This window comes from Rhodanobacter aciditrophus (genome assembly GCF_042679525.1).
GTDB lineage: Bacteria > Pseudomonadota > Gammaproteobacteria > Pseudomonadales > Marinomonadaceae > Marinomonas > Marinomonas aciditrophus.
The window spans coordinates 57,672-115,342 of sequence record NZ_JBHTMN010000006.1 but is presented as its reverse complement, the minus strand read 5'-3'; the positions used below and the strand labels follow the sequence as shown (position 1 = coordinate 115,342).

The following is a 57,671-nucleotide window of genomic DNA, read 5'->3' as shown; positions in this document are numbered from 1 at the left end:
TGTACAATTGGTTTTTATTAAACGCGCGTTTAATAAAAATTAAATGCCGATCATTTAGTTAACGACACGCGCTAAACTTTTAACACACAGCACATACGCTGATCGATTCTGAGAGGTGAAACATGGCACATAAGCAGCAATACATTCACGGCCGCTACCTTGCATCAACGACGGGTGAAACCTTCGAGACACTGAACCCAGCAACAGGTGAAGTACTTGCAACCATAGAACTTGCAGGGGAAAAAGAACTGCAAGCAGCCATCGACTCTGCCAAGAAAGGTCAGCAAGAATGGGCTGCCATGAGCGGTGTTGAACGTGGACGTATCCTTAAACGTGCAGCGGATCTGCTACGTCAATACAACGATGAAATCGCCGCCTTGGAAGTACAAGACACAGGCAAGCCGATGCAAGAAGCCATGGTTGTTGATATTCAAACCGGTGCAGATGTAATCGAATACTACGCAGGCCTTGCAGATAAAATCCAAGGGGATTTCCAAGACCTAGACGCAGACAGCTTCTACTACACTCGCCGTGAGCCCCTAGGCATTTGTGCGGGTATCGGTGCCTGGAACTACCCAGTGCAGATCGCTTGTTGGAAATCCGGTCCAGCCCTAGCCGCTGGTAACGCAATGATTTTCAAACCTTCTGAAGAAACCCCTCTGACCGCTTACCGTCTTGCGGAAGTTTTCACCGAAGCGGGTCTTCCTGATGGCGTATTCAACGTGGTTCAAGGGGACGCTCGTACAGGTCAGCTCATCACAAATCACCCTGAAATCGACAAAGTTTCTTTCACTGGTGAAGTAGGTACTGGCAAAAAAGTCATGTCCGCTGCCGCCTCTTCTCTAAAAGAAGTGACCATGGAACTTGGCGGTAAGTCTCCGCTAATCATTTTCCCAGACATGCCCGTCGACCAAGCGGTTTCTGGTGCCATGTTGGCAAACTTCTACACCCAAGGTGAAGTGTGCACCAACGGCACTCGCGTATTCGTTCACGAAGACATGCTAGAGGCTTTCACAAAAGAGCTGAAAGCCCGCACTGAAGCCATGATCATCGGTGATCCGATGGACATGAATACCCAAGTCGGCTCGCTCATCAACAAAGACCATATGGAAAAAGTGCTTGGCTACATTACGGCAGCTCAAGAAGCGGGTGCCACACTGCTGTGTGGTGGCGAGCAATACACTGCTAATGGTTGCGAAAAAGGGGCTTTCGTTGCTCCAACGGTCTTCACAGATTGCACCGATGATATGCCACAGGTACGTGACGAAATCTTCGGACCTGTCATGTCAGTATTAAGCTTCAACGATGAGGCGGATGTGATTCGCCGCGCTAACGACACAAAATACGGCCTTGCAGCAGGCGTCTTCACCAAAGACATCAGCCGTGCACATCGCGTCATCAAACAGCTAGAAGCGGGTATTTGCTGGATCAACACTTGGGGCGCTTCTCCGGCTGAAATGCCAGTCGGTGGCTACAAAGAGTCCGGTGTCGGTCGTGAAAACGGTCTTGAAACTCTGCGCCAATACACTCAAGTGAAGAGTGTGCTGGTTTCTATGACAGATATTCCTAGCCCTTACTAACGGAGGATCCGAGCGATGGTCAACGAACAGTTTGATTACATCATTGTTGGGGCGGGCTCAGCTGGCTGTGTGCTAGCCGATCGCCTAACTGAAAGCGGTGAACACAAGGTTCTACTGGTAGAAATGGGAGGCTCTGACAAAAATATCTTTATTCAGATGCCAACCGCACTGTCCTACCCAATGAACACAGATAAATTCGCATGGCAGTTTCATACGGACAAAGAAGACGGTCTAGACGGCCGTGAAATGCACTGTCCTCGAGGCAAAGTACTGGGCGGCTCTTCCTCCATCAATGGCATGGTGTATGTACGTGGCCATGCATGCGACTTTGATGAATGGGAAGAAAACGGTGCAGCTGGTTGGAACTACCAAACGGTACTACCTTACTTCAAACGTGCTGAAACATGGCGCGATGGAGAAGACACTTACCGAGGCGGTTCTGGCCCATTGTCGACCAACAACGGCAATGACATGCGCCTAAACCCACTTTACCAAGCTTTTATCAATGCTGGGGAAGAAGCAGGGTACGGTCAAACGGAAGACTACAATGGCTACCGTCAAGAAGGCTTTGGCCCTATGCACATGACGGTAAAAGATGGCGTGCGTGCGTCCACATCTAATGCTTACCTACGCCGTGCAATGAAGCGCCCAAATTTGACCGTACGAACGGGTGTTCTGAGTAACAAGGTTGTGGTGCAAAACAAGGTAGCGATTGGTCTTGAGTACAGCCATAACGGCGTTGACGCCACAGCGACCGCATCAAAAGAAGTCATCTTGAGCGCTGGCTCTATCGGCTCACCCACTTTGCTACAACGTTCAGGCATTGGCCCTAAAGACGTACTAGAAAAAGCCAAGGTTCCATTGGTGCACGAGTTGCCTGGGGTCGGAGAGAACCTGCAAGACCATTTGGAAGTCTACTTCCAATACTGGTGTAAAAAGCCTGTGACCTTAAACAGCAAGCTGGGACTCATCAGCAAAGGCATGATCGGTGCTCGATGGATTCTTTTTAAAGACGGTCTTGGGGCAACTAACCACTTTGAATCTTGTGGCTTTATCCGCTCTCGTGCGGGTCTAAAAGCCCCCAACATTCAATACCACTTCCTACCTGCTGCCATGCGCTATGACGGCCAAGCAGCTGTGGATGGTCATGGTTTCCAAGTACATGTGGGCCCCAACAAACCAGAGAGCCGCGGTAAAGTATGGATCGAATCCAACGATCCAGCGGCACAGCCACGCATTGTGTTCAACTACATCAGCACGGAACAGGACAAACAAGATTGGCGCGACACCATTCGTCTTACCCGTGAGCTGCTTCAGCAATCCGCATTGGACGAGTTCCGTGGTGAAGAAATTCAACCAGGAATGGACGTGCAAACCGATGAACAAATTGATCGTTGGGTAAAAGACAACGTAGAGAGTGCTTACCACCCATCTTGTACTTGTAAAATGGGTTCAGATGACGACCCTATGGCCGTTCTGGATGCAGAATGCCGCGTACGAGGTATTGAGCAACTACGAGTGGTGGATTCCTCCATCTTCCCAACCATCACCAACGGCAATCTAAACGCACCAACTATCATGGTTGCGGAGCGTGCTGCAGACATGATCCTTGGCAAATCATTGCTACCAGCTGCCGATGCGCCTGTTTGGATTCACCCAGAGTTCGAAACGAAACAACGCTAACCACCTCGTTAGGTTGATTCCGCTTGGCCCCTTTATGGGGCCTTTTTTATGCAATCATTATCGTCTTGGCAACCGCCAGAACAACAGAATATTGGTTAGGGCTGACGCCACGTAGGTCATGGCGCAGGCCGTAAGGATTTTGCGCACTTTAGGGATATCTTGACTGGGCAGGTAGCGCCCTTTTCTCAAGATAGGCAGCGCTTTGTTAAAGCTCGCATCCCATTCCTCTGGCAAAATGGCCAGCTGGATAAAGACCGTCATCAGCCCCAAGGTCCCCACCACCAGCACATGCAATAAAGGCGTATAAGGCAAGCGCAACACGGCACTCAAGATCGGCCATGCAAACAACATAATCGCAGCAAGTCGCTGTAACACCATCGCTGCTGGTAAATACCGGGTACGCAGACGCGCCACGGTTTCATTACGATGATGAGCAATGGCATGCCCTACTTCATGGGCCGCCACGGCGACGGCGGTTAAAGAACGTTCGTTTAATACATAGGGACTTAGGCGAACCTTTCGCTCCAAGATATCGTAATGATCCTTACCCTCTGGCGCAGCTTCTACGGTGACACCTTCCAGCTCATATTTCTGGATTAGATGCACCGCTAATTCCCCTCCCGTCCCCGGTAAATCGGTACGTGGCGCACGATATCGCTTAAGTATGTGTTTTACCCATAGTTGTGGACCAAAAAAAAGCACTAACACCACAACCAATAACAGTACATAAATCATTAAACGCCCCACTAACGAATAAATTAGGCCTCATTTTTTGACCCAGAAGAGGACCCGCCCTACACTGAATTCAAAGCACGGAGCCAACTATGCGAAACCCACTGATCCCAAACATTTTAGCGCTTCTACGGGAACATCCAGAAGGAATCTCGGAGTACACCTTGCTAAAAGCACTAAAATCGGAACGCCCCGAATTAGACAAGCTAGCCGAAGATGCCAATCTCACTTTGTTCCGACAGCACTTTCTAATTATGAATGCTCTCTACCAACTGCAAACCAGCCTTTGGCAAGAAGAGCGCTTGGCTCTCACCATCACTGCCACACACATAAAAGTCCATGGGGCCAGCGAACTGGAAATCAGCAGCACCACTACTTTGTCCGACAGTGTTGACGCCAAGCTCGCCGCCTACTATCTCGATTGGAACGAATACGTGCAAACGGACGAAGAAGACGTCAGTCGTTTGCTCGACAGTTTTTACCACGGTGTCTTTAACGTGGACGTGCGTAAAGAAGCTTTAAAGACGCTGGAGTTAGACGAAAGCTTCCTAGATGATAAGGAAGGCATCAAACGCCAATATCGTAAACTGGCCCACGCGGCCCACCCAGATCGAGGCGGAGACACGGATGTGTTTATTACTTTACGACAAGCTTATGAGTGTTTAATCCATTCTCATTCGTGAACTTTCTTTGTTCCATTTACTCATACGCCATACCAACAACAAACTTTCCAATTCTATGATGACACGATCGTTACTTTTACTGCTGCCTATATTTATTCTCAGCGCCTGTTCCACTCGAGAAATCGACTCTTCCAACGAATTTCCTAATAATGGACGAGATGAAACCGCTTTCAAACGAGACACCTTATATTTAGACGAGCGACTGCCCCCTGGGTTCCCAATGCCTGATGAGAGTTTCAAAGAGGGCTTAGGGCAACAAATCCGTTATTTGGATCGAATTTCAGCCCAAGATTACAGCGTTGGCAACCTGCAAATAAGTCGGGATGATCTGCGCGCCACTGCCAGTGAACTGCAGATGTGGCTTAATGACCCCACTTATTGGCCAGCGCTCAGCGCCTATCAGCTGGCTGGCCAAGACCAACGGGGCAATGTACAGATTACCGGGTACTACGTCCCTGTATTGGAAGTCAGACACCAACCGGATGCCCTATATCGCTACCCGCTGTACCGCAAACCAACACCTGTGAATGGCGCACCTTTGCCCACTCGAGATCAAATCGACTTTGAGGGCGCTTTGGATGGACAAGGCCTCGAATTAGCCTATACCTCAAGCCTTGTAGACAATTTCTTTCTTCATGTCCAAGGCTCAGGGGTCGTGGAATTTGAAGACGGTGAGCGCCGCTTGTTTTCTTGGGGAGGGGCCAATGGTCATCCTTACCGTAGCCTAGGGAAAGTGCTGATTGAACGAGGAGAAATCGACCGAGAACATGTCTCTGCTCAATCTATTCGCTCTTGGTTAGCGGAGCATCCTGAGCAAATGAGAGAAGTGCTTGCCACCAACCCGAGTTACTTATTTTTCAGCGAAGGTTTAGACAAGCCTGTCGGAGCCGCCAATGTCCCCTTAACCCCTTTGTACTCAGTGGCCGTAGATCCTGCTGTCATCCCATTGGGCAGCATTCTGCTGGGAGAAGTGCCTAAGTTAAACGAACAAGGTCAGCTCATTGGCCACGAATTTCGCTTGTTATTGGCACAAGACAAGGGGGGCGCAATCAAAGGGCCAGGACATATAGATTGGTATCAAGGGATTGGAGAGGATGCCCATTTTCACGCAGGGCAACTAAAACACTTCGGCCGCGTATGGTTACTGTTACCACGGGCGGCCGAGTCTACTGCCTTAGTCAAAACGCCTTAGCGTAATGTGAAGGAAACGGGCAGTGTGATGCTTAATGGTTCGCTGCCCATTTCCAGCGAGAAGGCTGGCAGAGGCTGTGCTCGCTTCACCATGTCGATGGCAGCATTATCCAATCTTCGTGAACCGGAGCTTTCCACAACCTTAATATTGCTGGCATCGCCGCTTGGATGTGCCACAAAGGAAATGGTAACAACCCCTTCTTCCCCACGTCGGCGAGACTGACGTGGATAACGCTTGGTACTGGCAAGCTTCGCTGCCAATTCCGAATAATAAGTTGCTTGAGCGCCCGCCTGTCCACCATTGGTAGACGCATTAGATTTACCCGTTGTCGCCTTCTGCTTCACTGTGGTTTGTTCTGCATTGGCTTGATCCACCACCTTTGGAGCGGGCGTTGGAGCAGCTACCGGCTTCGGCTTAGGTTCTGGCTTTGGCTCAGGTTTAGGTTCTGGCTTTGGCTCAGGTTTAGGTTCTGGCTTTGGCTCAGGTGTCGGTTCTGGCTTTGGCTCAGGTGTCGGTTCTGGCTTTGGCTCAGGTTTCGGTTCTGGCTTTGGCTCAGGTTTAGGTTTCGGTTCTGGCTTTGGCTCAGGTTTAGGTTTAGGTTCTGGCTTTGGCTCAGGTTTAGGCTCAACGATTGGTGGAGCCACCACTTCACTTTCCTGTTTAACCTCTACTTCCTCTTGAGGAGGCTCAATGATTGGCTCAGGTTCTACGACTGGTTCAGGTTCAGGCTCTGGTTCGGGCTCTGGTTCAGGTTCAACAACAGGTTCTGGCTCTATTTCAGGTTCGGTTTCTACCACTGGCTCTGGGGGTGCAACTTCCGCTTGAGCCACGACCGTTTCTGTTTCTGCGCCCATATCACCGAGCATCCCTAGATCAAACTCAACCCCTTGAGTGCCTTGATCAATACTGCCATCTTGCTGATGGTAAAACGCCGTGTAAAAAGCGCCTGCATGAAGGGACACGGCGACACTACCCGCAACGATCCAATGGTACTTCTTCACAATTACGATCCTTGTCCGAGCTGCGTCGCAACACTCACTTTGGTTAAGCCACTTCGACGAATCGCAGAAAACAATGGTCTCAAGCTGGCAATATCCAGATCACCATCCGCTTTAATCTGCACCCAAAAAGCCTCAGGGTCAGAGCTACCTTCAAATAAGCCTGTTAAGTTCTGCTCGATATTTTCGAGCTGAACTAGGTCATCGTTAAGGTAAATGTCACCGTTTGCTCCCATGACTATCATGGCATCAGGGTCATTCTCTGGGCGTGTTTCATTAATAGAGTTAGGAGGGTTGACCTGAATCGGGTCAGATTTTTGAATCTGCCCCGCCACCATAAAGAAGATCAACATTAAGAACACAACATTGATCAACGGAATGACACTGTTGTCGCTGCCCGCATCCCGTTGGGCAATAAACTTTCGATCAATATTCATGGTTTGGGTTCATTAAATGCATTCGCAATGGACAGCTTCTCTGCCCCTTGAAGTTTAAGCTGGTCAGCCAGTGTCATGAGGGTTTGCAATGCCACATTGTCATCAGCCTTTAGCACAAACAGCTGGCCTTCATGCTGTTGCACTAAGTCACGAATGCGATTGCCATTGGTTAATGCAATAGGACTACCCTCAAACCATACTTGGCCATCGTTGGCGCGCAACTCAAATACAGCTGGCGGCGCTGGATCTTCGCTGGCGATAGGCGTTTCTGAAGGCGTTGATAGGGGCGTATCAACGGTACGCCACGCCACAAAAGTCGACGTCAGCATGAAGAAAAGCAAAAGAATAAACACCACATCAATGAGTGGTGTAAGGCTGATTAACTGTTTGCGACGGGGCTGCTCAAGATTAAGCGGCATGCAAGGCTCCGCGAGCGGCAACCACTGCAGCTAGGCGTTCACCTTCTTTAGACGTAAACACTTGAGTCACGGCATCATTCATAATGTGAGCAATGCGTTCAACCTTGCGCTCTAACCAAGCATGAAGAGCCACTACAGGGATTGCGACCGTAATACCCACCGCAGTCGTTAAAAGTGCCTGCCAAATACCACCAGACAGCACGGAAGGGTCAACTTGGCTACCAGCAGATTCCATGCTTTGGAAGGCTGTAATCATCCCCAGTACTGTACCTAGAAGACCGAGTAACGGGCTTAAAGAAGCAATAATCTCTAATGGACGCAGGTTTGAGCGAAGGGTGTGCAAGGTGTTTAGAGCTCGACGCTCAGCTTCTTCTCTTACTGTTGCCACATCTCGGCTTGTGCTACGTAGTGCCTCCATGCTGTAAGCGACTATGCTTTCTACAGGACGCTTATCCGACAGCATAGCAATGGCACCGTCCGCATCACGGTTGCGCCATGATTCTAGTGCTAGGTCTAGGGCTTTGCGGCTCTCTGCACGTAACGATGTTAGTTGCCAGAACTTCACCATAACAATAGTGAGCGCAATAACAGAGAACCCCATCAGGATCCAAACAACAGGGCCCCCGATGATAAGGAATTCTTGAATTTGACTAAGTGTGTTGTCCATTACCTTGCTCCATAAATAATAACAAGCCTCCTAATGATATTTATTCTCAACTGCATTTACAACAATTAGCTCAAATATAAAGTGTAAATCTGATTCCAAAATCGCAACGTATTAGTCCTTAGTATGAAAGGAGAAGTCCATGAAGATCGGATTAGTATGGTTTGGTGATGACCTCCGTTGTGCCGACCAAAAGATACTCTGGCGCGCCGCCCAAGAAGTCGACCAGTTAGTCTGCGTGTATTGTGATGAGCCCCACTTACATCAACCTAATCGCTATGGTTTACAAGGCATGTCCAAGCAACGTCAGCGCTTTCTAACCGAAGGGCTCGATGAACTTTCCCGTGGTTTAAATGGACTGGGGCAAAACTTATATGTAAGCCGTCATACGGCCCACTCTACTATTGCTTTACTGCTCAACAGTCTGCCGATCTCCCATGTGTATCGGAACCAACATTCTGGTCACAACGAACGCCAGACGCTGATGCGATTGTCCGAGCGATACACGGATGTGGCATTCCACGAAGAAGACGGCCTAACCCTATTTAGCGCAGCACAGCTTCCTTTTGAGCTGGAACAACTGCCCGCTTCTTTCTCAAAGTTCCGCCGTTTGATCGAAGAACTTCCTGTGGAATCACCTCTTCCTGAGCTAGACGAATTACCCCCTGCTCCTAAGTTCAACCTAAATGGCATCGCTCCTTGGCCACTTAAAAAACGCTCCGACCACAGCACCTTTAATGGTGGCGAGCTGGCAGGCTTGAACCAACTCAGCGACTATTTCGCCACTGATCTGGCGTCCCATTACAAGCAAACCCGGAACGAATTGGATGGTTGGGAGAGCACCACAAAGTTTTCTCCTTGGCTTGCCCAAGGCAGTCTTTCAGCACGACAAATTCGCGCTTGCCTAGATGTGTATGAACGGGATCATGGGGCCAATGAGTCTACCTATTGGATCTTCTTTGAGTTGTTATGGCGAGAGTATTTTCATTGGTACGCCATCTTGCATGGCAAGCATCTCTTCAAACAGGACGGTCCTTTCAAACGCCCTTTCCGAGGCAGCTTCTATCCAGAGCGATTCAAGAAGTGGTGCCAAGGCAACACTCCTTATGCATTGGTAAATGCTTGCATGAAGCAGCTCAAGGAAACAGGCTTTATGAGCAACCGGGGACGTCAAATAGTGGCCAGCTGTCTAATCTACGAACTCGGCATTGATTGGCGCTATGGTGCGGCGTATTTTGAGCAACAATTGCTTGATTATGATGTGGGCTCCAACTGGGGTAATTGGCAGTACATTGCTGGTGTCGGTGCCGACCCTCGCGGCGGACGGCATTTTAATATCGCCAAGCAAACTGAGATGTATGATCCCGAGCACCATTTTATTGAGAAATGGTGTGGCCATAATTTTGACGCTCAATTGGATTCGGTGGATGCCGCCGATTGGCCCATTTCGCCTTCCCAGTAACCATGTCACACACACCTTCTGAACTCGAGACACCCGTGGTGGTTTGGCTAAAACGTGATTTGCGTTTAACCGACCATGCCCCGTTACATAGCGCTCATCAATCGGGGCGGCCGGTGTTGCTGCTTTATATTTTTGAACCCGAGTTAATTGACGATCCCCATTATGAGGATCGTCATTGGCGCTTTGTTTGGCAATCCCTGCTGGATTTGAATCGACAATTGGCTCCTTATAACAGTCAAATCCATTTGGTTTGGGGAAACACTCTGGAGGCTCTCAACTCTCTGCAGACACAAACCGGCTTCCGAGAGCTATTCAGCCATCAAGAAATTGGTATCAACCTTACCTTTGCTCGAGACAAAACCGTGGCTAAGTGGTGTGTGGAGCAAGACATTCAATGGCGTGAGTTTCAAACCGGTGCAGTGATCCGCGCTCTTAACAACCGAGACAGTTGGGATAAAGACTGGCAAACCATGATGCGAGCCCCCTTAGAAAATATATCGCTGTCATCGGTTCGTTGGTTTGATGTTAAACCTTTGCCTGAATTGGATGAGTCCATCATTCCTGACACTTGGCAGCAGCCACAAAAAGGCATGCAAACTGGCGGCCCTAGCCTCGCCTGGCAAACACTGCATAGTTTTTATGAAGAGCGAGGTCAAAACTATTATCGCTCCCTTTCAAGTCCTCTCAGCAGCCGCTCTGCCTGCACTCGCCTGTCGCCTTATTTAGCTTGGGGAAATATTAGTCTGAGGGAGGTGTATCAGGACCTGTTATCACGCTGGCACACTAAAGGCTGGCGGCGCACTCTCGTCGCGTTAAGCTCAAGACTTCACTGGCATTGTCACTTTATGCAAAAGTTTGAAAGCGAGTCGGACATGGAATTCCGACCAGTCAATCGTGCTTACACCCTATTTCCATATCGCGAGGTTGCAAGCTGTCAGGAGGATTTGCGAGCATGGCAGATCGGGCAAACGGGCTACCCAATGATTGATGCCTGTATGCGGGCTTTACACTCTACTGGGTATATAAACTTTCGCATGCGCGCTATGCTCGTCAGCTTTTTATGCCACCACTTAAATATCGATTGGCGTCTTGGGGTACATCACTTAGCGCGCCTGTTTCTCGATTTTGAGCCAGGCATCCATTATCCACAATTTCAAATGCAAGCAGGTGTGACGGGGACCAATACCATCCGCATTTACAATCCGCTCAAACAATCTCAAGACCAAGACCCAGAAGGTGACTTCATCCGCCGCTGGGTGCCAGAATTGCGCGATGTACCGGCTCCGTTAATCCATACACCTTGGGAGATGACCGCCATGGAAGAAGCACTGCACCAGTGCCATATAGGCAAAGATTATCCTGCCCCGATCATCGATCTGGGAGCAGCGGCCAAGGCCGCACGAGAGCGGCTTTGGGGATACCGCAAACACCCTGAAGTTCAAAGTGAAAAGCAGCGCATTCTGAGCCGCCATGTGCGCTCACCTAACCAAGCTGCAAAACAGGCCCGTGCTACACGCAAGGACCAATCGGAGACACCGTCATGACCCAATACCACACGCTTCGGGTGATTCTTGGCGATCAACTCAACGCTGGTCATAAATGGCTACGTAAAGTGGACGATGGCGTCCTTTACCTGATGGCAGAGTTACACCCTGAAGCCACCTATGTAAAACACCACTTTCAAAAGTTATGTGCTTTCTTCCTCGCTATGGAAAAGTTCTCTGAGGCGCTACAAGAAGCTGGGCACCAGGTACGCTTTTTGACCCTTGATCACACTCAAGACAAAACACTGGCCTCTCTCATTATGGAAACAGCCAATGAGATAGGCGTCCGCCGCATTGAATTGCAGCGTCCAGACGAATATCGAGTGTTGATGGAATACAAATCCGTGGCAGAAAAGGCCGTGCAGTCCGTCTCCCTCCACGATACACAGCACTTTATGCTGCCTTTCGACGACATTCCAAAGCACTTCAAACCCAAAGCGCCTACCCGTATGGAGCATTTTTACCGCAAAATGCGCCAGCGCTTTAATATTCTAATGGAAGATGAAAACACCCCGGAGGGAGGCAAGTGGAACTTTGACAGCTCCAACCGTCATAAGCTCAAAGCAAAAGACATGGCCCATATTCCTGAACCTCTGTGTTTCCAACAGGATGTAACGACCATCAAAGAGCGCATTGAACGTCATCAGATTCCTTACTTGGGCAAACCTTGCGACACCCTACTCTGGCCGGTCACCCGTCACGATGCTTTGACCTTGCTGCAGTTTTTCTGTGATCACCTGCTGCCTAATTTTGGCCGTTTCCAAGACGCTATGACCGACCAGACACCCCACAAATGGAGCCTATATCACTCACGTTTGTCCTTTGCTTTGAACACCAAAATGATCAGCCCAAAGCATGTGATCAAAGCCGCAGTACTGACTTACGAATACCGCAAAAAAGACATCAGTATTGCCCAAGTAGAAGGCTTTGTACGGCAAATTTTAGGCTGGCGTGAATATGTGCGCGGTATGTACTGGATCAACATGCCCGACTACCACGATCAGAATGCTTTAGAGGCCCATCGAGATCTACCCTCCTATTTCTGGAATGGACATACCAAGATGAACTGTTTGTCCCAAGCCATTGGCCAATCTTTGGAATACGCCTATGCCCACCACATTCAACGTTTGATGGTAACGGGGAACTTCTGCCTTCTCACTGAAGTGGCGCCGAGCCAAGTAGACGAATGGTATCTAGGCATCTATGTGGATGCTTTGGAATGGGTAGAGCTACCCAATACCCGCAGTATGAGTCAGTTCGCTGACGGGGGCTGGATCGCCTCCAAACCCTACGCCGCCAGCGGCAGCTACATCCAACGTATGAGTGACTACTGCGCAAGCTGCCATTACGACGTGGACGAAAAAACCACTGATAATGCCTGCCCACTTAACAGCCTCTATTGGCGCTTTATGGACAAGCATCGGGAGCGTTTATTCAAAAACCCACGCATAGGTGTGATTTATGGTAACTGGGATCGCCAGGATGCCAGCTATCGCCAAGACATCTTAGATCGGGCCCAATGGTGCCTAGACAACATAGAAGAACTTTAAGCCTTTAAGAAGCGGCCGGCACAGACGTATTGCAGGTCGCTTTCAAAATACGCTGATAAACCTGCCACGCTGCAATGCCAGCACAGATGTTCGCAATGGCGGCACCGATAAAAATCCCCCATAGGCCACCGATCTGCCCACCGAGCCACAGCCCAGGTAAAAAGAAAGCAAACAAGCGTAAAGTGGAAATCCACAAAGCGCGATAGGACCGACCTAACGCATTGGCAACCGACACCATGATCATGCAAACGCCTAATGGCCCTAGAGAAATCGGAATCCAAAGCAAATGCCAAGTAACCAACTCGATCACCTCTGCATCACTGGACATGAGCGCAGCCAAAGGCGCGGCAAACCACCACACCAAGGCAGCAACCAAAGCTTGGAATCCCAGTACATACATCACAGCAATGCGCACCAGCTGCTTGATCTCAGCCACATTGCCCGCACCAAACAAACGTCCCACCATGGGTGGCAAGGTCATCGTCAACGCCAGTACAGTCACGATGGCAAAAAACTCAAAACGGGAACCCACCGCCCAAGCGGCCACCGCTGCTGTACCAAAGCCTGCCAACAGCTTAGTCGCCAAGACCGCTGAAACGGGCGGCAACAACTGACTCATCATAGCGGGCCCCATAATATGGCCGATCTTACCTAGGGTTTCACCAATATTGAGATCGCTAAAATCAAAGCTCAGCCAATGATTGGCCAACACCTTGGGGGTCATCACCAAGAGACCGATACCAAACGCCAAAATAGTCGCCACAGCGGCCCCTACAATGCCCATGTCAAAAACAAAAATAAACAGCGGGTCCAAGGCAATGTTCAGCAAGCTGGTGACAATCATCATGATGCCCGGCAGCATGGTATTGCCGTTGGAGCGACAGATGCTGTAGAAGAAGTAAATCATTGCCCCTAGCCAAGTACTGATGAGCCACCAAATCCAGTAATCATCAATGATAGGCGTCACCGAGTCCGGCGCACTCAGCATCGCCAGCACAGGGCCGCGGAAAAACCAAATCAATAAAGAAAAGACAAAAATCCCCGCCGCACCCAGCAATATAACTAATCCACCCAGCTGTTTTGCAAAGTGCGGATTATCTGCCCCTAAGGCACGGGAAATCAGCGCCGTCGTAGCGATACCAAGGCCCACTTGAAGGCCAATAAAAATCAACTGAATAGGAGCAGTGAACCCTTGTGCCGCCAAGGGAAGCACACCCAGCTGACCGATAAAGGCACTGTCTACAAGCTGAAAGCTCATCAATGACAAGATGCCAAACAGCATTGGCCAAGTCATAGAGAATAGTTGTTTTGCAACGTTTTTATTGGATTGCATGGAACTCCGAGGTCATTAGAAAAGCCGATTAATGAGCGCCATTGTACTGGAAGTTAGGGTCACTATTGTGAATTTTCCCCGCTTTTTGCTTGCTTGGCACGCTGTCGCCGACAGCGCTCAGAACAATATTTCACGTCTTCCCAGCAAGACGCCCACTTTTTGCGCCAAGCAAACGGCCGCCCACACACTAGACAGACCTTTTCTGGAAGATGTGGCTTTTTATGAGACGGCACCTTTACTCCCCTGTTTCCCCGTAGCTTGCTTTAATTCGATCCGCATAACGAAACAAACCATAGGCTGTCGCCGTAAATAAGGTAAAGCCCACCGCCAAAGGCGTGACAGAAAAGTCATAAAAACTGCCCACAATGACCGACAAAATAACGGCCAACAAACTCGACGACGATGACACCAAGGAGGAGCCTAATCCTGCGGTTTTCCCCAAGGGCTCCATGGCCAAAGCATTCACATTGCCAAACAATAAACCCAAGGTAAAAAACAACACCATACCAATACTCAAAAACAGCCACATTGGCGGAACGCCATCAAACAGAAGGCAGACACTGAGCATACTAATGGCCGCGGTAAACTTTAATTTCAGGGCAAAAGACACCACACGTCGCATTCCCAAACGCACCACAATTCGCCCATTCGTAAAAGACGCTATCCCCGCCCCGCCGGACATCAAGGCAAAGTACAAGGGAAAAGCATCCCCCACATGATACAGGTCTTGATAAATGGATTGAGCCAAGCCAATGTAAAGCATCAAACCCGAGAACATCAAGCCCGCCATCATGGCGTAGCACACCACTTCTTTACGGGCAAAAATACTGAGGGCATCCTGTACCAATCGGCCAGCATGTAAGGGTTTACGCGCTTCATGGAGCAAGGTTTCAGGCTGACGTAATATCAACCAAAGGGAGGCAATAGCGGCTTGCAGGATCAAGGCACCAAAGATCCAACGCCAGTTCCCCACCATGAGGACTAACTGCCCTAAAGAAGGCGCCAACATGGGTACCAATATAAAGATCACCATCACATAGGACATGATACGCGCCATACGGGCGCCCTTATGCAGATCTCGGATCAGAGCACGAGACGCAATCTTTGGTCCGGCGACCCCAAACCCTTGGATTGCTCGCCCTAGCAATAATGTTTCTAAGGAGTGAGCTCCCATCGCCACCAAGGTGCCCGCCATATAGATCCCCACACCGATGAGGATGCTTTTCTTGCGGCCAATAGCGTCAGACAAGGGACCGAATAACAGCTCACCAAACACCATCCCACCGATTAAGGCAGAAACCACCCATTGCATACGAGTCACATCTGCGACCTGCAGACTAAGGGCCATATCACGGAAGGCAGGCAGGACAGCGTCCATACTCAGGGCCGTGAGAGACATCATTATCGAAAATAATGCGATGAATTCTTTTTCAGACAGCGCCTTTTGGGCGCTTAGGGAGAAGCCATGGGTGAGGCGTTTCATAAGCGTTCCTTATTTTTAGGAAAGCTAGGCTAGCACAAAACACCTCACCGCACCGTTGAAAAACGGAGACTCTATTAAGCTTTTAACAGGGCTAAACTTTCTTCGGCAAAACCAGTACCGGCTTCGGTATAGAAGTTGAAGACGTTGTTAATGCCCGCCTTGACCATGTATTCACGTTCATCATGGTAACGGGCAATGGCCGCCACCTGCCCTTCAAAGCCTGCGCTGCGAAGCTGTTTCACCACGTTCACGCTGTCATCCGCAGACGGCAGTGCCAACAGAATCAGTTTCACGCCTGATAAGTCCAGGTGCTCCCAAAGGTCCACGTCTTCACCGTCACCAAAGAAAACATTCTGTTGGTCAGCTTGCATGGCCTTGATACGGAACTGATCCGCATCCATACCAGCCACTACACCGCCAGACACCATACTGTTGAGCGAGTCATAGGCACCACGTCCCACTCGACCTAGTCCTACGACCAAGATTTCCATATTTTTCGGCTGATACAAGGTATCTTCTGGTAACGCCACCGAATGCTCGTAGCGGCGAATCGTATCCTTATAGCGACGGAAGTAGCTATGAGCTTTGCGGTACAAAATACTCGTAATCACAAATGAGAAAGACACGGCTAGGGCCAAAATCACCAGCCATTCATTGCTCAACCAGCCATAACTCACACTCAAGGCCACCACAATCAAACCAAACTCACTGTAGTTTGACAGTGCTAATGCCCCCAAGAACGAAGTACGACCACGTAGACGCAAGCTGGCAAAGAAATAGAAGAACAAGACAAATTTAGCCACCAAAAGCGCCGTTAGGATCAAGCTTAAGCCAAACATTTCCCAAGTAGGTAACGCACTAAAGCCAATCGATAAAAAGAAGCCGATTAGGAACAAGTCTTTAAAATTCATTAGGGATTTATTCAGCTCCGCCGCCTTGCTGTGGGAAGCCAACAAAATCCCTAAAATCAAAGCCCCTAAATCCCCTTTGACACCCACTAGATAAAACAGCTCATAACCGCCTAAAGCAAAGAACAAGCCCGTCAGTGGCAACATTTCCCCGTGACCAGATTTATCCAAAATACGCCCCAGCACTGGACGCAGTGGAATCAAGGCAAACAACAACAAGGCCCACAGACTCGGCACCTTACCCGTTGCCAACACCAGAAACACGACCGCCACAATGTCTTGCATGACCAAGATGCCCAAGGCCAACTGACCGTGGCGAGTTTTCATCTCACCAGTTTCTTCCAGCAGCTTCACAATACATACAGTACTAGAGAAACTCAGAGCAAAACCCACTAACGCTGCAGTGCGCAGGGTCAGCACATCAAAATAATTCAGACCTATGATGCCAAGTAGAGACGCCACACCAATGATAACTATGGTCCAGGCTCCCATGTGCCCTAATGTCGAGGCCCAGACTTCCCGCTTCAACAGATCCTTCACATGAAGCTTCAAGCCAATACAAAACAGCATCAAGGTAATACCCAAATCAGACAAATGGGACAACACACTCGAAGGCTGCACCTGCATGAAGTTCAGCAAAAAGCCCGCGCCTAAAAAACCAATTAGCGGTGGTAGTTTTACCAACTTCACCGCTAGGCCACATAGAAACGCAAATAAAATCCAAATAAATTCCATAACTTTTAAAATCTAATCCATCGGTTTTAACAGAGGAGGCGCATGTTTAATGAGGCGATAACACCTCATAAACCGTTTGCGCTGACGGTATATTGAACTCAAAAAAACGATCTAAGAATGCTTTGCCACAGCGGCTTTGCCAGACTTTTTCACTTGATACATGGCACTGTCTGCCGCTTGAATCAAGGCTTCTAAATTTTTTCCGTGCTCAGGGTAGCGAGCAACCCCAATACTGGTGGTGACACAGACAGACGTTTCAGCACAGGACAACTCAATACCTTGTTGCACCGCGGCCAACACACTTTGAGCAACGTCCTCTATGGCTTCATCGTCTAACTTGCCTTCCAGCCAAATCAAAAATTCATCGCCGCCGATACGTACGACTTGCCCGACATTACGAACCAAGCGATCTATTCGCTCAGCAATGCATTTGAGTACCTGATTTCCAGCATCATGGCCGTAGCTGTCATTAATGTCTTTAAAGCCATCTAGATCCAAATATAGGATTGCCAAACCGCCCTTCTCAGATTCTGCCTGAGCAATCAGCTCGCGCTCTTTGGCTAGCATATAATGCATCGAAGGAATGCTTGTCACCGCATCGTAATGGGCCATTTGGCGCAACTGGTGCTGGGCTTTCTCCGCCGTATCCAATGCTTCATGCAACTGGGTAACATCATACTCGGACATCAAGAGTAAAAACTCCCCCGTCAAAGGGTGTCGAGTCATTCGCAGGTCTAGAGTGTGTTTTTTGATACCTTGTGATGTATTTACTTCACAGGTCCATTGACCGCCTTTGTCATGAATGGCTTGGGCTAGAACTCGCTGGCCCTCAGCCTCGTCAACAAAACGGGCCGTAAAGAACGACTTGTCTTCGGCAAACCCATCGCGTGATAAGTGTTTATAAGCTTCCGTAGCAGCGGGATTTTCCACAATGGGCTCCCCAGCAAAGGTAAAGCTCGTTACCAAGACACTGGTATAACGCATCGCTTCTACCAACAAAAGATTCTCAGGGGTTTCCCCTAAATTCACCTCTTCGTTCACAAAAGCAATGATGGCGCGATGCTTTTCAGGCCCCACTAATGCAGCACGATGGCGCATATAAATCGTTTTGGGCTTACCATTTGGGTAAGTGGTCCAAGGGTCAATGGTTAAACCATTTTTTACCGCCAACTCAAACGTCTGAGCCGTACGATCTTTCGCACCTTGTGTATCGCCAGAGAGATCTTTATTGATCAATTCATCCAAAGTCGTTAATCCCCAGAACTTAAGGGAGGCAGAATTGCCCCACCACCAGCCATGTTTGTCCAGATCGAAGATCCAAACCACATCTGGGATCAACTCAAACAGCTCAACCTGTGAGTGGTCTGATAAATGCATTAGATGGTCATATTCTGTGGACATAGAGAAGGGTTCAGGTACTTAGACAAATTAAAAACGATCTTTGAATCATAATGAGTTTACAACAAATGTCAGTAACAACATGTGAACAAGAGCCTATTCTTTGCCCTCTATTCCACTTGGTTAGAACGCAATAGGTTTAACAACACTTCTGGAATAAATTTACGGGGTAGACTGATGGCATAGAAGTGCTCAAATGCCTGAGGCAGAGACTGATACAACTGCAAACGTTTGCTTTCGATCTCATCTTTAACCACCACCGGCGGCATCACGGACAAATAGCCACTGTCTCGTGCCAGCAATCGCATCATGGCCATATCATCCACCTCGGCTTTGATCTCGGCACGATAATGGTGAGTTGCGCAGAAGGATTCAAAGACTGAGCGAATACCCATATTGCGCGCTGGAAGAATCCATTTTTTATCTTGATAACCTTCAGGAAACGCCCGTAAAGGTTGCTCACCATATGGGCCAACAATGGCCACAGACTGGCGCGCCACCAGCTGGTTTTGCCAAAGCACACCATGGACATCGTTGCTAAGCGCGCGATTGGTTAACGCTATGTCCAGCTCATGATTGGTTAAGCCTTCCATCAGGTCATTCATGGTACGAGCATACAGGGAAAAGCTAACGTTTGGTTCATTCAGCAAAGGGGTGATAAACGCCTCGATAAAGTTACGAGACAAGTGCATTTCAACGCCAATGTTTAGATGTTGATGGCTGGCGCTGTTGCCGCTTTTCAAAAACTGCTCCAGCTCCTCTCCGGTGGAGAAAATGTCTTGGGCATAGAGCTGCACTCGCTTACCCACATCCGTCAGTACGAGGCGACGTCCCTCTCTTTCAAATAACGGCTGACCAATGTTACCTTCCAATTGTTTGATCTGAGCAGACAAAGCGGATTGTGAAATGTGCAATTGCTCCGCTGCCTGGGTCAAATGACCTATACTCGCAACACGCCAAAAGTAATATAAGTGGTGGTAGTTCAAGCGTGACATAGCAACCCCATGGGACCCATAACAGAAAGCATCAATGGTATTTAAAAATACATAACCAAAACAGAACGATTTGTTTAAATATATGTATTTTTATTAACTTTTATACGCTGGCATAATGGATTCCATGGCAATAAAGGACGACCCAAGCTCGACATGACCTTCTTTACTTTTTTACTTCCTATACTGTTTGCACTGACTGGCATCGCCTGTGGACTCCAACGTTGGCAAAAACATGCTGCCAAAATTGCCCTATGGGGATCGCGCATTGCTCCTGTGATCCTATTAATAAGTTTAATCTCTTGGATGTTCCAAGCCCCAAGCCGCCTTGCATTAGCCCTAGACGCCCCAGTGAATGGCACCATGCTGAGTGCGTTAATGCTGATCCTTGTGGTGTTTATGGCTTGGATTCTTGTACAGTTCTCCCAGCATTACATGGCGGGTTCCCAGCGAGTGAGTCATTACTATCGTTGGTTGATGCTGACCCTTAGCGCCGTAACTCTGACCCTGACCAGCAACCATTTATTAGCCTTCTGGGCCGGTTGGATGGGCATTAGTTTAGGGCTTCACTTCTTACTGACCTATTACCCAGACCGTCATCGCGCCATCATTGCTGCCCATAAAAAGTTTATCCTGGCGCGGGTGGCTGAAATCTCACTTTTGGTCGCCTTCTGGCTCTTATCCCAAGCCCATGATAGCTGGTATATCACTAACATCATGGCGCAAATGGATGAACCTCTCACTTGGCAAGAGCAAGTCGCTTCCATTTTGATCGCCGTGGCAGCTTTAATGAAATGTGCTCAGCTGCCAGTCCATGGTTGGTTGATGCAAGTAGTTGAAGCCCCAACGCCAGTCAGTGCCCTATTGCACGCAGGCATTATTAACCTTGGTGGTTATCTCGTTTTAACCTTCTACCCATTGCTGCATTTGAGTGGATTGGCCATCTGGTTGCTACTGATCGTGGCCGGTTTGACCACCCTTGTCAGTGCCTTGATCATGACCACCCGTATCAGTGTGAAGGTACGCTTAGCCTGGTCCACCAGTGCGCAAATGGGCTTAATGCTGCTGGAATGTGCCCTAGGCTTGTATGAACTCGCGATCCTTCACTTGCTCACTCACTCGGTTTACAAGGCCCATGCTTTCTTAAATTCAGGCAGCGCTGTACAGGAGTTTCTACAGCGCAAGCTGGCACCAGATGAGTCACCTAACTATTTATCGTGGATTGCCGCAGCAGCCTTCAGTGTTGTATCTGTCACCCTGGCGATATGGTTCTGGGGATATCACGGTCCAATGAGCCCTTGGTGGCTGTTTGCTTTTGCCCTCACTATCCTAGTGGCACAAGGTCGCAGCGTACCTCGTCCAGCTCATTTGGTACGCCTTGGGGCTGTTAGCCTTGGGTTAGCATTGCTGTATGGTGGCCTCAAAACCGTTATGGGATGGCTATTACAAAACTCCCTTGAAGGTCATGCAACAACCCATACCGTAGCGGCCTACAGCGCGCCAGATTTATGGGCCTGTGCACTCTTTATTGCCCTAGTAGCACTGGCTATTTGTCTACGTTACTACGCCCATTTACCCTGGGTGCGTCAATTTTCAACGGCACTGTTTGCAGGCTTTTATCTGGATGAATGGTTCACCAAAGTGACTCTACAGATTTGGCCAGTGCGCTTACCTGCCCACTCAAAAGTGAAACACCAAAGCAACAAGTTTGGTCTGACTAAGTTACCGAAGAAATGGAAAAAATAGTTATGGAAGCCTCAACGTCTAAATCACTTTCTGAAAGCCAACAACAGGCGCTTTCGATTGCGACCCAGAGCATTGCCCCTAACTGGCCTTTGGATCGAATGATCGCCGTGAACCCACTTTGGCAACGTATCGATCACCATTTTAATCAAGTGGCCGCAGATGTTTCTTGGTTGGCCAGTGCCCGTTGTCATATGGATCAAGCCACTTATTACGCCTGGTACAAAGACGGGCGCATTGATGATAGCGCTTTAGAAAAGGCTGCCGCAGAGTACGATCTAGAACTCCGTGGTGATGAATTGATGGGGTATTTAATAACCCCCGAAAAACGCCCCGACAGTTGGCGCAACATAGCGGATTGGGCGGATCTTTCCCGCTCCGAAAACAAGATGTCTTGGCACGATGAAATCACCCATCAGATCAGTCAATTCTGTGCCGCTCATTACCAGCAACAACGGCCCATGTTGCAACGTCAGTACCGCGAACAGTCCATGAACCTGTACCAACACTGGCTCTACATTACCCGCCAGGATCGCGGCCTAAGCATCATCATGTCAGAGGACGAACTGAACAAAGAATTCGACCAACTGCCTGAAAACCAAGAAGAACTGATTGCCCTAGTGATCAAAGAATTCGGTCTATCAGACGCTGCCTTAAGTCTCTATTGCCAAGCCCTATTGCTGGACATAAATGGTTGGGGGGCGTATCTGGCCTACCGTCGGTTTGAAGCGGAGAAATCCGGCAGCCAAGATCAAGACATCTTGTCCTTATTAGCCATTAAATTGGCTTGGGAATGGGTGGTTTGGCGCTACATGAGCCGCCATCATCAGGACGATTTTGATATTTTGACCCAGCGCTGGGATAACCAACTGCGCAACATGCATGACCTAGGTGGACAGCACAAGATAGCCCTATTGCCGCAAATGATCTGGGCACGCGCTTTGGAGCTGAGCGAACAAACAGACCTAGTAAAAAAACTGCGCAGTCACCACCCTGAGCCAGCTAACACCCCAAGCATGCAGGCGATTTTCTGTATTGATGTCCGCTCAGAAGTCTACCGTCGCGCCCTAGAGCAACTGAGCCCAAACATCGAGACTTACGGGTTTGCAGGCTTCTTTGGTCTACCCATTGAATACCAACAAGCAGGTACCCAGAGCTTTCGCCCACAACTTCCGGGCCTGATTGCCCCCAGCGTACAAGTATTTGAATCCCACACGGATGAAGAATTACTCAATGAAGCCTCTCGGGAAGCCAGCTGGCACCGTTGGGGCTCCACGGCAGTCGCCACCTTTTCCATGGTGGAATCCATGGGCTGGTGGTACGCCTTTAAGATGTTCAAAAACACCTGCCTCGACCTTTTCAGCCATCAACATGCTGAAGAAGCAGCCAAGCCACCCAAAACCGTAAACTGGTCCCTAACCCGTCAGGGAACAGCGTTAACCGTACAAGACCAAGCGGAGCTCGCCAAAGGCGTCCTTGACGTCATGGGACTCAAGTCCTTTGCCGAAACCATCTTGCTGGTAGGCCATGGCAGTAACAGCCGTAACAACCTGCAAAGCGCAGGGCTAGAGTGTGGCGCTTGTGGCGGTCAAAGCGGTGAGATTAACGTGCGCGTATTGGCTCAACTGTTAAACGATGCTGGCGTTCGTGAGGCACTGCGCTCCCTAGGGTATGACCTACCAGATAACACCCAATTTGTGCCTGCCCTACACAATACCATTACGGATCACGTGACCTGCTACCTGCATCCAAAGCAGGAAGGTGTCATTCATTGGTTACAGCAAGCCACCTATTTTACCCAACAAGAGCGGGCACTAGATTTAGACCCTAAGTTAATGGATATGGATAAGGTGGAAAGGGATCATGCCTATCAATTGAGAGCGAAGGATTGGTCGCAAACTCGTCCTGAGTGGGGCTTGGCAAACAACAACGCCTTTGTCATCGCGCCGCGTGCCCTAACCCGAGGATTGGACCTCCAAGGCCGTAGCTTCTTACATGATTACCAAGCAGATAAAGACCCAGATGGCAGCATCTTAGAACGTCTTTTGACAGCCCCTATGCTGGTGACCCATTGGATCAACATGCAGTACAACTTATCCACGACAGACAACTTCAAGTTTGGCAGCGGTAACAAAGTACTGCACAACGCAGTGGGGGAACACATTGGCTTGTTTGAAGGCAATGGTGGTGATTTGCGCATCGGGCTTGCGACCCAATCCATTTATGACGGCGAGCGCTGGATGCACACCCCAGAGCGCTTAAACGTTTTCATCCATGCTCCAAAAGATCGCATTGTTGAGCTGGTTAAAAAGCACTCGGTACTCAGCCATTTGGTTGATAACGAATGGCTGTATTTATTCCAGTGGCAGGATCAACACATTGCGCGACTTTATGAAGGTGATTGGCAGCCGATGTAACGGCTGCCTCAATGAACCCTCTTTTCACAAATTAGATACCGCCGCGTATGTGTTCACGTACCCGCTCTTGATAAAACTGCGCTAATTGCTTGTGCAAGACACTGTCTAGGGGCGCCAAGTCAGAGGCTTTTGCATTACGCTCAATCTGGGCGGCAGAAGAGGCTCCCGCAATCACACTCGTCACCTGAGGTTGATCCAGAATCCAACGTAATGCTGCATCCAGCAACGCCATATCATTAGGCAGCAAAGCCTGTGCCTCATTGGCTAGGGCCACCCCTGTTGCATAGGGCAAGCCATTAAAGGTTTCACCAACGTGGAAGGCTGCCCCATCTTGGTTGTAGGATCGATGGTCCGTCTCGGCAAACTGACGATCTAGGGTCATCTTGCCTGACAATAGGCCACTGGCGAGGGGCAAACGCACTATGATGCCCACGTTATTTTGCTCCGCAATGGGGAACAACTCGGTGATGGCATCCTGTCGAAACATATTGAACAATACCTGTAGTGACGCCACTTTCGGATGCTGCACAGCAAATACCGCCTCATCAATCATCTCCACACTGGCGCCAAAGTGACGAATCAAGCCTTCTTGCTGTAGGTCTTCCATCCACGCCAAAATATCCCCAGCAAACAAGACCTCTCGGGGAACACAATGAAGCTGAGCCAAATCAATTGCCTCAACGCCCAAGCGTCGTGCCGATGCTTCCAAACTGGCACGCACAGATGCCTTGCTATAACCCGACGGATACAAATCAGGATTACGTCCTACCTTGGTTGCGATAAAAGGCTTCTCTGATAATTCCCCGCGCCATTGACCAATACGCTGCTCAGATATGCCGCCCCCGTACACGTCAGCGGTATCAAAAAAATTCACCCCATGGCGCTGGGCCGTTTGCAAAATGTCCTGAGCCATTTGCTCTTCCACTGGCCCAAAGTCGTTGCCTAATTGCCAGCATCCTAAGCCGATTTCAGAGACCTTGAATCCTGTTTTACCTAATGTTCGATACTTCATAACACCCCCAATGGTTCGGCTTTGTTCGATATCTAAATAGTGTACCCTGACAAAGATTGTCTATAATCAGCAATACATTTAACCCATTGGTAAGTCAGATTTAACAATATGCCATCTACCCTACCCTTCGGTATTGAAGAATTCTTGCTCGTTGCTGAACATCAAAGCTTCACTGGCGCGGCCCAAAGTCTTGGTTTATCCCGTGCGCGAATCTCCCAAGTCATTCGGCAGCTAGAACAAACCTTAGGGATTCAATTATTCCATCGCTCCACGCGAGTGATTTCACTCACCAGTGCTGGGGAAGTGTTTTATCAACAATGCCGCACGGGCATCGATCAATTGTATTTCGCTGTGGAAAACGCCCAAGATATGCACAGCAATCTCAGTGGCGTGATTCGAATCAACTCTGTGGGAGGCTTGTTTGGTGAACAAATTCTAGCGCCAGTCTTAGCACAGTTTATGAAGCGACACCCAGAGGTGCAGATTGAACTGGACTTTTCCAGCGTTCGAGAAGATGTGATTGAAGCGAAGTTTGACTTGGTGGTGCGTATGGGGACCTTGTCCGATTCCTCCCTCATTGGCCGCCCGTTAACGCATTATCAGAACTATCTGGTAGCGAGTCCAGATTACCTTCTAAACACTGAGCCTTTAAACCATCCTAGGGACCTACAACATCATGCGTTGATTAATGGCAGCATCAAAAAGTGGACATTGCAGCATCATGAAAATCGAGAGAAGCCTTACGAAGTCACTGTCCAAGCCAAGGTACAATGTAGCAACGGGCATGTGGCCCATAGCTTTGCCTTGGCAGGCTTAGGGATCACTCGCCAACCCAGCTATTATGTTGAACAAGCCTTATCAAATGGCCAGCTGGTGCAGGTACTCGCTGACTGGTCCCTCGGACAAACCACCGCCAGCTTGGTGTACCCTAAGGCCCGCCACCCAAGTGCCCGGGTGAAGGCCTTAATTGAGTTTTTAACCAGCGCCTTTGCCAATGACCCCCAGGGGCAAATCAACTCGTTGCACTCACGTACACAGGCTTCGAGCAAGCCCTAGGCTAAACCTCAAGGGCTTGTTTGATCTCAGACCAATCTGCTGCGCTAGGTGACACCTGCTTGGGAAGATCCTGGTGATACAAGGCAATCAGCTGACTTGCAATGGACACAGCCACTTCCATTGGGCGTTTACCCGGTACATCTTGCGCGCCTACTGGACAGGTCATGTGAGCGATATCAGTTGGACTAAATTGGCGGTGGGCTAAACGTTGACGAAAGCGTCGTGCCTTAGTATCTGATCCAATCACCCCTAAGAAGCCCAAATCCCCCCGCTTCAGAGCCGCCTCGGTCAACTCATAATCCAACTGATGGTTATGGGTTAACACCAACATAAAGCTACCTGATGGGGCATCTTGTACTTCGTCTACAGGGGTATCTGTCAGACATTTATTCACGTTACTGGGCACATAATCTGGAAATTGCTCTTCTCGGCTGTCGACCCATACCACCTTAAGCGGTAGCTCTCCCAAAATAGGGATAAGGGCTTTTGCCACATGACCTGCACCAAACACCAATAGAGTCTTACTGGCGCCTGCAAAGTATTCAAACAACACAGACACATGGCCGCCACAACATTGACCCAGAGTGGCCCCCAGCGGGTATTGTTCGAGTGCTTGAGCCTCTTGTTCTGACAGCAATAATTCCCTCGCTTTGGCGATGGCTTTGAATTCCAAATGCCCACCCCCAATGGTGTCAAAACTGTTTTCTGCCGTGACCACCATCTTGCTGCCAGTTTCTCTAGGGGTGGAGCCTCGTGTACCAATGACGGTCACCAAGACATAGGCCTCACCTTTGCTTTGTAATGTCGCGAGTGCTTCTCCCCAATGGATCATGACTCACCTCCCCGAGCCATCTCGGCCTTTGTTGCCATAACCGCATGAAGTACCCGCTCTGGGGTTGCAGGCGTGTCCAAAGCAGGACTAACGTTATAATCAGACACATTGGAGATGGCATCCCTTAGGGCCGACCAAACAGAGATCGCCAGCATAAAAGGCGGCTCCCCAACAGCCTTGGAATGGTATACGGTCTCCTCGTCGTTATCACGCTCAAACAGATCCACATTAAAACGTTTTGGGGTGTCGCTGATGGCTGGAATCTTATAGGTTGCAGGCCCATTACTGGTCAGCACGCCTTTTTCGTTCCACTTCAATTCTTCGGTGGTAAGCCAACCCATTCCTTGAATGAAGCCTCCTTCAATCTGGCCACGGTCAACGGCTGGGTTTAGACTTCGCCCCACATCATGAAGGATATCCACACCCACCACCTTGTACTCACCAGTGAGGGTATCCACCACCACTTCCGACACCGCTGCGCCATTGGCAAAATAGAAGAATGGACGGCCTTTCGCTTGCTCTCGGTCGTACCAGATTTTTGGCGTCTTGTAGTATCCGGTGGCAGACAGGGACACCCGGTTCACATAGGCAAATTGTGCCGCCTCGGCGAAGCTCATGGACTCCCCTTCTCCCCAGTGCACCTTGCCATCGGCAAATGACACCTGCTCAATGGTGCAGCCCTTTTGCTCCGCGATGCATTCACTTATACGTTGTTTAAGGGTTAACGCTGCGTTTTTAGCGGCTTGACCATTTAGGTCTGTACCGCTTGAGGCCGCCGTCGGTGAGGTGTTTGGCACCTTATCTGTGCGAGTAGCCGTGATTTGAATCTCATTGGGATCAATGGACAAGGCTTCCGCGACGATCTGGATAATCTTGGTATGCAGGCCTTGCCCCATTTCCGTACCACCATGATTCACTTGAATGCTGCCATCCGTGTAAATATGAATCAGGGCACCGGCTTGGTTCAGGTGCTGCAGGGTAAAGGAAATACCAAATTTCACTGGGGTCAGAGCCAAACCCCGTTTTAACACCTTGCTTGTACTATTCCATTGAGTGATCTCATCTCGACGGGCGCGATAATCGCTGGATTGCTCAAGCTGCTCAATCAACTCAAGTAACACGTTATGCTCCACTTGCTGATGATAAGGCGTCATATCACGCCCCGCGCCACCGTAGAGATTGCGTTTACGAATATCTAAAGGATCACATCCAATGACACGGGCAATATCGTCCATGGCGCGTTCAATAATCATCATCCCTTGGGGGCCACCGAAGCCCCGAAACGCTGTGTGAGACACGGTATTGGTCATACAGCGATGACCTGCAATGGCCACATCGGGTAGATAATAGGCGTTGTCCGCATGGAACATGGCCCGATCGACAATGGCATCTGACAAATCCGGGGAGTGACCACAATCTCCCGCCACCATGATGTCAGCCCCTAAAATCAGCCCTTGCTCATCGAAGCCAATATCATAGGCGTTGTAAAACGGATGACGTTTTCCCGTCATGGACATATCGTCCACCCGTGGCAGACGCACTTTGACGGCTCGTCCGGTTTTCATTACCAGCAAGGCCGCCATACAAGCCCAAGCGGCGCCTTGGCTTTCTTTGCCACCAAAACCGCCCCCCATACGGCGCATATCGACCGTAATGCGATTTAGAGGCACATTCAGCACTTCCGCCACCAGCTTCTGTACTTCACTGGGGTGTTGAGTGGAGCTGTAAACCAACATGCCACCGTCTTCAGCGGGCACTGCCAAGGCCGCTTGCCCTTCTAAATAAAAATGCTCCTGCCCACCCACATGTTGTTTAGCCTGTAAACGGTGGGGCGCATTCGCCAGCGCCGCGTCTTGATCCCCCCGTTTCATAAAATGGGAAGGACGCACAAACTGCTGCTCCCCCAAGGCTTTCGTCACATCCAATAAAGGTGTCTCTTCTTGATACTGGATGATCGCTTTACGAGCCGCTCGACGGGCTTGTAACTCGGTAGCGGCGGCCACCACAAAGATTGGCTGACCTTGGTATTTCACCTCGTCACTGGTTAATAGGGGATCACCACCAAAAACCGCACCAATATCAATGTGTCCTGGAATGTCTTGCACTTCCAAAACATCCACCACCCCTTCACTGGCTCGCACAGAGGCTAGATCCAATGCCATAATGCGGCCTTTGGCGATAGAGCTGTAACCTACCGCCCCATACAAGGTGCCACGGGGTTCTTGCATGTCGTCCACATAGACGGCCGTGCCTGCCACATGTTTGGGAGCACTCTCGTGCTTTTTAGACACACCTGTGGCGCCCGTTTTCGTCTGCTTGGTATGTGAGATGTCGCTTAGATTACGCATATTGCACCACCTCCATAGCTTGCTCCTTATCCGCTCCTTGCTCATAAACGGCTCTTAACAGGAGATTTTGCGCCACCATCAAACGGTAAGTGCCTGTGGCTCGCACGTCGTCAATGGGCTGAAAGTCTTGAGCAAGGGCCTGTTGTGCTGCCACGATGCCAGCCTCGGTGAACGGCTGACCGATTAAAGCTTGTTCTGCTTTCAGGGCCCGTGCAGGAGTCGCTGCCATTCCCCCAAACCCTAGTCGGGCAGCCCTCACATGCCCCTCTTCAATGACCAATGCCAGAGCCGCGCAGACCGCAGAAATATCGTCGTCCAGTCGTTTTGACACTTTAAACACAGACAGCTGTTGATCCGGTTGTTTAGGAATTTCAATGCGCTCGATAAAGCCGCTTTCTGGTAATGCGGTGTGACGATAGCCTAAAAAGAAGTCATCAATACCAATGGACTGACGTTGATCCCCAGTGCGCACATGCAGTACAGCATTCAAAGCCAACAGCACAGGCGGGGTATCACCAATGGGGGAAGCGTTTGCCACATTGCCACCAAGGGTTCCTTGGTTTCGGACTTGTAAGGACCCAAGGCGATCCAATAGCTCAGCAAAGGCGGGAAAGTGCTGATGCAGCAAAGGTTCTGCCTCGGAATAACTCACACCTGCCCCGATGGTTAGAGCGGCATCACTGTCAGTGATCGTTAGTAGCTCCGCGACACGCCCAGTGTAGATCAAAACATTTGGCTGCTGCAGTTGTTGAGTCACGCTCAAGGCGAGATCCGTTCCCCCTGCCACCAATTTGGCGTCTGGATAAGTAAGTAGCAAGCTGGCCAACTCATCACTGGAAGTGGGCACAAAAAAGTGTCTGCCCCGGTAGGTAAGTTGCCCCGTTGGGGTTTCTGACACTAACGTCGTTAAGCGCTCCAATGTCGCCTGCTCACTATCACTAAATTGATCCTGCCCGCTTTTGCCTGCAAGACTCAGAGCCGCATCGATTATCGGACGGTAGCCGGTACAGCGACAAAGATTACCAGCCAGTCCACGCTCTACTTCAGCACGGCTGGGAGAATGGGTGTTTTTGTAGAGGGCAAACATAGACATGATAAAGCCAGGAGTGCAAAACCCACACTGGGAACCATGCAAGTCCACCATAGCCTGTTGCACAGGATGCAAGGCACCGCTCTGCTGCAAATGCTCCACCGTCAATAGCTGCTTGCCGTGGAGCCCACCCAGAAAGGTAATACAGCTGTTAACGTTACAGTAGCGTAACTGCCCATCGATTGCCTCAGCTATCACCACGGTACAGGCGCCACAATCCCCAGACGCACACCCTTCTTTGGTACCACGCTGCTCTGCAATGGTGCGAAGATACTCCAAAACGGTAGTGTCTGGGGAGCAATCGTCCAGACAAACCAACTCATCATTAAATAAAAACCGGATCATTTGATGGTTACTCCCTAAAGATTCGTCTTACTGCGCCACCATATCGCCCAATCAAAATCATATAACTTATTGATAAATATATTAAAGATTTTGGTTTCAGGTTTTAAACTCTGTTAATTAGTATGCCTAATTTGTCACAGAGCGCAGTATTTATTCTTCAAGGGTAGCAGGATTCCTGCCAAGTTTGACCGATCGGTTAAATATTTATTAGATTTTCGCTTAGAGCCTTTTCTGCTCATGGAGCTTCCCCAGCCCCAATGGCGATCAGACTCAGTATCAGGAACGTATTCAAAAGAATAAGAACCTTGGTGCTAGTTCGTAAACGCTATAAATACTCTATGCGAAGATTTGCTTGGGACCAAAGCTTCCATTCACCGTCTTCTTGCTTAAAGACTTGTAAGGACTCTAGGTCATTGTCACGGAAGTCAGGCCCCTCTACTTTTTCGGTGCGCTGTATTATACGGGCGTAAGCATAACCTCCCTCTTCAGCAACAAACTTATAAGACATTAGAGTGTAGGATAAGTCATGGACAGAAAAGAGCTGCTGTAACATCTGCACAGTTGCTTGATAGTATAGAGAATCCGAATGCATGGTGGACATAACAGCTTCCACATTTTCGCTTTCGGTGTATGTCATATTTTTTTGAATGAGAGCTTCGATCTCTTGCGCTGTATCAGCATAGCTCATCACCGGAACGGCTAAGGCGAGCGTTAAAATGACAGGCTTCATAAGCAGTCCTTACTATAGAAAGGCGCTCACACTAGCACGGCCTCATGAGGGAGGCCATGCCACTGGATGACAGTACCTCCCCTTAGCCATGATGTTTACAACCTTATTACCTGGTTCTGAGCAAAAAAAAGCCCCTACTCAAAGAGTAGGGGCTCAGATGAGACACCAGTCACCCGGCATCACATGACGAACGATTAAACGTCTAAGAAATCCATAATGCCTTCAGCGGCTTTACGACCTTCATCGATCGCAGTTACGACCAAATCAGAGCCACGAACCATGTCGCCACCGGCGAAGATTTTCTCATTCGTTGTTTGGAACATGAATTGGCCATTTTTAGGCGCTTTCACACGTCCACGAGCATCGGTTTCGATGCCGAATTTTTCGAACCAAGGCGCTGGGCTAGGTTGGAAACCAAAGGCTACAATCACCGCATCCGCAGGGATGATTTGTTCACTGCCTTCGATGATTTCTGCGCTACGACGGCCGTTTTCGTCCGGCTCACCCATTTGCGTTTCAACCACTTTCAAACCTTCTACTTTACCGTCACCAATGATTTCTACTGGCTGGCGGTTAAATAGGAATTGCACACCCTCTTCACGAGCGTTTTTCACTTCTTTGCGTGAACCTGGCATGTTTTCTTCGTCACGGCGGTAAGCACAAGTAACTGTTTTAGCCCCTTGACGGATAGAAGTACGGTTACAGTCCATGGCTGTATCACCACCACCGAGTACAATAACTTGCTTGCCTTTCATGCTGACAAACTCGTCTTCGCTTTCTTCAAAGCCAAGGCAGTGGTTAACGTTTGAAACGAGGAAGTCGAGCGCGTCGTACACACCTGGAAGGTCTTCACCTGGGAAGCCACCTTTCATGTACTTGTAAGTACCCATGCCTAGGAATACGGCATCGTATTCTTCTAGTAGGTGCTCAAATGGCACGTCATCACCTACGCTAGTACCCAATACAAACTCAACGCCCATTTCTTCAAATACTTCACGACGACGAGTCATGACGGATTTTTCAAGCTTGAATTCAGGGATACCAAAGGTTAGCAGACCACCGATCTCTGGGTTCTTATCGAAAACCACTGGCTTGACACCATTACGAACAAGGATGTCCGCACAGGCAAGACCCGCAGGGCCCGCACCCACGATAGCAACGGTTTTGTCTACAGGTACAACCTTAGACATGTCTGGACGCCAGCCTAGAGCAAACGCTGTGTCGGTAATGTACTTCTCAACGGAACCGATCGTCACCGCGCCGAAGCCACCTTCACCAAGGGTACACGCCCCTTCACACAGACGGTCTTGAGGACACACTCGGCCACACACTTCTGGTAACGAGTTGGTTTGGTGGCTCAATTCCGCTGCTTCAAGAATGTTGCCCTCAGACACCAACTTCAACCAATTAGGGATGTAGTTGTGTACTGGACATTTCCATTCACAGTATGGGTTACCACACTCAAGACAACGGTGGGCTTGGCCCTTTGCGTTAGTCTCTTCGAATGGGCGATAAATCTCCACGAACTGAGACTTACGTGTCAGCAGTGGTTTTTTCTTTGGATCTTTACGATCTACTTCAACAAATTGAAATACGTTGTTCAAGCGCTCTGACATAAGCTGCTATCTCCTGTGGCCGCGCACCGCGCGGCACTCTTTCAAATGGGTCAAACTGAGTTAGTCACGTTCTATAAAGCTCAATTACTCTGGACGTTGGCGAGTGTTCGCTAACAATTGTCCTAAGCTTGCGGCTTTTGGTTTCACTAACCAGAACTTACCGATGTAGTCGTAGAAGTTTTCTAGGATTTCTCGGCCCCAATCGCTATCAGTTTCGCGAACATATTCTTCGATCACGCTGCGTAGGTGCGAACGGTATTCTTCAGTTATTTCTGTGCCCACTCGTTGGATTTCGACCAACTCGTGGTTGTACTTATCTACGAAAGTACGGTCTAGGTCGAGTACGTAAGCAAAGCCGCCTGTCATACCCGCACCAAAATTGTAGCCTGTGCTACCTAGCACGGTGACTAAACCGCCAGTCATGTATTCACAACAGTGGTCACCAGCGCCTTCGATCACCGCATGACAGCCTGAGTTACGAACACCGAAACGCTCACCAGCCGTACCTGCCGCGAACAATTTACCGCCCGTTGCACCGTACAAACAGGTGTTACCAATAATGGCGGATTCTTGTGATTCAAACGCTGACCCTTTAGGTGGACGAACGACTAGCTTACCGCCGGTCATACCTTTACCTACGTAATCGTTGGCATCACCCTCAAGGTACATGTGCAGACCACCGGCGTTCCAAACACCAAAAGACTGACCCGCTGTACCAGTTAGCTTCAAGGTGATCGGTGCATCCACCATACCTTGGTTGCCGTAGCGTTTCGCAATCTCACCGGACAAACGCGCACCGATAGAGCGATCACAGTTGGTCACGTTAAAGCTGAATTCACCACCTTCACGCTCTTCAACCGTGTTTTGAACTTCTGCCCACATTTTCTCAGCCAATAGGCCTTGGTCATGGGGTGGGTTCTTAGTAACTTGGCAGTATTGTGGCTTGTCTGCTGGGATCGCGTCGTTGTTCAAAATTGGCGACAGATCCAAGTTCGCTTGCTTAGAGGTTTCACCTGGTAGCAGAGTCAATAGATCCGTACGGCCAATCAAGTCAGCAAGGCTAGCAACGCCTAGTTTTGCCATCCACTGACGAGTGTCTTCCGCCATAAACTGGAAGAAGTTTTTGATCATTTCAACAGTACCAATGAAGTGATCTTCACGTAGCTTGTCATCTTGGGTTGCAACACCCGTCGCACAGTTATTCAAGTGACAGATACGTAGGAACTTACAACCCATGGCGACCATTGGGGTAGTACCAAAGCCAAAGCTCTCCGCACCTAGGATCGCTGCTTTGACAACGTCTAGACCGGTTTTCAAACCACCGTCTGTTTGCAGACGAATGTTGCCGCGCAAATCGTTAGCACGCAGTGCTTGTTGTGCTTCCGCTAGACCAAGTTCCCATGGGGAACCTGCGTGACGGATAGAGGTAATGGGCGATGCCGCTGTACCACCGTCGTAGCCAGAAATAGTAATCAAGTCAGCGTAGGCTTTTGCAACACCCGCTGCGATGGTGCCCACACCTGGCTCAGAAACAAGCTTCACAGAAACCAATGCTTCTGGGTTCACTTGTTTCAAGTCGAAGATAAGCTGCGCTAAATCCTCGATTGAGTAAATGTCATGGTGTGGTGGTGGCGAAATCAGGGTCACGCCCGGTACTGCATAACGCAGACGTGCGATCAAACCATTTACTTTACCACCTGGTAGCTGACCACCTTCACCTGGCTTAGCACCCTGAGCGACTTTAATCTGCAACACTTCAGCGTTCACTAGGTATTCTGGTGTCACACCAAAGCGACCAGAAGCGATCTGCTTGATCTTAGAACGACGCTCAGTACCGTGACGCGCTGGGTCTTCACCACCTTCACCAGAGTTAGAGCGACAACCCAGCTCGTTCATAGCTTGCGCAAGTGCTTCATGAGCTTCTGGAGACAAAGCACCTAAAGACATACCAGCCGAGTCAAAACGTGGCAGGATAGACTCGATCGGCTCCACTTTATCTAGAGCAATCGGTTTCGCCTTATCAGACAAACCAAACAAGTCACGCAACATAGACGCTGGACGCGTGTTCACGGACTCGGTGTACTTGGTAAAGTCTTCAAACTGACCACTGCTTACTGCTGTCTGAAGGTTACGCACTACGTCAGGGTTAAACGCATGGTATTCCTGATCGTGAACGTATTTTAGGTAACCACCTTGCTGGATAGGCTTACGTGCTTTCCAAGCATTCGCAGCAACCGCAGTTTGCTCGCGTTGGAAGTCTTCGAAGGTTGCTCCTTGGATACGACTCGCCACTCCTTTGAAACATAGGCTAACGACTTTGCTATCCAAACCAACCGCTTCAAACAACTGGGCACCACGGTAAGACGCCATGGTAGAAATCCCCATCTTAGACATGATTTTCATCAAGCCTTTGTTGATGCCTTTACGGTATTTCTGATGCGAAATAATTGGGTCGCCCAACACTTCGCCTTTATCAATCATATCGTTGATCAAGCGGTAAGATAGGTATGGGTACACCGCTGTCGCACCAAAGCCTAGCAATACTGCGAATTGGTGTGGGTCACGGGCAAAACCAGTGTCCGAAATAATGTTGGAGTCACAACGAAGACCCGTTGCTGTCAAATGGTGATGCACTGCACCCACCGCCATTGGCGCAGGGATAGGTAGCAGACCTTTTTCGATCTCGCGGTCACTCAATACAACGATCACAGCACCGTTACGTACCACTTCTTCAGCGCTGATCTGTAGATTGCGAACCGCTTGCTCCAGAGAAATTTCCTCTGGGTTGTAGTTAGTGTTCAAACGCACTAGACGGAAACGGTGATCTTCCATTGCCAATAGGCGACTGTATTTACGTGGCGACAAGACTGGCGACGACAGAATAATACGGTTTGCATGCTTTGGCGTTTCTTCAAATAAGTTGCGTTCCACACCGATCAATGTCTCAAGGGACATCACCACAGACTCACGCAATGGGTCAATCGGCGGGTTGGTTACCTGAGCAAACTTCTGACGGAAGTAATCAGACACGGGACGAGTCTGGCTCGACATGACCGCCATCGGCGTATCATCACCCATAGATCCTACTGCTTCATGACCACTTTCAGCCAATGGACGGAAAATCTGATCACGCTCCTCAAATGACACTTGGAACATCTTCTGGTAGCTGGACATTTGCTCAGGAGTAAAGGGGATAAACTCCATAGAATGTTCTTGCAGCAACGCCTCAATGCGCAAACCTTCTTGCTTCAACCACTTTTTGTAAGGGTGAGCAGACTTCAGTTTGTTATCGATGTCATCTGTGTGTAGAACCTTACCGTTTTGTGTGTCCACAACCAGCATCTGGCCAGGACCAACACGGCCTTTCGACACCACATCTTCAGGCTTGTAATCGTAGGTACCGATTTCAGATGCCAAGGTGATGAAACCATTCTTCGTCACGACCCAACGGGCAGGACGTAGACCATTACGGTCAAGCATACAGATCGCGTGACGACCATCGGTCATTACTAGACCGGCTGGGCCATCCCAAGGCTCCATATGCATAGAGTTGTATTCGTAGAATGCACGCAAGTCTGCGTCCATGTTTTCTACGTTTTGCCACGCTGGTGGAATGATCATGCGCGCTGCACGGAAGATATCCATGCCGCCCATTACCAACAACTCCAACATGTTGTCCATGGAAGACGAGTCAGAGCCAGTTAAGTTAACCACTGGCTGCAGGTCTGCCAGCTCAGGGATCATTGGTGAACGCAGTTTGCTACCACGAGCCAACGCCCAGTTACGGTTACCATCAATGGTGTTGATCTCACCGTTGTGAGCGACCATGCGGAATGGCTGAGCGAGAGGCCATTTCGGTTCAGTGTTGGTTGAGAAACGTTGGTGGAAAACACAAATCGCGGTTTTCAGTTTCTCATTACCCAAATCTTTGTAGAAGGTTGGCAGATCAACAGGCATCATCAAGCCTTTGTACGCCAGCACCTTGTCAGATAGGGAACAAATGTAGAAGTTTTCGTATTGCGCCATTTCGATTTCGGTGCGACGGCGAGCCACAAATAAGCGTGTAGCAAAAGTACGTGCATCTAGACGATTACTGTCGACAAACACTTGCTCGATACGCGGAAGGCAGTCCACCGCAATACGACCTAAGCAAGAAGGATCAACTGGCACTTCACGCCAGCCCACAACGTTCAACCCTTCTGTTTCCAGTTGCTTAGTCAAGGCATCACGCTGCTCTGTTGCCAAGGCTTCGTCTTGATCTAAGAAGACCATGCCGACGCCATAAAGGTCAGAGAAAACGTGATTGAACAAGGACTTGGCTTCTTCACGTAAAAATGCGTCTGGCTTTTGAATCAATAGACCACAACCGTCACCGGTTTTACCATCAGCAGCAATACCGCCACGGTGTGTCATACATGTTAAAGATTCGATTGCGGTCTTAAGAAGGTCGTGACTAGACGTGCCTTCCATGTGAGCAATTAGGCCAAACCCACAGTTGTCTTTGAACTCGCCAGGACGATAAAGGCCTGCATTCATACACCAACTCCCACAGTTAGAATGTAGAAAACTCTACTGGATTTACTTCAAATTTGATTAGGTAGACAAGCATCGGACGTGCTTTAGAAAAGGTGTTTAAAGCCCCACCTAATCATTCAAACGGTGAGTCATACTACTCCGTGGTCCCCTGTCGCTCAAACTGCCGGGGACGCAGGATAGGGGAAATTAGGCTCTTTTAGGAGCCAAATAAGAACAGTTCTCATGGGAAAGTAGAATTATCTATGGTTCGGCTATAAGCAGGCAGAAAATTCCTCTGACTTCCCTAAGAATTCAGGCAAATATGGTTTTTTTTGCTTTTTTCTCTTTTTTTTTATCAAAATACGACGACAAACGTGCAGAAAAGTTGCAAATGATCAAAAAACCATCAGAAATGAGAGGTTATTGTGCTCCAACCTTAGCAATATCTTGCTGAATGCCACGCACACTTCTTGCCCAAGGGTTTAAGTCACGTAAATCCCTTGGCAAATTTTCCACTGCAGCGATGGCTTCACTTCGGTTGCGGTACTCACCATAGACCACAACAAACCAGTCACGACCATTGTGAACCGTCTGAAAGTAGCTAAATACCTCTAGACTACCTTGATCACGGATAAACTCCTGAACGGTATCTTTGTTGTGGGTTCCCAATAACTGTAAGGTATAACGGTTAGGATTACGCTCAGTCCATTGGGCAGTCTTATCAAAGCGATCCTGGGGCTCAGCTTGCACTGTGGGCTCTGGCTCGGAGACAGGTTGCGTTGCCTGAGATTGTAAAACAGGAGTCTCAAGTACTGGCTCACTGATATTCTCAGGTTCGCTAGTGGAAAGTTCTGTCGTCTCTCTCAATGGAGCAGATTCAATGGTTGGAGCCTGAGCTTGAGTGCTCGAGTTGGCACCTGAAGGAACAGCCCCTGTTGGGATCGGCGGCAGAGATAATGGTGCTTCTTGGCCAATTTGACGCTGCATCGCTTCGATACGAGCGATTGTTTCGGAGCTAGCCTGACGAGGCGCTTGGCTAATGGGGGCAATCGAGGTGGTCGTAGCAGCAGTCTCAGTGGATTCTTCTGGGTCATTAAAAATCACCGCAACCAAAATGCCTAGCATAACAACCGACAAGAGCGCCATGTGTACCACAGGAAAGCCAAATGATAGCCCTCCTTTAAATAAGCTTTTTTTACCGTCGTTGGCCTCTTTTGCCGAAGTCTTACCATCTCCCATCATACTTAGGGCGACTTTATTAATACGACCTGGCATTCCTTGGGATTGCTGATAAATCTTTTTTACTTGACGGTCATTGAAGGGAAGGTTGATACCACCTCCAATCGCTCGCACCCGGTGCAGCATATATGCTCGAGTTTGCTCTAAAGTAAATGGCGCTAGACGTAACTCATGGCTCAGCTGTTCATAGCGGCTTTTCTGATAGGCATCGAGATTGCGTGCAGGGGAATGTTCTGTAAACAGCGCAATGTGTGGCACTTCTTGAGATTCAGTGGCCAAGGACATCATGTCCATTAGCATGGTCACCGCATCCGTGTTTAGCTCATGGGCGTTGTCCACTAGGATAATCGCCTTCTGCCCTTTTCCTTCCATTTCGTGGGCAAATTTTAGCAAGGGACCGAAAGAGGATTCCCCCTCGGCATGCTCCAAGACATCTGCGTAACCTCTGTAGATGGCCTGCAACAGCTGCCCCGCTGTCATTAACATGGTGGCTTTTACATGGGAAATAACAGCGGTGTCTTTTTGCAGGCGAATGAACTCCTGCAAAAATCGAGTTTTACCACTGCTACTCTCTCCCATTACCACAGAAATAAGATTTGAGTAGCGGCTTAAATGCTCCAACATGCCCAGCTGTTGGTTGCGTTCTTCGCTGGCAAAAAAGACTTGATTATCGTTGGCGCCAAAAGGGTTCCTCAGCATCACTTTGGGCTGATGGTCCAAGGCTTCTTCTAGGTCGAACTGAAAGTTTGACTCCGCCATACTGTCCTCAAGTCGTCCGTATTATTAACTTGCTTGAGCCGCCGCTTCGATTGCGTCATCCAAACAAGCATTAAAGTCATCCAGAGCAAAATCGGATGTCACATAAGCCTCGCCAAGTGCCTTAAGCAACACGAATCGTAGACTGCCATCTAGTACTTTTTTATCCAGCAACATGCGGCCAATAAAGGCGTCCCGAGACATTCCCTTAGGAGGTAGTATCGGCAACTTTGCCTTTTCCAGCAAGGCAACACTGCGGGCCACATCTGTTTCCGTGACATTTCCTAGGCGCCAAGACAAGTCAATTGCCAATACTGTGCCCGCTGCAACGGCTTCCCCGTGTAACCAATTGCCATAGCCCATTTCTGTTTCGATGGCATGACCAAAAGTATGACCTAGGTTCAAAATTGCGCGAATACCGCCTTCTTTCTCGTCCTGTGCTACGACTTTTGCTTTCGCGAGACAGGATTCGTAAATTGCATGGGTAATCTTCTCACCGTCAAGCGTCATTAGGTCGTCAATATTATTCTCTAACCAAGTAAAAAACGGCGCATCACAAATCAAACCATATTTGATGACTTCCGCCATACCGGCAGAGAGTTCTCGCTCCGGCAAGGTATTGAGAGAATCCGTATCAATCACCACGGCTTGAGGTTGGTAAAAAGCCCCGATCATGTTTTTGCCAAGGGGATGGTTTACGCCAGTTTTCCCACCCACCGAAGAATCCACTTGGGACAACAGGGTGGTGGGCACCTGAATAAAAGGCACCCCGCGCTGATAGGTCGCCGCTGCAAATCCAGCCATATCCCCTACCACTCCACCACCAAGGGCAATGACAGTAGTGGTACGGTTGTGTTTGGCCTCTAGCAAAGAGGTCATGATTTGTTCATAGGTTGCCAAGGTCTTGTAGCGTTCGCCATCGGGCAAGATACAAGTATCCACTTGGTAATCTTCACTCAGCATGGCCACCATATCCTCTAGATAATGGGCCGCTACTGTTTCGTTAGTGACAATCATCACCTGTTTGCCGTGAATCGCTTCACTGAACAGGGCTTTTTGTTGACGAATTCCCGAACCAATGTAAATCGGGTAACTACGGTCTCCTAGATCGACCTTCAGCGTTCGCATTTAATTAGGCCTCCGCTTGTAAATGCTTTTTAATGGCTTCCATTACTTTGTTGGAAACAGATTTAGGATGACGCGAATCTGTCTCGACAATCACGCTTGCCACATCCCGGTATAAAGGATCTCGAATAGCAAATAAGCGCTTTAAGGTTTCTTTTGGATTGCCTTGTTTGAGTAACGGGCGGTGATTACTCTTGGAAGTACGTTGTAATTGCTGATTCACCGACGCAAAAAGATAAACAACAAGGGGTTGAGTCTTAAGTAGCTCGCGATTCTCCTCGCGCATGACGATACCGCCACCAGTTGCCAGCACAACAGGGGCTTGGTCTTCCTCAAGCATGGTTCGCAGTGTTTGAGTTTCACGTTTACGGAAACCGTCTTCCCCTTCTTTTTCAAAAATCCAAGGAATATCGGCCCCTGCGTTTTCTTCAATCACCCGATCCGAATCAAAAAACTCTCTGCCCAATTGTTGGGACAGTAGGCGTCCGATGGTCGTTTTTCCAGCACCCATCGGGCCCACCAGAATAATAGTGGGGGCATTAATCATTATAATGTTTACTTCGAAGTTAAACTGTTTTTGGCTGTTGCCTAGTTTACCGACATTTTTAGCAGTTTTGGCGTAATAAATACAAGTAATTCAACCTTTTCTTGCTTTTGCGTCTCCTGACGAAACAACTTACCCAAAACTGGCACATCCCCCAACACAGGAACTTTGCTTACGCTGACAATATTCTCTTCTCGAAAAATCCCGCCCAGCACAAGGGTTTCGCCATCTTTCACCTCAACTTGAGTTTGCACACGGTTGGTTTCTAAACTCGGCACTCCATTCACCATATCCCCCACTGCATCCTGATGAATTTTGAGTTTCATAAGTAACGTGTGTTCGTCTTTTACCTCTGGCGTCACTTCCAACACCAGCCCAGCTTGGCGAAATTCGACACTTAGATTTTCGTCATTCATGACTTGATAGGGAATTTCCGTGCCCGACTCAATCCGCGCGGGCTGACCTTCAGAGGTCACTATTTTAGGGCGAGCCAATACGGACGCTTCCCCTTCTCGCTCCAACCAATCTAACGTGGCCGAAAGAGTCAGTGAGTCACTGGAGCCAGAGATACCAAGCACCACTGGAGAAGAAGACAGATCCAAACCTGCACTGCCAATGAGGCCATTTCCTGCCGCGTCGATTAGATTTGCTTCCCAATTCACCCCTAACTGATGTTGAACACTCTCTTTGACCTGAGCGATCTCGGCGGCGATTTCGATCTGGCGCATAGGGCTATCAAGCCAAGTTATCGCCAACTCAAGGGGCCCTGACGGGCCGCAGTAATGGGTCATCAGGGCATTAGTGCGATCATCTACGATAATTTGAATACCCTGAAAGTACTGTTTGATATGGGCACCTACTTTATCTGCTTCCCCATGTCGCAGGCGCCAAACCTTATGATCACAATGGGCAGCCGCTGAAGGAGCATGGGCACTGTTAACAGGCGACCTTTTTGGCACTAGAAGCGCGATATCCTCTTGCCACGCCACCTCTAAATCCAACTGCATTGCAATGGCATCAAGAATCTGAGACCAGTCTGCATCACGAATGGCTAAGGTAACCTTGGCATCTATGCCTTCCTGCAACAGAATACTTTCACCGAGCTCAGCTGCCAGCTGTGGCAATACCTCACCTACAGGTTGATCCCGCACAAACACATCAAGGGGCCAAACAAATCCGCTCCAAAACCAAACACAAAAGACGCTCCATCGGGACATTTCTACCCCTCCTGTTGTTTGCTCCATAGAGGATGCTTTACACCATGGAGGGACAGCACTTTAAGCTCCCCTGTGCCATATCGTAGTAATATGCTTTGCTCCTGAATACCTTCAATGGTGGCCGATAATGCAGGCAGCCAGGTACCTTCCGACACCCAATGCTCCTCACCATCCACCCTCAACAATGCCGCCGAGCGCTTATCATGCACGACGGAAAGTAGCAGCACAGGCGTCCTCGGTGAGGCATCAGAAGATAAGGGCAACCAATCATGATTCGGTTTTAATACATCAGGTCGATGGATACGCCAAAAAATGTCACCGTACCATTGATTAGGATGTTCTAAATCCCTTTGCCAGTTAACAAACTCGGGAGTAAGCCAAAGGTTTTGTTGGATCTGCTCCAACATTCTCTGCCAATCTGCCAAAGGCCAGCTGCCTCTTACCCCCACCCCTTCAATTTGATCAGGATAATCTGCGCTATACACGACATAGCCATTTAACCGTCGCACGACAAAATCAATAGCATTTAATTGGTGGGCAAGTAGGGTTTGCTGATAGGCATACTGTCGTGCTTTCACATACCCTTGCTCCCGCTCCACCCAAGCATTATGTACTCCGTAAAATGCAATCAGCACTAGGATCACAATCAAGATATTCGCCTGGCGCAGGGTCAGTAAAGATCCTCGAACAAAGAGCCCTTTCATTGCTTCCCTCCTTCAGGTTCAGGAGGGGATATTTGCAACTCTAGCGGTGGTAAATCACTGGACCAATGCTGTTTCCAGGTTTTCAAATCACTAGCCACCCCTGTCACCTCAACCAGCACTTGGTCCCTAGAAATTTGAATCCGATCCACTCTCACCCTTGAAGGTAAGGCCCGCACGTAAGACAAGGCTTTTTCAAAGGTCTGTTCCTGGTATTGAGGTTTGGTCCATGGCCAAGTAAACGCCAGCTCAACAGGCGTGTCTTGTTTCAGCATCTCAATGATGACAGTTGTGATAAGCACGATGAGTAGTGCTGCGATGTAGAGTCGTCGCTTTGCTTTAGCATGCTCTTGTCGTTCTAAAAAGTCCGCTTGAAAAATGGCGAACGGACTCCCCCGTTCCAGCACTCTTGGCGTCACCGGAGAATAGAACATAGCTTCACTAAATAGAGGAAGTGATGTGGCCTGCTGCAAGTCATCAAATAATGACCATGGCATCACCGCAAAATGTAGGGTTAACGGCTCGTAAGTGACCCATGAACTCACCACTGTTTCACCAGCGCTGGAGCCGGCTTTGTCTTCAGCAAAGGTTTGCGCCGCAAGAGGGTATAGTTCACAAGGTAATAAGTGATCGATTTGCTGTGAATAGACCTTAGCAAGCTCCGTGGGGAGGGCTATACCACGACACTTTTTCTGAGTTTTAACAGGCAGCTGATTCAACAGCGATAATATAGTCGCCGTATCTGACGACTGGGGCGTGCTGGGAGGCATCCCGTCATGGGCAATAAAGAGCTGCCAGGATTGGGAACGCCACGCCAATATATATGGGCGAGATCTTAGGGGCATTACTTCCTCCATGAAGTTGCCATGTCACCTTCCTTGTGACATTTAATTTTTGCTGACAAGGAACTTACAAGTTCTTAACTCGTCAGACTGCAATGCAAAGATAACATGAATTCCATCTAGAACAAGCTCGAATGCAGTGACAACTTAGGTATAATGCCCGCACACAAATCAACCAGCGACCCATCATGGCCAAGACATTTAAAATATTAGTAGTACTCTTCATTGTCGGAGTCATTGCCGCAGGAGGCATCACTTACGGGGTCTATCAGCACGTAAAAGATCGCATTCCCACCGTCGAAGAGATGAAAGCCATTGAGCTTAAAATCCCGTTACGTATATACACTCGTGATGAGCAGCTGGTTGGCGAATATGGTGAGCAACGACGTACCCCTCTTAGCTATGATGACATTCCGAAGGATCTTGAAAACGCCGTATTAGCAGCAGAAGACAGCAATTTCTACCATCACCCTGGGGTGGACATTATGGGGCTATTGCGCGCTGTCTATCAGTTGGTTTCCACCGGTGAAATCCAAGGCGGCGGCAGTACTATCACCATGCAGGTCGCCCGTAATTACTTCCTATCGTTTGAACAAACCTTTACCCGCAAATTTACTGAAATATTCATCTCGCTCAAGATGGAGCAGCAGCTCAGCAAACACGAGATCCTCGAGCTTTACATGAATAAGATTTACCTAGGTAAACGCGCTTACGGTTTTGAAGCCGCTGCACAAGTTTATTATGGCAAGTCATTAAGCGAATTAGATTTGGCCCAATATGCCATGATTGCAGGGCTACCTAAAGCGCCTTCTCGCTTTAATCCTGTAGTAAACCCTTCTCGCGCATTAATTCGTCGCAACTGGATCCTACAGCGCATGCTGTCATTAGATATGATTGATAAAGAGTCTTATCAGGCCGCAGTGGAATCCCCTATTACAGCGAAGAACTATGGCATCCAGCCTGATGTTGACGCCAACTATGTGGCTGAAATGGTTCGCTCTGAGCTATACGAAACCTATGGTGAAGCCCTGTATTCAGAAGGGCTAGTGGTCTACACCACCATCAACTCCAAGCGCCAAAAAGACGCCAATAAGGCAATTTATGATGGCGTACTGTCCTATGACGAGCGCCACGGTTACCGTGGCACAATAGAGACTCGTACCGAGCTAGTGGAGGAATCGGTAGAAGACCAGCAGGAGGCCTTAAAAGAGCACAGCAATGTCCCCTCTTGGGTGATGGCTCTGGTTCTAGAAGTCAGTGATACGACAGCACTGGTCCGATTAGAAAATGGTGAGCAATTCGAACTACCATGGGATGCTATCAATTGGGCAGCCCCTTACCTTAGCGCTGACTCTAGGGGGAAAAAACCTGAAACGGTGGGGGATGTGCTCGTCGTTGGTGATGTTATCCAACTGCGTCCGGACTCTGATACCGTATGGCGCCTAGCACAGACTCCTGCGGTACAAAGTGCTCTAGTGTCATTAGACAGCAAAGATGGCGCTATTGAGTCCTTAGTAGGCGGCTTCAATTACTTTAGTAACAAGTTTAACCGAGTCACTCAGTCTAAACGCCAGCCTGGCTCCAACTTTAAGCCCTTTATTTATTCTGCGGCACTTAACCAAGGGTATACGGCAGCAACGGTCATCAATGATGCCCCTGTGGTATTCCACGACACAAATCTTGCACAAGCTTGGCGACCGACAAATGATGGTGGTAAGTTCTACGGCCCTACACGATTACGCCAAGCCTTATACCGCTCTCAAAACATCGTATCGGTTCGTTTACTCGACCAAATGGGAATAAGCTCAACATTGGAGTTTTTAAAGAACTTTGGCTTTGATCCCAACGAACTTCCACGCAACTTATCTTTATCTTTGGGCAGCGCCAACTTATCCCCTTTACAGATCGCATCGGGTTACAGTGTGTTTTCCAACGGCGGCTTTAAAGTTCAACCTTATCTCATCGACCGCGTAGAAGATCGTTACGGCAACATCATCTTCCAAGCGAATCCAACTACCGTGTGTAAGACCTGTACTTTGCTTGAAAAGAGCACCCCTGACGAACAGCAAATGGGGCTATTCAATACCCTAAGCGGCTTTGAAAGCTTACCCGTCGCACCAAGGGTTTTAGACCCAGAAATCAGCTACATCATCTATGACATCATGCGTGATGTGATCACCAAGGGGACTGGCCGTCGGGCGCGAGTGCTCAATCGTGACGACATTGCGGGTAAGACGGGTACCACCAACGATGGTCGAGATGCTTGGTTCTCTGGCTATAACGGCGATATCGTGACATCTGTCTGGACAGGGTTTGACGATATGTCTCCTCTTGGCCGAGGAGAGTGGGGGGGATCTGCTTCCTTGCCTACTTGGATCAACTATATGCGCCCAGCCCTGGCAGAGTTACCAAAGAGCTATATCGACAAACCTTCTTCCTTGGTAACAGTCCGTATTGATCCGCTCACAGGTGAGCGAGCGCTACCGGGCCAAAAAGATGCCATTTTCGAGATTTTCCGTAAGGAACATGTGCCTGCGCAACGCAGTATTGCAGCCCCCATCTCCGAGAGCACAGGCATTAGGGATTCAGGGGAACAAGAAACCCGTACTGAAAACGCCCTTGAGAACTTGTTTTAAAGGCGTTTTCGTACAAAATAGTTAATAAAAAGCCCCATCCTTCACTGAAGGATGGGGCTTTTTTGATTTAAAGGCTTAATTTTGGGCATCAAGCAGAATTTCGGCTAACTCCGCAAACCCTAATCCGCCCTTTCCTTGGGTAATATAGGCAGGCTTGTGTGTCAAAACAGGCAAATGGGGAGCAATATTAGCCACCCCGACACTGATGGGGAACTGAGCAAACATACTCTCATCGTTGGGTGCGTCCCCCACATACAGAACGTTAACCTTTTGTTGCTCAGGCGAAAGTCCATACTTTTCGCTCAATATCTTGTTTGCCATGGCATATTTATCGACGCCCTTTTGGCAGATATTTATATGGATTGAAGAGGCCTTCGCATTCAACCCTAAGGACCGTAACTCTGCTAACAGCATCTCTTTTTCTTGCTCTGCTGGAGGCTGAACATCTTGGGCATAATCAATGGCCACATCCGTCAAACGATAAGCTTGATCCTTGGTAAGACGTAGGGCTTCAAAGCGTTTTAACCTTGGTTCTACCATGGTCAATATGGCCGCCTGCTCTACCCGCATAGAGGCTTCATCGTGGAAATACTGGTAGTTTACTGAGCCCGAACTGCGCGTCATAAACACCCCGCCTCCTTCTGTGATCACACCAGAAACAGGCAGAATACGAGTCATCATATCGGACCAACCAGCACAGCCACCGGTAACAGGAATCACATGGATACCCGCCTCTTGCAAACGATACAAGGCACTCAGTGTTTGGTCCGGAAGCTTACCTTCTAGGGTCAGGGTGTCATCAAAATCCGTTAGCACAAACCCTATGTTCTTAAGACATGCAGTGGTTAACCCTGCAATAGGCTGAGGCATGGACACCCCATTATTGGCAACAGAACTCATTAACCTTCCTTAGATGCTTGGGGCTGACATATTTCTACCTTGACGCCTTCTTGGGTGAGATAGGTCATCAAATTAGGGGGAATCGCATCGGTAAAGAGCGTTTCAGCGGCATTCAACTCCGCCACCCGAGCACTGGCCTTACGTCCCCACTTGTGTTGATCCGCGACTAACAACACGTGACGACTTTGCTCTACTAGAGTTCGGCTGACATTGGCTTCATCAGGATCAAAATCCAAAATCCCATAGATTTCATGGAGACCTCCGCATCCCAGTACGCCGTAATCAAAAACGTACTTGCGCATGCTTTCGAGGGCTTCTGTACCCACCAAATCACAGTGACGGTGACGCATACGTCCCGCCGTGACCCGAACAGTGGCACTCGGGTTTTGAGCAAAAATAGTGGCCACTGTTAAATTATTGGTAAACACCTGAAGGTCTTGGTGCTGCAACAGGGCTTTCGCAACAAACTCCACCGTGGTGCCGATCCCTAAAAACACCGAGGCCCCATTAGGAATGTGCTCTGCTACCCCCGCGGCGATAGCCTGTTTCGCCTCACTGTTCATGAACTGGCGATTAGCAAAAGGGAGATTTTCCGCAGTAGACACCGGGGCAACGCCACCATGCTGGCGACGGACAAGATGCCGTTCCGCCAGTTGGTTCAAGTCTTTACGAATGGTTTGGGAAGACACCCCAAAACGTTCAACAATGTCCTCCACTCGAAGCAGATCACACTGCTGAACCCAGTTTAGAATGTGTTGCTGACGTTCATTTAGACTCAAGATTGAGCCTCCAGGTGCATAAATTGCCTTGGATCATCGGTAATCACCGCATCCATCCCCCAATCCCAATGGTGCTCCACTAGGCGCGCTTCATTGGCCGTATAACACAGCAACTTATAGCCTGCCGCTTTCACCGCACGGGCTTGTTGTTCCGTCAAAGGGAGGTAATAGCAATTCAAGCTATACGCCTCAATTGCAGCCAATTTTAGCAACCAGTCATCAGGCACATCTTCCACAAGATAAGCCAAATGAAGCTGCTTATTCATGGCATAGCAAATCTCCAAGGCAGGATAATTGAAGCTAGAGATCATCAACTTGTCATTGTCTTGCCAATGCTCGGCCAGTACCGCAAGGATCGGCGGCACAATCGCTTCCACATCCGTGCCTTCGTACTTAATTTCAAGATTTAGTCCCATCCCTAATTCTTGAATACAAGCAATGGCTTGCTCCAAGGTAGGGACTTTTTCACCTGTATGTTGCACGCCAAACCAGGCCCCTGCATCCAGTGACAGTATCGCCTCTAAATTAGCATCCAAGGTCAGGCCTGAGCCATTTGTACAGCGCTCTAAAGAATGATCATGGAAAATGATCAATCCACCTTGGGCAATCGGATAGACGTCAATTTCAACCCATTTCACACCGGTTTCTGCCGCAGCGCGGATAGAAGCCAAGGTATTTTCTGGTGCCAATAAGGCCGCACCACGATGCCCCATAACTTTACTCAATTGCATGACGCGTTCACTCTCTGTTGTGTATGGGAATCAAACACATGCCATGCCGACTCAGGGACGCTCAGAGCTAACTGGTCGCCGCATTTGAATGTATGATTGCCTGATAATCGTACTACAAAAGATTGGCGATTTGCGCTCCCTAAAATGCTTCCATGGATCAGGGTTTCTGCCCCTAGGGCTTCCACTGCTTTAACGGTAAACATGAGATCCGCTTGCTCCGGGGTCGTGATCTGCACATGCTCTGGGCGAATCCCCCAGACAAAATTGCCATCGGCAATCTGTGGACAAGCCAGTGTGTTGTCCACATCTAACATCATTTGGCCGTTTTCCACCCGAGCGGGGATAAGATTCATAGCGGGGGAACCAATGAACTCCGCCACAAAAATCGTCGCTGGGCGCTCATAAAGTTCCATCGGTGTGCCGATCTGCTCCGCATGGCCTTTGTTCAATACCACTAAGCGATCCGCTAGAGTCATGGCTTCTACCTGATCATGGGTCACATACAGGGTGGTAGTCCCCAATTTGCGCTGCAATTCACGGATTTCCACTCGCATTTGCACACGTAGTTTTGCATCCAGATTGGACAAGGGTTCATCAAACAAAAACACCTGTGGATCACGTACCATGGCGCGCCCCATGGCCACGCGCTGGCGCTGACCACCAGATAACTGACCGGGCTTACGCACTAGAAGTTCTTCCAGACCAAGCATCTGCGCCACAGCATTCACCTTGGTTTTGATTTCAGCTTTGGACTCCCCACGATTCTTTAAACCGTAGGCCATATTGTCGTACACCGACATATGGGGATAGAGGGCGTAGTTTTGGAAGACCATGGCGATGTCTCGCTCCGCAGGCTCCTTGTTGTTCACCTCATTCCCTTTAATCGACAATGTCCCTTGGGAGATGCTCTCAAGGCCTGCCACCATGCGTAACAAAGTAGACTTGCCACAGCCAGAAGGCCCAACCAAGACGATAAACTCCCCTTCTTCAATAGTAAGGTCGATGCTCGGAATGGCTTGGTAGCCGTTGGCGTAGGTTTTACCAATATTTTCTAATACTAAATCTGACATCTTATTTCTCCGCGTCCACCAAGCCTTTAACAAATAATTTCTGCATTGCAATCACCACCATCACTGGTGGAATCATGGCTAACAAGGTAGACACCATCACTTGGTTCCACTGAATATCCCCTTCCGACACGGACAGCATGCGTTTCACACTCATGACCAAGGTGTAATAGGCATCATCTGTGGTGACGATCAAAGGCCATAAATATTGGTTCCAACCATAAATAAAGAGGATCACGAACAAGGCAGCGATATTCGTGCGCGACATAGGCAGCAAGATATCGAAGAAAAATCGAATGGGGCCTGCCCCATCGATACGTGCCGCTTCCACCAGCTCCCCTGGCATACTCATAAAACACTGGCGAAACAAAAAAGTCGCCGTGGCACTGGCAATAAGAGGCAGAGTTAAACCTGTGTAGCTGTTTAATAGGTTGAGATTAGCGATCACTTCATAGGTGGGCACGATGCGCACTTCAACGGGCAGCATCAAAGTAAAAAAGATGATCCAAAACGCCAAACCACGAAAAGGGAAACGGAAAAATACAATGGCATAAGCGGACATCAAGGAGATGGCGATCTTGCCAAAGGTAATCCCCAAAGCCATGATCAAAGAGTTCATCAGCATCTTCAGCAATTGACTGGACTGACCGTCTGATCCCACTAACAGCATTTGCCAGTTGGCGAACCCTTCCTGTCCAAACCACATGGGAATATGCCCAGAGCCAAAAGCACTCGCTGGATGAGTCGACGCCACCAAGGCCACCCAAACCGGTAAGGCCACAATAAAGACACCAAAGATTAAAATGGCATGACTAAAAACAGCCATCCAAGGACGATTTTCAATCATTAGTACTGCACCTTACGTTCAATGTAGCGAAACTGCACGATCGTCATTAACCCGACGATCACCATCAAAATCACCGATTGGGCCGCCGAGCTCCCTAGATCTAGGCCTACAAAACCGTCGTTGTAGACCTTATAGACCATGGTCGTCGTGCTTTGCCCTGGCCCCCCTTGGGTCGTGGCATCGATCACCCCAAAGGTCTCAAAAAACGCATACACTAGGTTCACCACTAATAGGAAAAATGTGGTGGGCGACAGTAATGGAAAGACAATGTCCCAAAAACGTTTGAAAGGGCTCGCACCGTCGATGGCGGCGGCTTCAATCAAGGAGCGAGGAATGGCCTGCAAGCCCGCTAAAAAGAATAAGAAGTTATAGCTGATCTGTTTCCAAGTCGCTGAAATCACAACCAAAATCATCGCCTGATTGCCATTTAAAAAGTGATTCCAATCAACACCTACATACTCTAACCATAGGGCCACTGGCCCCATACTTGGATCAAACAGAATCCACCAAAGTACCCCTGCCAGCGCCGGAGCTACTGCGTAGGGCCATACCAATAAAGTCTGATACACCAACTTGCCACGGATCACTCGGTCGGCCATCACTGCCAACCAAAGGGCCACAGCAATTCCCAAAAATGCGACGGAAAAACTGAACACCAGAGTGGTCTTCAAAGACGCGTAATATTCAGGACTGGTTAACAGCTCAGAAAAATTATCTAAGCCAACAAAATCACGACTTAAGCCAAAAGCGTCTTCTTGATAAAACGCTTGCTCAACCGCTTGGCCCGCAGGCCATAAGAAGAAAATCGCTGTTACTAACAGCTGAGGCAGCAGCAACAAATAGGGTAGCTGCTTATGGGGGAAATACACCGACATATCTAGGCTCATCCAAACACGCTTTTACATCACAAAAAAAGCCTCCTCCCGAAGAAGGAGGCACCTCACCATGAGGAAGTGATGTTATTTATTCGCTTTCTCGAATCGAGCTAGCAAGGCATCACCACGTTTCACAGCCGTATCCAACGCCTGCTTAGCGGTCTTTTTACCCGCCCAAACGGCTTCTAGCTCTTCGTTGATGATGTCGCGAATTTGAACAAAGTTACCTAGGCGTAAACCTTTAGAGTTCGCCGTTGGCGTGCCTGAAGACATCTGCATAACCGCCACATCTGTTCCTGGGTTCGCTGCGTAGAAGCCTTGACCTTCTGTTAGTTCATAGGCCGCTTGGGTGATAGGCAGGTAACCAGAGAACTGGTGCCAATCCGCTTGAACTTCAGCACGGGATAGGAAGCTTAGGAAAGACGCCACACCACGGTATTCTGCATCCGATTTACCTTGTAACACCCAAAGTGAAGCGCCACCGATGATGCTGTTTTTAGGCGTGTCGATGACCTTATCATCGTAGGGCAACTGGCTAACACCGAAGTCAAATTTCGCGTTACGCTTCATACCTGCGTAGCCCGCAGAAGAGTCCATGTACATGCCACACTCTTGGCTGTAGAACTTAGGTGCCGCATCGCTACGGCGACCGCCATAGCTGAAAATGCCGCTCTTGTGCCAGTCACTCAATTGTTGAATGTGCGCCACTTGGTTGTCACCGTTGAACTGCAAACGAGTGTTTACACCACCAAAGCCATTCGCTTCAGAAGCGAACGGAAGATCTTGGCGAGCACTGTAGTTTTCTAGCTGAGTCCAAGACTGCCAAGCCGTTGTAAAACCACAAGATACGCCACTGTCTAGTAGCTTCTGGGAGACTTCGCCCATTTCTTTCCAAGTGGTCGGAGCTTTTTTAATACCTGCTTTAGCGAACAACTCTTTGTTGTAGTAAAGCACTGGCGTCGAGCTGTTAAACGGCATAGATAACATATCGCCGCTTTCTGTAGAGTAATAACCTGTTACCGCAGACAAGAAGCCGTCTTGACGGAAAGATTGACCGTTTTCACGCATCAGTTTGTACACTGGGTAGATGGCACCTTCAGCCGCCATCATGCTCGCTGTCCCGACTTCAAACACCTGAACAATCGCTGGTTGTTGCTTCGCACGGAAAGCAGCAATGGCAGAGGTCATGGTCTCTGTGTAGTTGCCTTTGTAAACAGGTTTTACTTCGTAGGCGTCTTGGGAGTCATTGAAGGCTTTTGCAATCTCCTCCACTTTCTCACCATTGGCGCCACCCATGGCATGCCACCACTCCACTTGCGTTGCTGCAAAAGTAGAACTTGAAACTGCTAAACCGACCGCCATAGAAACCAAAGCTAAATTGCGCATGGTTAGTTACCCTCGTTTTATTTTGAAAAAGATAAAGATGAAACGCTCAAAAATGCATCAAACGCGGGTCAATGTACGGGGAAAATGTTTCATTTTGATGATAGTTAATTTTCAAATGAAAATTTATAGTTTCATTTGAAACAAAAAAGGCCATACAGAAAGATGGCCACAGATAAGAAATAAAGGGTCGAGCTAGAGCGCGCCTGACTCTTTCAGAATCTCCACGATCTCCTGCTTTTTCACACGGGATTTAAAAAAGTTAGCAAATACAGACGCCCCCGTGATGCCGATTAATGCCGACAACATGTTGTCGTTGCCATAACTCACCACAAAGCTGTACACCAGCAATGCCCCACCCACTAATAAAATAAGTGGCTGATAAGAGACTCTTAGAGCACCAGTTTGAGCATTCTGCACTATGGTCACCCCGTAGAAAGAGCCCAAAGATCCCACATAAATCCGGCGGGGAAAGGTTTTTAATTTTGCGGGGTAACCCTTTTCTTCTAATAATTTAGCGATGTCTTCTAATTGCATCATTCCGATTTCGTGGATTGCACGCCTCCCGTTACAGCAATACGCATACCCTCTTCCATCGTGATATCAAGAGGGGTTAATTTGTCCCGTGAAACATACACTGTCATGCCCCCAATTTGATAGCTCAATGGCAAATAAACACCTACCAAATCACTTTCTCCAAACAAGCGTTTACCCATGTCAGCCCCAGTGACAAAACCAATCAGCTGCATGCCTTGAATCTCCAAAGACACCACACTTTGCATGTCGGTTTTCTTCGACAAGTTAAAGACTGTCATCATGTCGCAGATGGCGCCATAAATGGACTTTACTAAGGGAATACGTTCAAACAGACGTTGGCTTACCTTCATCAGGTAGCGCACCCCATATAGGTTCACAATCAAACCAATCACGGCCAGTAACAGCAAACTGGTGACCAAACCTAAACCGGGAAAATAGTAATCACTTGGCCAAACCAACAATACCAATGGCTTGGCGAGGGCCTCAGCAGTCGAGAGTAGCCAAAACAACAAGTACACCGTCAAACCAATCGGCAACACGGCCACTAAGCCTTTTAAGATCAATGCTATAAGTCGATTCATATCTTTCTCCTGAAAGTCCCCTAGAGCATACAAAAGCCGTACCAGCATAGATACAGATACGGATGAAATCTTTCGTCAAGGATCAAGGAAGCCCCAGCAATTCTTCTTGTTGCAAAACCCTGACATGAAAGCTTGTGATCCGACCTATTGGTACTTTAATCTGACGCAAGTAACAGGAGAGACAACACAGTGAATCACAAACGCTTAGAAACCTTCGTGTGGGTCGCCAGCCTAGGCAGCTTCCGTAAAGCCGCAGAACGCATGTACACCACCCAACCAGCCATTTCTGCACGGATCTCAGCATTAGAATCCGAGCTAGGAGTGAAATTATTTGAGCGTGAAGTGGGATCTGCCCCCATCTCCCTGACAGCCAAAGGCAAGGATCTATTACCCTACGCAGAAAAAATCCTGTACCAGTCAGAGCAATTACGAAAACGCGCGGAAAGCTCCAGCGCCTACTCTGGGGTGATTCGTATTGGCGTTTCTGAAACCATCGCCCACACTTGGCTATCACGGTTTCTAGCGCAACTGCATCGAGAAATGCCCAATCTAGATGTGGAACTGACCGTTGAAGTGACGCCCACATTGACTGCAGGTATCAAGGATCGTTCTTTGGATTTGGGATTGTTAATGGGGCCGATCAACGAGCCTAATATTGTTAACCGAGAGCTGTGTACTTTCTCTTTGTCTTGGGCTGCCAGCCCGAGTTTAGGCCTGCCTGATCGTCTTCTGTATTTAGAAGAACTGACCCCATGGCCGATTATTTCCTACGCCCGAAACAGCAAGCCCTACGCGGAAGTCACCCATAAATTTCGTGAAATAGAGGGACCACCAGCCCACTTTTTTGCCTCTACCTCCCTGTCTGCTTGCCGCTCTTTAGCACTGGATGGGGTTGGCGTGGCCACCATGCCAGACGTGATGATTGAGCAAGACATTGCAGAGGGCACATTGAAGCGAATTCGCACCATCTGGACCCCTAGCGAGCTGCGTTTCACTGCCTCGTACTCTGACGAGCCCTTTAACCCCATGGCGGATGTGGCGGCGCAAATCGCCGTAAAAATCGCCCATGAATACGAGCAATCTATAGCTTGATAAAAAAAATTGATCAAAAATAGCAAAAAAACACGATTAGACTTTTCATGCCGTTAAAATCTACTCTTAATTCATACCAACTGTGATAAGAATTAGGAAAACGGCATGGCGCATATACCCAACACATTATTGCAACAAACGGCTGCTCTTCGTCAGGCCATCCGCAACAAAGAGCATACTGGTCCAACCAGTGGTCTCGCCACAGGTGCCATGCAAGGGAACGTGGTGATTTTACCTGCCGAGTACGCCAATGAGTTTTTGATGTTTTGTCAGAACAACCCTGTGCCTTGCCCTTTAATCGGCGTGTCAGCGGTCGGCGATTTCCGCATGCCAATGCTAGGGGAAGACATCGACATGCGTCATGACATTCCTGAGTACTATGTCTACCGCAACGGTGAAATGGTCGAAAGCCGCTCTGATATTGAAGATCTTTGGCAAGAAGACATGGTAGCGTTTGTCCTAGGCTGTTCCTTTTCATTTGAAAATGCCCTATCTCAGGCGGGACTCACGCCTCGTAACATCGAGCAAGACGTGAACGTTTCCATGTTCGAAACCAACATTCCAACCAAGCCTGCTGGACGCTTCCATGGCAACACTGTCGTCACTATGCGTCCTTATGTGCCCAAAGATGCCATCCGTGCAATCCAGATCACGACTCGTTTCCCTAAAGCCCATGGCGCACCACTGCATTTTGGTGACCCAGCAACCATCGGCATTAAAGATTTAAACAAACCTGAATTTGGCGACCCTGTAACCATTAAAGATGGGGAAGTGCCAGTTTTCTGGGCCTGTGGCGTCACACCACAACTGGCCATCCGTAACGCGAAACCCCCAATTTGTATCACCCATGCCCCAGGCAAAATGCTGGTGACCGACATTTTAGATACTGACCTCGCAATTATGTAAGTATCTGATTTTCCACGGTCTATCCCTATAGGCCGTGGTTTTTTAATAACCATAATCACAACAAAAACTAACCCTTCGCATTTAAAGGACAGGAACGATGAAAAAACTCAGCACAGCTTTGATGTTCGGTAGTCTACTTTCAACTTCTGCAATGGCGGCGCAATGGCACATGCCAACCCCATACGGCGACGGCAACTTGCCGACACAAATCGCTTACGGTTTCGCAGAAGAAATCAAAGAAGCCACAGGTGGCGATCTAGACATCACCGTTCACTCCGGTGGCTCCTTGGTTAAACACACAGAAATCCCACGTGCAGTAAAAAGCGGCCAAGTACAGCTAGGGGAAGTATTCCTAGGCATTTTGGGCAACGAACACCCAGTGTACAAACACGACAACATTCCCTTCCTAGCCACGTCTTTTGAAGACGCTAAGAAGCTTTGGGAAGCAGCGAAGCCTGCGGTAGCGGCCCAGCTTGATAAAGGCGGCATGACACTGCTTTACGCGGTCGCTTGGCCAGCTCAGAGCTTGTACACCAAGATGCCGGTAAATGAGTTGGCTGATTTGGAAGGTTCTAAGATGCGTGCTTACAGCCCATCTACTTCTCGCCTAGCAGATTTAATGGGCACTACCCCAACGACAATCCAAGTACCTGACATTCCTCAGGCATTCAGCACTGGCATCATCCAAGCCATGCTAACGTCCCCCTCTACAGGGGTGGATTCTCAAGCTTGGGACTATGTGAACTACTACACAGATGTGAAAGCTTGGATTCCAAAAAACATCATCGTGGTTAACAAGCGTGCTTTCCGTCGTTTAGACAAGTCCACTCAAGAGGCCATCATGACCGCCGCAGCCCACGCTGAAGCCAAAGCTTGGGAAGGGGTTGCCGACCGCGCTGCAAGTGACAAAGCAAAACTGGTCGAAAACGGCATGAACGTAAGCGACCCATCTGACAAATTGGTCGGTGAGCTTCAAGCAATCGGTGAAACCATGATTGCTGAATGGAAAGCGGAAGATCCAGAAGCAGTCGGCGCAATCCTAGACGCCTACAATAAGTAATCCCTCTGTTAGACCTCTGCTCTCCCCAATCAGCTATGATTGGGGAGACATTCCTAAAAGAAGAGAACACCATGAAAAACTTCAAAGACTCCTGCTATCGCTTGTCAGGCTGGCTTTCTGGTATCTGCATCCTAGCCATTACATTGCTTTTGTTAGCACAAATCCTGGGCCGCTTGTTTGGCTTTATTGTGCCTTCCGCCGAAGATTTTGCTGGCTTTGCCTTAGCCGCTTCCACCTTCTTTGGTTTGGCTTACACCTTCAATGAAGGCGGCCATATCCGCGTGACGCTGGTAATTCAGCGTTTATCCATCGGCAGTCGAAAGGTCCAAGAAGCCATCATCCTCACGCTGGCCTTA

48 protein-coding genes (1 of these 48 only partly in view) are annotated in these 57,671 nt (G+C 49.0%); 15 read left to right on the top strand and 33 right to left on the bottom strand.

The genetic code is table 11. From position 1 onward, the window contains the following. The first annotated feature begins 122 nt into the window (after positions 1 to 122). Positions 123 to 1,580 carry a betaine-aldehyde dehydrogenase gene (betB, locus tag ACFQ45_RS05250; protein ID WP_377365933.1) on the top strand — a complete coding sequence of 486 codons (1,458 nt, stop codon included), beginning with the start codon at positions 123 to 125 and terminating at the stop codon, positions 1,578 to 1,580. 15 nt (positions 1,581 to 1,595) lie between these two features. Beyond that, positions 1,596 to 3,263 carry a choline dehydrogenase gene (gene betA / locus ACFQ45_RS05245; protein ID WP_377365932.1) on the top strand — a complete coding sequence of 556 codons (1,668 nt, stop codon included), beginning with the start codon at positions 1,596 to 1,598 and terminating at the stop codon, positions 3,261 to 3,263. Positions 3,264 to 3,320: 57 nt separating this feature from the next. On the opposite strand, the gene ACFQ45_RS05240 is transcribed toward betA, so the two are convergent. Continuing rightward, positions 3,321 to 3,998, bottom strand: a complete 678-nt coding sequence (locus ACFQ45_RS05240; RefSeq protein ID WP_377365931.1) for a zinc metallopeptidase — start codon at positions 3,996 to 3,998, stop codon at positions 3,321 to 3,323. An 89-nt stretch (positions 3,999 to 4,087) separates the two neighbouring features. Between ACFQ45_RS05240 and ACFQ45_RS05235 the strand changes: the two genes are divergently transcribed. Together ACFQ45_RS05235 and mltA are read left to right on the top strand one after the other, a co-directional pair. After that, positions 4,088 to 4,678: a DNA-J related domain-containing protein gene (locus tag ACFQ45_RS05235; protein WP_377365930.1), complete on the top strand. Its 591-nt coding sequence runs from the start codon at positions 4,088 to 4,090 to the stop codon at positions 4,676 to 4,678. Between the two features lie 55 nt (positions 4,679 to 4,733). Continuing rightward, positions 4,734 to 5,870, top strand: coding sequence for a murein transglycosylase A (mltA, locus tag ACFQ45_RS05230; RefSeq protein ID WP_377365929.1), 1,137 nt, complete (start codon positions 4,734 to 4,736; stop codon positions 5,868 to 5,870). On the opposite strand, the gene ACFQ45_RS05225 is transcribed toward mltA, so the two are convergent. From ACFQ45_RS05225 to ACFQ45_RS05210, 4 genes are read right to left on the bottom strand one after another with little or no spacing between them, the layout of a single operon-like run. After that, entirely contained in the window at positions 5,867 to 6,871 is a 1,005-nt protein-coding gene (locus tag ACFQ45_RS05225; protein WP_377365928.1) for an energy transducer TonB, read from the bottom strand. The genes mltA and ACFQ45_RS05225 overlap by 4 nt on opposite strands. Positions 6,872 to 6,873: 2 nt before the next feature. Continuing rightward, positions 6,874 to 7,305, bottom strand: a complete 432-nt coding sequence (locus ACFQ45_RS05220; protein WP_377365927.1) for an ExbD/TolR family protein — start codon at positions 7,303 to 7,305, stop codon at positions 6,874 to 6,876. Continuing rightward, positions 7,302 to 7,724: an ExbD/TolR family protein gene (locus ACFQ45_RS05215; protein WP_377365926.1), complete on the bottom strand. Its 423-nt coding sequence runs from the start codon at positions 7,722 to 7,724 to the stop codon at positions 7,302 to 7,304. The genes ACFQ45_RS05220 and ACFQ45_RS05215 overlap by 4 nt, the downstream gene beginning before the upstream one ends. Beyond that, positions 7,714 to 8,391 (bottom strand): MotA/TolQ/ExbB proton channel family protein, encoded by a 678-nt coding sequence (locus ACFQ45_RS05210; protein ID WP_377365925.1) that lies wholly within the window; start codon positions 8,389 to 8,391, stop codon positions 7,714 to 7,716. Before ACFQ45_RS05210 ends, ACFQ45_RS05215 begins: the two co-directional genes overlap by 11 nt. Positions 8,392 to 8,530: 139 nt before the next feature. Between ACFQ45_RS05210 and ACFQ45_RS05205 the strand changes: the two genes are divergently transcribed. Genes ACFQ45_RS05205 through ACFQ45_RS05195 form a run of 3 tightly spaced genes read left to right on the top strand, consistent with a single transcriptional unit; the run spans position 8,531 to position 12,944 of the window. Then, the gene (locus ACFQ45_RS05205) at positions 8,531 to 9,850 is read left to right on the top strand and encodes a DASH family cryptochrome (protein WP_377365924.1); all 1,320 of its coding nucleotides are present in this window, start codon (positions 8,531 to 8,533) and stop codon (positions 9,848 to 9,850) included. After that, positions 9,826 to 11,394 (top strand): cryptochrome/deoxyribodipyrimidine photo-lyase family protein, encoded by a 1,569-nt coding sequence (locus ACFQ45_RS05200; protein ID WP_377365923.1) that lies wholly within the window; start codon positions 9,826 to 9,828, stop codon positions 11,392 to 11,394. Before ACFQ45_RS05205 ends, ACFQ45_RS05200 begins: the two co-directional genes overlap by 25 nt. Next, on the top strand, positions 11,391 to 12,944 hold the full coding sequence (locus tag ACFQ45_RS05195) for a cryptochrome/photolyase family protein (protein WP_377365922.1): 1,554 nt from the start codon (positions 11,391 to 11,393) through the stop codon (positions 12,942 to 12,944). The genes ACFQ45_RS05200 and ACFQ45_RS05195 overlap by 4 nt, the downstream gene beginning before the upstream one ends. Positions 12,945 to 12,948: 4 nt before the next feature. On the opposite strand, the gene ACFQ45_RS05190 is transcribed toward ACFQ45_RS05195, so the two are convergent. The 6 genes from ACFQ45_RS05190 to ACFQ45_RS05165 form a co-directional block, all read right to left on the bottom strand. Further along, a complete protein-coding gene (locus tag ACFQ45_RS05190; RefSeq protein ID WP_377365921.1) occupies positions 12,949 to 14,277 on the bottom strand; it encodes an MATE family efflux transporter in 1,329 nt (442 codons plus the stop codon). 62 nt (positions 14,278 to 14,339) lie between these two features. Next, positions 14,340 to 14,465, bottom strand: a complete 126-nt coding sequence (locus tag ACFQ45_RS05185; protein ID WP_452600446.1) for a DUF2256 domain-containing protein — start codon at positions 14,463 to 14,465, stop codon at positions 14,340 to 14,342. 47 nt (positions 14,466 to 14,512) lie between these two features. After that, a complete protein-coding gene (locus ACFQ45_RS05180) occupies positions 14,513 to 15,760 on the bottom strand; it encodes a multidrug effflux MFS transporter (RefSeq protein ID WP_377365919.1) in 1,248 nt (415 codons plus the stop codon). A gap of 74 nt (positions 15,761 to 15,834) precedes the next feature. After that, positions 15,835 to 17,403 carry a cation:proton antiporter domain-containing protein gene (locus tag ACFQ45_RS05175; protein WP_377365918.1) on the bottom strand — a complete coding sequence of 523 codons (1,569 nt, stop codon included), beginning with the start codon at positions 17,401 to 17,403 and terminating at the stop codon, positions 15,835 to 15,837. A 111-nt stretch (positions 17,404 to 17,514) separates the two neighbouring features. Then, the gene (locus ACFQ45_RS05170; RefSeq protein ID WP_377365917.1) at positions 17,515 to 18,804 is read right to left on the bottom strand and encodes a diguanylate cyclase; all 1,290 of its coding nucleotides are present in this window, start codon (positions 18,802 to 18,804) and stop codon (positions 17,515 to 17,517) included. Between the two features lie 107 nt (positions 18,805 to 18,911). Continuing rightward, positions 18,912 to 19,796, bottom strand: a complete 885-nt coding sequence (locus ACFQ45_RS05165) for a LysR family transcriptional regulator (RefSeq protein ID WP_377365916.1) — start codon at positions 19,794 to 19,796, stop codon at positions 18,912 to 18,914. Between the two features lie 153 nt (positions 19,797 to 19,949). Between ACFQ45_RS05165 and ACFQ45_RS05160 the strand changes: the two genes are divergently transcribed. Further along, complete coding sequence (locus ACFQ45_RS05160; protein WP_377365915.1) at positions 19,950 to 21,539, top strand: NADH-quinone oxidoreductase subunit L; 1,590 nt, start codon at positions 19,950 to 19,952, stop codon at positions 21,537 to 21,539. A gap of 2 nt (positions 21,540 to 21,541) precedes the next feature. After that, complete coding sequence (locus tag ACFQ45_RS05155) at positions 21,542 to 23,953, top strand: YbcC family protein (protein WP_377365914.1); 2,412 nt, start codon at positions 21,542 to 21,544, stop codon at positions 23,951 to 23,953. A 31-nt stretch (positions 23,954 to 23,984) separates the two neighbouring features. Here ACFQ45_RS05155 and ACFQ45_RS05150 read toward each other — a convergent pair whose 3' ends face one another. Then, positions 23,985 to 24,965, bottom strand: coding sequence for an aldo/keto reductase (locus ACFQ45_RS05150; protein WP_377365913.1), 981 nt, complete (start codon positions 24,963 to 24,965; stop codon positions 23,985 to 23,987). Positions 24,966 to 25,073: 108 nt separating this feature from the next. Here ACFQ45_RS05150 and ACFQ45_RS05145 point away from each other — a divergent pair, with 108 nt between their 5' ends. Next, positions 25,074 to 26,021, top strand: coding sequence for a LysR family transcriptional regulator (locus ACFQ45_RS05145; RefSeq protein WP_377365912.1), 948 nt, complete (start codon positions 25,074 to 25,076; stop codon positions 26,019 to 26,021). A gap of 1 nt (position 26,022) precedes the next feature. Here ACFQ45_RS05145 and xdhC read toward each other — a convergent pair whose 3' ends face one another. The 12 genes from xdhC to ACFQ45_RS05085 all read right to left on the bottom strand — a co-directional run bounded on the left by xdhC (position 26,023) and on the right by ACFQ45_RS05085 (position 43,924). After that, positions 26,023 to 26,853 (bottom strand): xanthine dehydrogenase accessory protein XdhC, encoded by an 831-nt coding sequence (xdhC, locus tag ACFQ45_RS05140; protein WP_377365911.1) that lies wholly within the window; start codon positions 26,851 to 26,853, stop codon positions 26,023 to 26,025. Next, positions 26,850 to 29,201, bottom strand: a complete 2,352-nt coding sequence (gene xdhB, locus ACFQ45_RS05135) for a xanthine dehydrogenase molybdopterin binding subunit (protein ID WP_377365910.1) — start codon at positions 29,199 to 29,201, stop codon at positions 26,850 to 26,852. Before xdhB ends, xdhC begins: the two co-directional genes overlap by 4 nt. Next, on the bottom strand, positions 29,194 to 30,636 hold the full coding sequence (gene xdhA / locus ACFQ45_RS05130; RefSeq protein ID WP_377365909.1) for a xanthine dehydrogenase small subunit: 1,443 nt from the start codon (positions 30,634 to 30,636) through the stop codon (positions 29,194 to 29,196). The genes xdhB and xdhA overlap by 8 nt, the downstream gene beginning before the upstream one ends. 325 nt (positions 30,637 to 30,961) lie before the next feature. Beyond that, the gene (locus tag ACFQ45_RS05125; protein WP_377365908.1) at positions 30,962 to 31,366 is read right to left on the bottom strand and encodes a nuclear transport factor 2 family protein; all 405 of its coding nucleotides are present in this window, start codon (positions 31,364 to 31,366) and stop codon (positions 30,962 to 30,964) included. Positions 31,367 to 31,560: 194 nt separating this feature from the next. Next, positions 31,561 to 32,982: an FAD-dependent oxidoreductase gene (locus tag ACFQ45_RS05120; RefSeq protein ID WP_377365907.1), complete on the bottom strand. Its 1,422-nt coding sequence runs from the start codon at positions 32,980 to 32,982 to the stop codon at positions 31,561 to 31,563. An 84-nt stretch (positions 32,983 to 33,066) separates the two neighbouring features. Beyond that, on the bottom strand, positions 33,067 to 37,518 hold the full coding sequence (gene gltB, locus ACFQ45_RS05115; RefSeq protein ID WP_377365906.1) for a glutamate synthase large subunit: 4,452 nt from the start codon (positions 37,516 to 37,518) through the stop codon (positions 33,067 to 33,069). Between the two features lie 399 nt (positions 37,519 to 37,917). Next, on the bottom strand, positions 37,918 to 39,495 hold the full coding sequence (locus ACFQ45_RS05110; protein ID WP_377365905.1) for an SPOR domain-containing protein: 1,578 nt from the start codon (positions 39,493 to 39,495) through the stop codon (positions 37,918 to 37,920). 24 nt (positions 39,496 to 39,519) lie between these two features. Beyond that, positions 39,520 to 40,620, bottom strand: coding sequence for a 3-dehydroquinate synthase (gene aroB, locus ACFQ45_RS05105; protein ID WP_377365904.1), 1,101 nt, complete (start codon positions 40,618 to 40,620; stop codon positions 39,520 to 39,522). A 4-nt stretch (positions 40,621 to 40,624) separates the two neighbouring features. Then, complete coding sequence (locus ACFQ45_RS05100) at positions 40,625 to 41,164, bottom strand: shikimate kinase (RefSeq protein WP_377365903.1); 540 nt, start codon at positions 41,162 to 41,164, stop codon at positions 40,625 to 40,627. A 41-nt stretch (positions 41,165 to 41,205) separates the two neighbouring features. Then, positions 41,206 to 42,378: a hypothetical protein gene (locus ACFQ45_RS05095; RefSeq protein ID WP_377365902.1), complete on the bottom strand. Its 1,173-nt coding sequence runs from the start codon at positions 42,376 to 42,378 to the stop codon at positions 41,206 to 41,208. A gap of 2 nt (positions 42,379 to 42,380) precedes the next feature. After that, the gene (locus tag ACFQ45_RS05090) at positions 42,381 to 43,082 is read right to left on the bottom strand and encodes a hypothetical protein (RefSeq protein ID WP_377365901.1); all 702 of its coding nucleotides are present in this window, start codon (positions 43,080 to 43,082) and stop codon (positions 42,381 to 42,383) included. Next, complete coding sequence (locus ACFQ45_RS05085; protein WP_377365900.1) at positions 43,079 to 43,924, bottom strand: hypothetical protein; 846 nt, start codon at positions 43,922 to 43,924, stop codon at positions 43,079 to 43,081. Before ACFQ45_RS05085 ends, ACFQ45_RS05090 begins: the two co-directional genes overlap by 4 nt. Positions 43,925 to 44,109: 185 nt before the next feature. On the opposite strand from ACFQ45_RS05085, the gene ACFQ45_RS05080 reads away from it, so the two are divergent. Beyond that, positions 44,110 to 46,557: a penicillin-binding protein 1A gene (locus tag ACFQ45_RS05080; protein ID WP_377365899.1), complete on the top strand. Its 2,448-nt coding sequence runs from the start codon at positions 44,110 to 44,112 to the stop codon at positions 46,555 to 46,557. Between the two features lie 75 nt (positions 46,558 to 46,632). Here the strand turns inward: ACFQ45_RS05080 and ACFQ45_RS05075 are convergent, their stop codons facing one another. From ACFQ45_RS05075 to ACFQ45_RS05035, 9 genes are all read right to left on the bottom strand, one after another. Beyond that, positions 46,633 to 47,457 (bottom strand): HAD-IIB family hydrolase, encoded by an 825-nt coding sequence (locus ACFQ45_RS05075; RefSeq protein WP_377365898.1) that lies wholly within the window; start codon positions 47,455 to 47,457, stop codon positions 46,633 to 46,635. Further along, positions 47,457 to 48,236, bottom strand: coding sequence for a DeoR/GlpR family DNA-binding transcription regulator (locus tag ACFQ45_RS05070; protein WP_377365897.1), 780 nt, complete (start codon positions 48,234 to 48,236; stop codon positions 47,457 to 47,459). Before ACFQ45_RS05070 ends, ACFQ45_RS05075 begins: the two co-directional genes overlap by 1 nt. After that, positions 48,233 to 48,967 (bottom strand): glycerophosphoryl diester phosphodiesterase, encoded by a 735-nt coding sequence (locus ACFQ45_RS05065; RefSeq protein WP_377365896.1) that lies wholly within the window; start codon positions 48,965 to 48,967, stop codon positions 48,233 to 48,235. Before ACFQ45_RS05065 ends, ACFQ45_RS05070 begins: the two co-directional genes overlap by 4 nt. After that, a complete protein-coding gene (locus tag ACFQ45_RS05060) occupies positions 48,958 to 50,037 on the bottom strand; it encodes a sn-glycerol-3-phosphate import ATP-binding protein UgpC (protein ID WP_377365895.1) in 1,080 nt (359 codons plus the stop codon). Before ACFQ45_RS05060 ends, ACFQ45_RS05065 begins: the two co-directional genes overlap by 10 nt. A 1-nt stretch (position 50,038) precedes the next feature. Beyond that, the gene (gene ugpE, locus ACFQ45_RS05055; protein WP_377365894.1) at positions 50,039 to 50,881 is read right to left on the bottom strand and encodes a sn-glycerol-3-phosphate ABC transporter permease UgpE; all 843 of its coding nucleotides are present in this window, start codon (positions 50,879 to 50,881) and stop codon (positions 50,039 to 50,041) included. After that, entirely contained in the window at positions 50,881 to 51,756 is an 876-nt protein-coding gene (gene ugpA, locus ACFQ45_RS05050; protein WP_377365893.1) for a sn-glycerol-3-phosphate ABC transporter permease UgpA, read from the bottom strand. Before ugpA ends, ugpE begins: the two co-directional genes overlap by 1 nt. 84 nt (positions 51,757 to 51,840) lie before the next feature. Next, complete coding sequence (gene ugpB / locus ACFQ45_RS05045) at positions 51,841 to 53,142, bottom strand: sn-glycerol-3-phosphate ABC transporter substrate-binding protein UgpB (RefSeq protein WP_377365892.1); 1,302 nt, start codon at positions 53,140 to 53,142, stop codon at positions 51,841 to 51,843. 192 nt (positions 53,143 to 53,334) lie between these two features. Then, positions 53,335 to 53,679 carry a hypothetical protein gene (locus ACFQ45_RS05040; RefSeq protein ID WP_377365891.1) on the bottom strand — a complete coding sequence of 115 codons (345 nt, stop codon included), beginning with the start codon at positions 53,677 to 53,679 and terminating at the stop codon, positions 53,335 to 53,337. Beyond that, positions 53,676 to 54,257 (bottom strand): DUF502 domain-containing protein, encoded by a 582-nt coding sequence (locus tag ACFQ45_RS05035; protein WP_377365890.1) that lies wholly within the window; start codon positions 54,255 to 54,257, stop codon positions 53,676 to 53,678. Before ACFQ45_RS05035 ends, ACFQ45_RS05040 begins: the two co-directional genes overlap by 4 nt. 189 nt (positions 54,258 to 54,446) lie before the next feature. Between ACFQ45_RS05035 and ACFQ45_RS05030 the strand changes: the two genes are divergently transcribed. The 4 genes from ACFQ45_RS05030 to ACFQ45_RS05015 form a co-directional block, all read left to right on the top strand. Then, positions 54,447 to 55,349, top strand: a complete 903-nt coding sequence (locus ACFQ45_RS05030) for a LysR family transcriptional regulator (protein WP_377365889.1) — start codon at positions 54,447 to 54,449, stop codon at positions 55,347 to 55,349. A 105-nt stretch (positions 55,350 to 55,454) separates the two neighbouring features. After that, positions 55,455 to 56,255: a putative hydro-lyase gene (locus ACFQ45_RS05025; RefSeq protein ID WP_377365888.1), complete on the top strand. Its 801-nt coding sequence runs from the start codon at positions 55,455 to 55,457 to the stop codon at positions 56,253 to 56,255. A 97-nt stretch (positions 56,256 to 56,352) separates the two neighbouring features. After that, entirely contained in the window at positions 56,353 to 57,315 is a 963-nt protein-coding gene (locus ACFQ45_RS05020) for a TRAP transporter substrate-binding protein (protein ID WP_377365887.1), read from the top strand. Between the two features lie 71 nt (positions 57,316 to 57,386). Then, positions 57,387 to 57,671, top strand: partial view of a TRAP transporter small permease gene (locus ACFQ45_RS05015; RefSeq protein WP_377365886.1) — the 5' portion only. The gene runs 231 nt beyond the window's last position; only the first 285 of its 516 coding nucleotides appear in the window; the start codon lies at positions 57,387 to 57,389; the stop codon falls past the right edge of the window.

Excerpts from the sequence above, each read along its gene's own strand:
- betB (WP_377365933.1), top strand. The coding sequence starts at position 123 with ATGGCACATAAGCAGCAATACATTCACGGCCGCTACCTTGCATCAACG.
- betA (WP_377365932.1), top strand. The coding sequence starts at position 1,596 with ATGGTCAACGAACAGTTTGATTACATCATTGTTGGGGCGGGCTCAGCT.
- ACFQ45_RS05240 (WP_377365931.1), bottom strand. The coding sequence starts at position 3,998 with ATGATTTATGTACTGTTATTGGTTGTGGTGTTAGTGCTTTTTTTTGGT.
- ACFQ45_RS05235 (WP_377365930.1), top strand. The coding sequence starts at position 4,088 with ATGCGAAACCCACTGATCCCAAACATTTTAGCGCTTCTACGGGAACAT.
- mltA (WP_377365929.1), top strand. The coding sequence starts at position 4,734 with ATGATGACACGATCGTTACTTTTACTGCTGCCTATATTTATTCTCAGC.
- ACFQ45_RS05220 (WP_377365927.1), bottom strand. The coding sequence starts at position 7,305 with ATGAATATTGATCGAAAGTTTATTGCCCAACGGGATGCGGGCAGCGAC.
- ACFQ45_RS05215 (WP_377365926.1), bottom strand. The coding sequence starts at position 7,724 with ATGCCGCTTAATCTTGAGCAGCCCCGTCGCAAACAGTTAATCAGCCTT.
- ACFQ45_RS05210 (WP_377365925.1), bottom strand. The coding sequence starts at position 8,391 with ATGGACAACACACTTAGTCAAATTCAAGAATTCCTTATCATCGGGGGC.
- ACFQ45_RS05205 (WP_377365924.1), top strand. The coding sequence starts at position 8,531 with ATGAAGATCGGATTAGTATGGTTTGGTGATGACCTCCGTTGTGCCGAC.
- ACFQ45_RS05195 (WP_377365922.1), top strand. The coding sequence starts at position 11,391 with ATGACCCAATACCACACGCTTCGGGTGATTCTTGGCGATCAACTCAAC.
- ACFQ45_RS05190 (WP_377365921.1), bottom strand. The coding sequence starts at position 14,277 with ATGCAATCCAATAAAAACGTTGCAAAACAACTATTCTCTATGACTTGG.
- ACFQ45_RS05180 (WP_377365919.1), bottom strand. The coding sequence starts at position 15,760 with ATGAAACGCCTCACCCATGGCTTCTCCCTAAGCGCCCAAAAGGCGCTG.
- ACFQ45_RS05175 (WP_377365918.1), bottom strand. The coding sequence starts at position 17,403 with ATGGAATTTATTTGGATTTTATTTGCGTTTCTATGTGGCCTAGCGGTG.
- ACFQ45_RS05170 (WP_377365917.1), bottom strand. The coding sequence starts at position 18,804 with ATGTCCACAGAATATGACCATCTAATGCATTTATCAGACCACTCACAG.
- ACFQ45_RS05165 (WP_377365916.1), bottom strand. The coding sequence starts at position 19,796 with ATGTCACGCTTGAACTACCACCACTTATATTACTTTTGGCGTGTTGCG.
- ACFQ45_RS05160 (WP_377365915.1), top strand. The coding sequence starts at position 19,950 with ATGACCTTCTTTACTTTTTTACTTCCTATACTGTTTGCACTGACTGGC.
- ACFQ45_RS05155 (WP_377365914.1), top strand. The coding sequence starts at position 21,542 with ATGGAAGCCTCAACGTCTAAATCACTTTCTGAAAGCCAACAACAGGCG.
- ACFQ45_RS05150 (WP_377365913.1), bottom strand. The coding sequence starts at position 24,965 with ATGAAGTATCGAACATTAGGTAAAACAGGATTCAAGGTCTCTGAAATC.
- ACFQ45_RS05145 (WP_377365912.1), top strand. The coding sequence starts at position 25,074 with ATGCCATCTACCCTACCCTTCGGTATTGAAGAATTCTTGCTCGTTGCT.
- xdhC (WP_377365911.1), bottom strand. The coding sequence starts at position 26,853 with ATGATCCATTGGGGAGAAGCACTCGCGACATTACAAAGCAAAGGTGAG.
- xdhB (WP_377365910.1), bottom strand. The coding sequence starts at position 29,201 with ATGCGTAATCTAAGCGACATCTCACATACCAAGCAGACGAAAACGGGC.
- xdhA (WP_377365909.1), bottom strand. The coding sequence starts at position 30,636 with ATGATCCGGTTTTTATTTAATGATGAGTTGGTTTGTCTGGACGATTGC.
- ACFQ45_RS05125 (WP_377365908.1), bottom strand. The coding sequence starts at position 31,366 with ATGAAGCCTGTCATTTTAACGCTCGCCTTAGCCGTTCCGGTGATGAGC.
- ACFQ45_RS05120 (WP_377365907.1), bottom strand. The coding sequence starts at position 32,982 with ATGTCAGAGCGCTTGAACAACGTATTTCAATTTGTTGAAGTAGATCGT.
- gltB (WP_377365906.1), bottom strand. The coding sequence starts at position 37,518 with ATGAATGCAGGCCTTTATCGTCCTGGCGAGTTCAAAGACAACTGTGGG.
- ACFQ45_RS05110 (WP_377365905.1), bottom strand. The coding sequence starts at position 39,495 with ATGGCGGAGTCAAACTTTCAGTTCGACCTAGAAGAAGCCTTGGACCAT.
- aroB (WP_377365904.1), bottom strand. The coding sequence starts at position 40,620 with ATGCGAACGCTGAAGGTCGATCTAGGAGACCGTAGTTACCCGATTTAC.
- ACFQ45_RS05100 (WP_377365903.1), bottom strand. The coding sequence starts at position 41,164 with ATGATTAATGCCCCCACTATTATTCTGGTGGGCCCGATGGGTGCTGGA.
- ACFQ45_RS05095 (WP_377365902.1), bottom strand. The coding sequence starts at position 42,378 with ATGTCCCGATGGAGCGTCTTTTGTGTTTGGTTTTGGAGCGGATTTGTT.
- ACFQ45_RS05090 (WP_377365901.1), bottom strand. The coding sequence starts at position 43,082 with ATGAAAGGGCTCTTTGTTCGAGGATCTTTACTGACCCTGCGCCAGGCG.
- ACFQ45_RS05085 (WP_377365900.1), bottom strand. The coding sequence starts at position 43,924 with ATGCCCCTAAGATCTCGCCCATATATATTGGCGTGGCGTTCCCAATCC.
- ACFQ45_RS05080 (WP_377365899.1), top strand. The coding sequence starts at position 44,110 with ATGGCCAAGACATTTAAAATATTAGTAGTACTCTTCATTGTCGGAGTC.
- ACFQ45_RS05075 (WP_377365898.1), bottom strand. The coding sequence starts at position 47,457 with ATGAGTTCTGTTGCCAATAATGGGGTGTCCATGCCTCAGCCTATTGCA.
- ACFQ45_RS05065 (WP_377365896.1), bottom strand. The coding sequence starts at position 48,967 with ATGCAATTGAGTAAAGTTATGGGGCATCGTGGTGCGGCCTTATTGGCA.
- ACFQ45_RS05060 (WP_377365895.1), bottom strand. The coding sequence starts at position 50,037 with ATGTCAGATTTAGTATTAGAAAATATTGGTAAAACCTACGCCAACGGC.
- ugpE (WP_377365894.1), bottom strand. The coding sequence starts at position 50,881 with ATGATTGAAAATCGTCCTTGGATGGCTGTTTTTAGTCATGCCATTTTA.
- ugpA (WP_377365893.1), bottom strand. The coding sequence starts at position 51,756 with ATGTCGGTGTATTTCCCCCATAAGCAGCTACCCTATTTGTTGCTGCTG.
- ugpB (WP_377365892.1), bottom strand. The coding sequence starts at position 53,142 with ATGCGCAATTTAGCTTTGGTTTCTATGGCGGTCGGTTTAGCAGTTTCA.
- ACFQ45_RS05040 (WP_377365891.1), bottom strand. The coding sequence starts at position 53,679 with ATGATGCAATTAGAAGACATCGCTAAATTATTAGAAGAAAAGGGTTAC.
- ACFQ45_RS05035 (WP_377365890.1), bottom strand. The coding sequence starts at position 54,257 with ATGAATCGACTTATAGCATTGATCTTAAAAGGCTTAGTGGCCGTGTTG.
- ACFQ45_RS05025 (WP_377365888.1), top strand. The coding sequence starts at position 55,455 with ATGGCGCATATACCCAACACATTATTGCAACAAACGGCTGCTCTTCGT.
- ACFQ45_RS05020 (WP_377365887.1), top strand. The coding sequence starts at position 56,353 with ATGAAAAAACTCAGCACAGCTTTGATGTTCGGTAGTCTACTTTCAACT.